Below are 57,671 nucleotides of genomic sequence, written 5' to 3'. Positions count from 1 at the left end.
TTCTGTTTCGGTTTCAGGGTTAATGTTACTTAAAAGCTGGTTAGCGTAAGGAATTAAATTAAAAAAGGAGGTTCTTTTGCTGACTAAAGAAAGTTCTTTTTTTAAATATTCTTGTAAAGCGTTGTAATTAGGCGTAAGCTCATAATACCCAAAAGGTTTTTTTACAATGCTTTTGTAACTTGCGCTTTGTGTTGTTTTTTCTTTTTTTTGATCTTGCTCTTGCTGGTTTTTTAAAGAAAGTTCATTAACTATTGTTTTTGAGCTACTGCCTTTATTGCTGTTTTTTCGGGCGGATATGCCGGCGGCGCCTTGAAGCGGCGGCGTTATAAACGTTCTTCTATATAACCCGTAAGACATAGCAAGCTGCCTTATCTCTTCCTGTTCCTCATATCCGAGCGATAATAAATCACCTTCAGTTATCTTTTGCCCCGTCTTTATCATGTGCTCAAGCTGTGATTTGTTATACCCTTTCCTTTCTTTTAACTCTTCTCCAAAATAGGCGGGTTTCCCGTCTTTTATCGCCTTGTCTAAGGTAAAAGGAACCGCCCATACCTGCGGCCTCGCGCTTACTGTTACAGGTTTTGCCGCCGGCACCGTTGCCGCCTGCGGCTGCGCGATTGCCTTGCTTACCGTTAACGGCGATACTTCAGGGTTTATTTTTAATGCCGCGTTGCCATTATACGCCGCGTTGCCGTTGTAGCTCGCGCTTACTTGGCTTGGCTGCGTTACTCTAAGCGTGGGTTTGGGCGTGTTTAACGCTGCCGCGGCGGGCGTTCTTACATTGCCCGAGGGGTTTGTTCTTACCCTAAATGTAGGCTTTTGCGCCGCTACCGGCCCGGACGTTGATAATTTGCCAGCTCCGGCCTTTACTCCGCCCACTACTGTCGCAGCCAGTAAAACTCTGTTAGCGTATACTTCTACTGCTTCTTTTTTCTTATTAAACTGTGCGTAAGACGCCGGCTCAAATACCGTTCTCTCTTTCTTCCCGTTTAAAAATTCTATTGTATTGTTTATTCTCTTTCTTAACTCACGGTCAAAATCTTTACCCGAACCATAAATAAGTTCATGTCTTTCAAATCCGTATAAATACTTTAACTCACGTCCTAAATTCTCTTTTAAAGCTTTTATTTCTTCCGCACTCCTGCTTTGAAACTTGTTCCTGCCCGCTATGTTGCCCAAAGCTATCAAAGCTTCTATATGGGCATATTCATGCGCATAAGGGCTTTTTACGATACGTACAAGCAGGAGTATGGTTTGTTCGTTAGGGGCAAGTTCGGACACTTCGCGTATTTCCTCGACAAGTTCATTAACGAGATAGGCGTTCTTGGCCGGGAATAAAGCCATTTCGGTACGCGTGCTTGTTTCCGGGTTATCTGCGGCATATTTTTCACGTGAGATTCTGAAGTCTTGTTTTTTATAAAAATCGTACTGTTCTAACTTTTTTATGCCGGCTTCCCTGTGGGGGTAGGAAAAAAGACGGTCTGTCCAATGCTTGGTAACAAGAGTGTTATTAATATGTATCTTATTGCCGATACGCCCGTAAAGTTCATTAACCCTTGATTGTTTGGAGTATTGGGAAAACGCGCTTGTCGGAATGTTGCTTTGCGGCAAAGGCTGGGTGTAAGCGCTTTGACCGGCAAGGCTTGCAAATAGTATAAGTGCGACAGTATTTGAAAATATCTTATGCATATGTATATGATAGGAATCATTTACATTTGGCGTAAGGGTCAAAAGTCCTAATATCGGAATAGGCCTTTAGGGTACCCGTTTATAAGGCAAAACAATTATGAAAAAAAACGGAGAATGATTTTCATTCTCCGTTTTCAAAAGCGCAAGCAATTTATTTGTGTTTAAACTGGGCGTTATAGAGCGTGTAGTAAGGGCCGTTAAGGTTTTTAAGAAGTTCTTCATGCTTGCCTTCCTCAACGATATTTCCTTCATTAAGAACTATAATTTTGTCCGCGTTTTGCACCGTTGATAACCTGTGGGCTATAACAAAAACGGTTCTGTTTTTAACTAAATTATCAATAGCTTTTTGTACAACCGCTTCCGATTTATTATCAAGCGCGCTGGTAGCTTCGTCTAAAATAACAATACAGGCGTTTCTTATAAAAGCCCTTGCTATGCCTACACGCTGCCTTTGCCCGCCGCTTAATGTTGTGCCTCGTTCGCCGATAACAGTGTCTAAACCGTTTGGCAGAGACGCTATAAAATGGTCCAAATGGGCGCTTTTAACGGCATTGTTAATTTCTTCTTCAGTGGCGTTAAGTTTACCAAGTAAAATATTTTCCCTTATTGTTCCGGAGAACAAAAAGTTATCCTGGAAAACAATTGAAATCTGGTTTCGTAAAGAAAAAAGCCTTATATTTTTTATATCAACGCCGTCAATTTTTATTGAGCCTTTTTGCACGTCGTAAAATCTGGGGATAAGGTTAACTAAAGTGCTTTTTCCGCCGCCGGAATTTCCTACTAAGGCTATTGTCTGCCCTACTTCCGTTTTAAGATTTATATCTTTAAGAACTGGTTTGTTAGGTTCATATTCAAAAGAAACGTTTTCAAAAGAAATTTCTTTTTCCACGCGTATAAGTTCAACAGGGTTTTTAACTTCCGTTATTTTTGTTTTTAACTCAAAAATTTCAAAAATTCTTTCTATAGCCAGGAATGCTTTTTGTATATCTACAACATTGTTACCTATGGTTTTTATGGGTGTATATAAAAGCAGCATTGCCGCTAAAAATGAAGCGAAGTTACCGCTGGTTATCTTGCCTGTTACGATAAGATTGTTACTGTAAAACAAAACTGCGGCTACGCCTATACCAAGCACAATGTGCATAACGGGTGAAAGCCAGTTTGTTGTTTGCACCATTTTTATAGCCAAACTAAAAGTTGTGTCCATAATGGAGTTATATCTTTTGTTTTGATAATCTTGCAGGTTATAAGCAGAAATAATTTTATTGCCGGCGTGGGTTTCGTTATTCGCTTTTACAGCTTCGGCGCTGGCTACTATGGATTTGTTAACAATATTTTTCATTCTTTTTCTTACATATCTTATAGGCAGGAAGGCTATTAAAAGCGCTATAACCGCTATTAATGAAAGTTGCCAGGAGTTTAAAAATAAAACTACAACAAGAGATATGGATGAAAATGTTTTTGAAAGGAAATGTCTTAAATTAGAAATAAGTGAATTGGTGGCGTTAAAAGCATCGCTAAAAAAACGCTGGACAATGGTGCCTGAGTTTTCCTTATCAAAAAAGGGCGTATCCATAGTAAGCAATTTTTTATATAAATCGCGTCCCAAGTCGGTTGAAACCTTTGTCCCTACCCAGGTGTTAAGGTAAGCGGAAAAATAGTTTAACCCGCCCTGTACTATAGTAAAACCTATAATAAGGAGCGGAATGTAAATCGCGAAGCTGGCGTCCCTGGCCACGATAACGTTATCGGTATAGGGTTTTAAAAACCATGCTATCACAGCGTCTAAACTGCCTAGCGGAATTGCTACCAAAAGAGCAAGGAAAGCCCTAAAACTATAAGGCTTAACATAAGGCCAGATTTTTTTATAGCTTTCAACAAATGTATTTATAAAAATTCTTCTGCTTGAGTCTGTAATTTTTTCTTTTGTCATTTTCCTCTCACTACTGTGCAAAGCACTAAGAAAGTATTATATAATTATAACAATTATGGGACTTGAAGAGTTGGAACAAAAAGAATTTTTTACAATCGGGGATATTTCGCGCATATGCGGAGTGCCTGATTATTCCGTGCGTTACTGGGAGGCTGAGTTCGGCCTTATTAAGCCTATACGTAAGGCAAGCGGGCACAGGCGCTATACTAAGGCTGACGTCGAAACAGTGCTTAAAATAAAAGATCTTATTTACAGGCAGAAAATGACGCTTGAAGGCGCCAAAAAACAGCTTTCAAAATACCAGTCAAAATCAAAGGAAGATGCCTCTTCGCAAGTTAATGTTAAAATTTTAAAAGAAATTTACGATACTATAAACCAAATAATAAAAGAATAAAAAAGAGCGGCATTTAAAATGCCGCTCTTTTTTAAAACATCGGGGCGACTGGATTTGAACCAGCGACCTCACGGTCCCGAACCGTGCGCGCTACCAGCTGCGCTACGCCCCGTAAAACATTACTTTCAAAACTTCTATTTCAACACGCTTCTTAAAACTTATTTTATAAAACTATGCGCATCCGGGCAGAACTTATTGATACGCCAGGCAGGTTTGCCCGGCTTTTGCTACGCCCCGTAAAACACTATCTTCAAAACTTATTTAAAAAATTAAACCCCTGGCAAAGGGGTTTTTTAAAAATGGTCGGGGAAGGGGGAATTGAACCCCCGATCTCTCGCACCCCAAGCGAGCGCTTTACCACTAAGCCACTCCCCGATAATATTTGCCGTTTACGGTTTTAGCGAAAGAACTTTTAAGCTTTTAACCGTGAATTTAACTTAAATGCAGCTTACTGATAAAACCTGTTTATCGCTACTGCAACTAAATAAGGGTGTCAAACTTACAACATATATATTTTATCATTCTTTTTGATTTTGTGGAAGGGGTCTTTTTATTATTGCTTTTTCCGTCGGTAAAAAACATATATTTATATTTTACAAAAAAAATTATTAAGCAAAATAACGACTGAACCGCACCTCTTAAAACAGTCAACAATAAAATAGGGATAATATATGTTTTTCCCTTTTGCAAAACCCCTATTGACCAAATTAAAAACTTTTTATTAAATCATGAGTATGAGTGAAGTTAAATAGGAGAAGACAATATGAAGAAACTAATATTATTTGCTGTTGCTGTAATAATGTTTTCAGCCAATATTATGGCCGCGGATGTTTTTGTAGGCGTAAAAGGGGGCGTAGGCGCAAGCGATGATAACCTTAAAGACATCGCTAACAGTAATTTCTATAAATATGAAGATAATAACGGCATTTTAGGCGCTGAACTGGGGTTTGATTTTAACAGTGGCGCGTCTGACCGGTTAGGTGTTAAACTAGGTTTTAACTCGTATGGTAAAACAAGCTATGAGGATAAAACCTTAAACAGTGATTTACTTTTAAAAAACACTATAGCGGTGCCTTTAACAGCTTATTATAAGTACGCCTCTAATGAAACGGGCCTTCACTTTTGGATAGGCGGCGGCATAACATGGGCCTCGCTGAAATTCCAAGATGACAGAATTAATTACGGCAAAACAAAAGACCAAATTTTCCCGCATGCCGCCGGAGGTGTGGAATGGAGAGCCGCTAAATTTATAGGTATAGGTTTGGACCTTAACTATAATTTCGACGCTAAAATAAAGTCCTCCGGTATGTATAGGGATTTTACGGGTCTTGAAGGATTTTTGGCGTTTAGGCTTTATTTCTCATAAAAATAAGCTTACTTATAAAAAAACCGCGGGCATAATAACCCGCGGTTTTTTTATTATTACGCCAAAATCATTGCTCCTTGAATAGCTGAGGGAATATGTATTTTTGGTAAGTAAAAAATCTATATATTTTTTTTTATATATTTTTATTGACATTTTGTTATCATTTATTATATATTTTTATAGCTATAAAATTCGCATAAGGAGATATGGAATGAAGAAAATAGTGTTAGCTATTGCGGTTGTTTGTTTGATGTGTACGGCGGCTTCGGCAGAGATGTTGCTTGGCGTAAAAGCGGGCGTCGCTTCTAAAAAAGATAACTTCGAGGATTTTCCCGTCAATGATTACTCTTATAAAACCAGTGCTATAGCGGGCGGAGGCGAAATAGGTTATGTCTTTTCGCCTGAGCAGTTTAGTTTTTTAAATGATAAAGGTTCTTTAGGTATTAAAGCAGGACTCCAAACAAGGGGAAAAACTAAAATTGACGAAGCCGGTTGGGGAACAACAAGAGCAAACGCTTTAACCGTTCCCGTAACGGTGTTCTATAAATATTCCCCTAATGAAACAGGTCTACATTATTGGGGCGGCGCCGGTGTAAACTGGTTAAGCGTTAAGTTTGAAGAAGGGGCGGACTTTACTAAGACGGAAACAAAAATTTCGCCTATGTTATCAGCGGGTGTGGAATGGCGTATGAACAACTGGTTTGCCCTAGGTGTGGATCTTAACTATAATATCAGCGGTAAAGTTAATGTCAGCGGTGGGGACGGATATCTTGATTTAACAGGCATTGAAGGTTTTTTAGGCGCAAGGTTTTATTTCCTTTAACCCCCGAATACCGGACGTAACAACAAAAACCCGTGTAATAAGCCCCCCGTTTTTATAACGGGGGGTAGTTTTTTGTTTTTATAAGGATTTTTTTGCGAATTCTAAAACAATTTTAGGCGTTTGCGGATAATCTATTAAAGAATTTTGTGAGTAAATTATTTCCGCTTTGCCAAAACCTTCTTCAGTATTAATACCTTTTTCTTTCGCGGCTTTTAAAGCATTGTCATACAGGCTTTGCGCGGAGCGTGTTGTGTAAATGGAAATAACAAAAACTTTTTTACTTTTTTTAGAGTAATCTTTTACCGCTGGCATTACGTTTGTCCAAAAAGTTTCATCCTGCCAAGAATAAGTATCTTTGTAGTTTTTTTATGCCTTTTGCGTTCGCGGCATATTTTGCAGCTTCAGCGATTTTGGGTGTTACAATATCTTTATAATCATTTTTTTCAAGACTTACTAAAACCAAAGTTTCTTCTTTACCTTTTAAAGACATTGAGTCAACCTCACTTTTAGCGAAGTTTCTAAGAAGTTTTGTTTCATTAAGAGTTTTTGTTATTACCACTGGCAGTTTTGGATTGGCAAGTTCAATGCCTTCTTCTTTAAGTTCGGCAAGAATTTCCGGATCCGATGACAGGCCCAATACAACGGGAATATCTTCCTGCGTGTGCCCGTCTTGGCTTGTAAAAAAGGGCACTGCCACAATCATGTCGCAGCCCGCTTTTTGTAAACGCTCAACCCCTGTTTTTACGGTAGGCGCGCCTACTTCCAGGAACGCATTTTCAATTGCGTGGAAATAGTTTTTATCATTATTTTCTTTACGCATCTCTTCAACCATAGTTTCAACTTTATTATTTGCTTCCTGATTGCTTGACCCGTGGGATATAATTAAAAGACCGGGCTTTTTGTATTCTTTGGCGTTAATATTTAACGCAAAAGGTAAGAAAAACAAGAGAAGGCCTGACATTACGGACATTTTTTTTACTGAACTTCTTTTCATATTACGTCTCCTTTATTTAATTTTAACACTGGTTTTTTTAATGAAAAAAGCATAGCGGCAAAACACATTGCCGCGCCAAGGGCGTATGCTCCTCTAAACCCGTTTATAAGGTTTTCGGAGCCGTAAAAAGAAAACACCGCCTCAAACAGCGCAACGCCGCAAAGCATGCCCATGCGCCCTACCATACGGTGCGCGCCGGACACCATGCCTTCTTTATTCTCCGGCGCCATTGACATTACAAAATTATTATTTGACGTTATAAAGAAAGCAAAAGACACGCCCGTTAGCGTAAAGTATAAAATTATGTAATATATACCGCTTGTATTTAACATATAAACAAGCCCCGCCAAAGTAACAGACGCCAGCAGCATTGACCACGCGCAAAGTTTCCCGGCCGGTATTTTGGCTGACAGTTTGCCAGATACCAGCCCCGTAAGCATATATGACACGGAATAAACCATAAACGCCGCTCCAGTCCGCGCGGGGGAAAGGCCTTTAATTTCAGCCAGATAAAAAGGCATAAGAAAATTTGTGCCCGCCAAAAAAGCCGATACTAAAAACATTGCTATGTTGGCGAAATTAAAAGTTATATTATTAAAAAGGCTTAAATCTAAAAGAGGGTATTTTGCCTTTTTTTCCCTCTTTATAAATATTCCAAACGTAATTACCGCAAACGCTAAACATAAAAGCATTTTAGGTGCGGTCCAGCCGTAAATGCCGCCTCTGTTTATCCAAAAAGTAAATGCCAGTGCCATTAAAAAACTTAAAACTGCGCCGGGGATGTCAAAGTGGGGTTCGCGCTTAGTTATTGTGTTTTTAGAAGGTATTGAATAGTTTAAAACAATAACGGCAAGTATTCCTACGGGCAGGTTTATAAAAAATATCCATCTCCATGAATAAAGCCCCGTTATAATGCCGCTTAGCGGCGCGCCCAGGGTTATACCTAAAGCGGCAGCGCTTGCCAGTATGCCAAATGCCATGCCGCGTTCTTCTTTTGGCAGGTATTTGGGTATCATGGCTTGCGGCAAAGCATATAGTATTGAAGCGCCTATACCTTGCAAAAGCCTGCCGGCTACCAAAAATGGCAACGAGGGGGCAAAGCCGCAAAGTATAGAGCTTAAAGTAAATATAATAAAGCCTGTTATAAATAAAAATTTCAAACCTACTTTATCGCCCAGTTTGCCGAATATAAGAAGTAATGAAACAACCGTCAGGTTATAAGCCATTGCCACCCACGAAATATCCGCGGTGGAAGCGTTAAACCCGCCCGCTATCGAAGGGAGCGACACGTTTATAATATACGTGTCTAAATTAACCATAAAAGAAGCTACCGATATGGCTAAAATTAAAAGTTTATTTTTACTTAAAAATTTTGCCGCGCTCATAAAGCTAACACCAAATTTTCTGTTTTTATTTTAGGTTTTGCTTCAAAACCTATTTTTTGAGCGTTGCGGCCGGTAAGCCAGTAATTTTCCCCATTGGCCATACAGGCTATATTTATAACAGCGTCCATATTATGTGTGTCTATGCCGAGTTCTTTGCCTATTGTTGCTATCGGAACAAGACTGTAGGGGATATCTTCCGTAACGTAGCGGTGTTTCATTCCATCGGGAGAAAATTGTATATTATAAGCGTTTACGCTTTTAACCGCCTGGTAAATATTCTCAGCTTGTAAATTATAGATTTTACACATGGTTTCTAAAAATGAGGGAGGATTGGGAAATAAATGTTTTGCTATCTCAACGCGTTCACGATCAACCGCTTCCATTATCTTGCCTATGCAGGGGGTAATGTCATAATGGGAATACCGGTACGGCCCCATTTGTTCTATGCGGCTCATATTTAAAAGCGTTGGTATTGTGTGAAGCACAGCGCTTGGATTACTAAAGCTTGTTTGCCAAACGTTGTGAACTTTTTTAAACTGCGGGTAAATTTGATTTATAACGGAAAGTGCTTCGCCAGTCCTTTCCGAAGGCGCGGCCGCAAAATACACATTATCCTTTATTCCTTTAATTAACACTTTACCTGGCCCGGTAATTTTTGTTGTGTAAATAAAGGAAGATGTTTCACACGCTATAAAATCATTTTCCCTGTTTAAAATTTTTAATTTGTTTCTAAACTCCAAGGCGGAAAAGCCCCCGCAGGGAAACAAGACTAAAGCGTTAATTTTACCATGTTTTATTATTAAGTCCGTATAAACGCTTTGCGCGAAAGACGGCACTATTACCATAATAATGTCCGCGTCTTTTAAAACAAAGGGCACATCCTCCGTAATTACTTTTGGTTTTGTGAACTGCGGCGTTTTACCGCTTGAAGTAAAGCCCTCTATTTTAATTCCGTCTAAAGAACGCAAAAGTTTTATATTTACGGAATGCTCTTCAACCGCCGCGAGACTTACGTCATAACCGGACAAAGCTAAATCCGCGCTCATTGCCACGCCGCCGTGGCCGCTGCCAAGTACCGCTATTTTCATATTTTTAAACTTATCCTTTTAAAACTTCCAATTTTTTATAAGCTGCTGTTCGTCCCACAAGTTTTTGTAAATTCCGCCTTGGGAAAGAAGATCGTCGTGCCGGCCCTGCTGCTCAACTTTACCGTTGTTAATAACAATAATATTGTCCGCCTCTCTTATGGTATTTAGCCTGTGGGCTATGACGATAACGGTTTTATCCTTTACCAAATCGTTTATAGCCTGTTGTATATGAAGCTCGTTTTCCGGGTCAAGGAAAGCGGTGGCTTCATCAATTAAAATTATAGGGGCGTCTTTAAGTATTGCTCTAGCTATGGAAATACGCTGTCTTTCCCCTCCGGATAGAGTGGAGCCGGCCTCCCCAACCAAGGTGTTATACTGGTTAGGAAGCGCCATTATAAAATCATGGCAGCGCGCTTTTTTGGCGGCTTCAAATATTTCTTCTTCAGTAGCGTCCTCTTTACCTATTTTTATATTGTTGTATATTGTGTCTTTAAACAAATACACGTCTTGAAATATCATGGATATACAAGAAAGCAGATTATCAAGTTTGTAATCTTTTATATTAACGCCGTTTAATTTAACCGCGCCGCTGTCAACGTCCCAAAAGCGGGCTATAAGGCGCGTAAGAGTTGTTTTGCCCGAGCCGGAAGGCCCCACAAAAGCGGTTAAAGCGTGTGAGTTTATTTTAGCGCTTAGGTTTTTAATTACCTGCTTGTTATGGTAAGAAAACGTTATATCCTCAAACTCAATATCAAAGTTTTTAATTTTTTCATTGTTTTTACCTTCCTTTATAGGGGGTGTTTTCCTGAGTGTTTCCATTCTTTCAACGCCAAGGTTCATATATGTAATCAATCCTATAAAAATAAGGGACTGCAAAAGCGGTTCGTATATACGGCTGCCTAAAATTAAAAACATCAGATAAACAGAAAGTTCCAGCTGGCCCGCTGTAAACAGCTTAAAACCGTAAAGCATTATAATAACTATACCCGTATTTAATACAAGCGAGCTTAATATAATAGTGGGGCCGCTGCCACCTTCTAAACGTATGCTGTCTATTTTTAATTTTCTGAAAGCGTTTTCAAGCCTTTCAAATTTATCACCGCCTAAATTAAAGGCTTTAATAAATTTTATGCCTTGTATATACTCAATCATGCGTGAATCTGCGGAAGTTTTTGTCTGCTGGTGAATTTTGCCCGCGAATCTGCATATTTTTATAGATATCAGCAAAGCGGGCAAGGCAAGCAAAATTACGCCGCCCGCGGCCAGCGCAAGTTTTAAATTAAAAAACGCCAAACTTATAAGCAATACTAAAGGCATTGTCACTCCGCCTACAACCTGCGGCACAAGATGCGTTACAAGCTGTTCTATGTTGGCGTAATCGTTAACAAGGTATGCACCTATATCGCCGGGGTCTTTTGCGTTGTAAAAACCCATGGACAGTCTTCTTAAGTGGTCGGCCATTTTAAGGCGCACGCCCGCGCAAATTGTGTAACCGTCTTTATACGCGCTAAAGAAAGACTTTGTGTTAACAATGCATAAAAGTACGATTATAATAAAAAGGATAATACATGCTTTCATTATAGCTGCCGTGTTAAGAATTGCGCCGGGCGTTTCAAGCGGTTTGAAAAGTTCGTAAACTACAAAAAGTAAAACGGCGTAAGGCGCGCCTCTTAAAGCGTATTCCAATACTGTCCACCCCAGCATGGGTAACATTTTTTTTGCCTGCCCTTGTGTGGCGGCGTTTAAAATTTTAATCATTTTATCCTCCAATCGCGCGTTTGGCTGTATGTTTCCCACATGTTTTTATATAAGCCTCCCGCCAAAAGCAATTCCTCATGTGTGCCTTGTTCTTTTATTTTGCCGCCGTCAACAACAAGTATTTGGTCTGCCCCGGTTATAGTGGAAAGACGGTGCGCTATAACTATAACGGTTTTCTCCTTTATAAGAGAGGAAAATGATTTTAATATTTTACCCTCATTTTCAGGATCGGCGTATGCGGTGGCCTCGTCTAAAAGAAGTATGGGAGAGTTTTTTAATATAACTCTGGCAAGCGCCACGCGCTGTGCTTCCCCGCCGGAAAGATATGTGCCGCCCTCTCCTACAAGCGTGTCATAACCTTTATCTAAATTAACAATAAATTCATGACAATGCGCTGCTTTTGCCGCGTTAACCACGTCTTCTTTAGAAGCGGTTTTATTACCCATGCGTATATTTTCCTCAATAGTGTCAAAAAACAGCATATTGTCTTGAAATACGAAGGAAATATTATCCATAAGTTTTGAAAAAGGAATATCTTTTATATTAACGCCGCCTATTTTGATTTCACCTTTTTTTATATCCCAAAAACGGGCGGTAAGCATGGCTATTGTTGATTTACCCGCGCCAGACGGTCCCACAAGCGCTGTAAGAGTGCCGGGAGCGGCGATAAAGGTAATATTTTTTAACACTTCATTATTTTTATAGGCGAAAGAAACGTCTTTAAACTCAATGGAAGAGTCTTTTGGCATTTTAGGATTTTCGGTTTCTTTTATTTCTTCTTGTTTTAAAATATTGTCAATTAAGCCTATACCCATACTGTTTTGCATAAGAAGGTTTGTCATCCACATAAGTTTTAAAAAGGGGAAGAATATACCGCCGCCTAAAAGTAAAAACATTAAAACCGTGGGCAGATAGCCTGTGTAAGAAGGCGCCTTAATTAAAAATAATATAGATGCCGGAATAAGTATTAAAAGCACTGCGGAAAGAGTGTTATAAAACCCCAAATATGGCAAAGCGTAAAATTCAGTTACTTTTATAACGTAATCACGATAACGCAGAATATTTTCTTTTAATTTTTTAAAAGCACCCGCCGAGCGGTTAAATATCTTTATTACCTGCATGCCGCGTACATATTCTATTATGCTTGCGTTTAATTTGCCCAAAATTTCATGGTATTTATATTGGCTTGCAATGGCATTTTTATTTAAATACATTGAACTTTGAAACGCCACCGCTATTATTATTACCGCTAAAAGTACTAAGGCAAGACGCCAGTCGATAGTAAAAAGATAACCTATAACAAGAAGGGGAAAAACAAACGCTGTTGTTAAATCCGGTATATTATGCGCCACAAAAAGTTCTATTCTTTCCACGTCTTCGGACATTACTTTTTTTAACTGGCCTGACGAACTTACCGTAAAAAAACCTAAAGGCAGTTTAGGCATTTTTTTGCTTATCATCATGCGCAGTTCATAAAGAATATTAAAGGCCGCTATGTGTGATAATATTAACGAGGTAAAAGTAAGTACCCCGAAAGCGACTATTGCCCAAAGGCTTACTTTTCCCCAAAACCAAATATCGGCCTTGTTTATCAGTTCCGGCGTGTTAATATTAAGGCCTAATTCTTTTACTATGTTAAATATTGCCAGATAAGGCACAAACTGGGCGATAGATGCTAATACCGCCAGCGTCATTGATCCTAACAGCCACCATTTTTTGGTGCCCGCTATTTCTATAAGACGGGTCAGCCCGCGTTTTTTTGTTTCTTTTTTCATATATTTGCAATCTTCCAATAATTTAGGTATGATTAATAATGTTAGTTACAGCTAACATTATATATCTAAAAAAGTAAATTTGCAATAGGAGGATATTTTTTATGAGCAAGATATCTGTTGTGTACTGGAGCGGTACGGGAAATACGGAAATGATGGCCAATGCCATAGCCGACGGCGCCAGACAGGCCGGCGCTGATGTAAAAGTTTACCCGGTAGGGGGCGTTAACCCAGAATTTATTAACAGTGATATTATAGTTTTGGGATGTCCCTCAATGGGTGCCGAAGTTTTGGAAGAAAGCGAAATGGAACCTTTTATGTCTTCTTTAGAGGGTAATATTTCCGGCAAAAAGGTTGCGTTGTTCGGCTCTTATGACTGGGGTACGGGCCAATGGATGCGCGATTGGGAAGAGAGGGTTAAAGCTGCAGGCGCCAACCTTGTGGCTGAAGGCCTTACAATTAATCTTATGCCCGACGCCTACGGCATGACAAAATGTGAGGAATACGGTAAAACTCTAGCCGCTTCTTAATTTTATCCCCATACTTTATTTTGTGCTTTAGTTTTATTGGGGTGGAAAATCTTTTTTGCAGGGGGAAATTGTGTAACTTGCGAAAAGGATTATAATAAACGAAAAAGACGTCTTTTTAAGACGTCTTTTTTTACGGACTACACACCCCTCCCTGGGTAAGCCAAAGGATGGTCGGCCTGCTTACTTCACAACGCCTCCCGCCTTGTTGCTGCGGAGGCGTTACTATTTGCTATTGAGACCGTAAAGTGAAGCTTTGAAACAAAAGAAACCCCGGAAGCGTGAGCCCGGGGAGTTTCATAATTATTTAGCAAAATAGATTGTATTTATATATAGAAGTTACTTAGCAAAAATTTAATATTTTTTTAATTTTAAAATCCTGTTTATCTGTATAAATAAGGCTGATTTTTATTTTTTTTATTTCTATATAAATATTTAAATTTACTATGATGGGAAAGCCAAACTTCTGCTTATTTTTTTACCGCACTATGCCAAATGTTTTTATAGAATTGGCTGGGTTTGTGTTTTAATATAAGCTAAAGAGTTTGTAGTATTTTTATATCTGTTTTCGGCGGGTTGCCGAACATTCGTTTATATTCTCTGTTAAATTGTGTGGGGCTTTCATATCCTACGGCGTATCCGGCGTTAGCAGCATCCAAATTATCAGACACCATCAAACGCTGCGCTTCATATAAGCGTAATTGTTTTTGGTATTGCAAAGGGCTTACATCTGTTACCTTTCTAAAATTACGGTAAAAAGAGGAAGGGGACATATTTACCTTTGCGGCAAGTTTCTCAACATTCAATTCTTCTTTAAAGTTTTCTTTAAGCCATTCTATTGCCGTGGCAATTTGGTTGCTTTTTGTGCCGACAGTATTTACCATTCTAAGCTGCTCGCCTACAGGCGTCATAAGCAGGCGGTAGTAAATTTCGCGTATAATCATGGGAGCTAAAATATTTTGCTGTTCTTTGGGCTGCTCTAAAAGCGTTACAATACGTAAAAACGCGTCCAGTATTTCGCTGTTAGCCTTTGTTACGCCAACTGCTCTTTGGGCGGGATAATCTGTTTTTAAAAGATTGGTTTCAATGATAAGCTGTTTTATTATAAAGCTGTCTATTCCCAGTGTAACTCCTATACACGGCTTTTCGGGGGAGGCGTCCGTAATTCTGCTTGCGCTTGGTATATCAATACTTGTTACCAGACATTCGTTTGCTACATATTCTATTTTCTCAGCGTTGAAAACACATTGTTTGCTGCCTTGCAGCATTAAAGCAATGATAGGCTTATAAAAACATTTTCTTGCCTCTTCGGGCTGGTTTCTTCTAAATATTCTAAGACCTTTTATATCAGTGGCAAAGCTGCCCGGTTTCGGGACTAAATTAAGCACTTTTTCTTGCAGTTGTTTGTTTAGTTCAGATAAGTTTTTGTTCATATAAACCTCTGTATTGATTCTATCATATGTAATAACTTATTTTTTTGGCGGTGAGAGAATTAGGCAATAATTAGGCTTTTTTATATCTTTAAACTCCTATCTCAAAGAAATATACTATAGCTACAAGATTAAACCTACAGGAGGATATGATGAATCTTAAACTAATACTAATAGTAGTAGCGGCGGCGGTTTTAACAAGTTCTATAGTATGGGGTGTATATAAAATATGTAAGGGGACAACAACGGCGGCTCATCTTACATTCCGGCAGAGCGATAGTGTGCGAATGGAAAAAGTTATATTTAAAAACAGAATTGGCATAGAAATAGCGGGACATATGTATATGCCAAAAAATATTGATAAAAATAAAAAACATCCCGCAATTGTTGTTGGCCATACTTTTACCGGTGTTAAGGAGCAAACGTCAGGCCTGCATGCACAAAAATTGGCGGAAATGGGCTTTGTTACTCTTGCTTTTGACGCTTCATTTTGGGGTGAAAGCGGCGGGCAGCCGCGCAATATAGAAATACCTGATATCCGCATAGAGGACTTTATTGCGGCGGTAGATTTTTTAAGCACCCAATCTTTAGTTGATGCAGGACGCATCGGTCTTTTGGGTATTTGCGGAGGCGGCGGATATGTGGTAAGTGCGGCGGCTATTGACCATAGAGTTAAAGCTGTTGCTACAGTAAGCATGTATGACTTGGGCCGCGCACGCAGGCAGGGCCTTGGCGACGCTATCTCCTACGAACAACGCATGAAAACGCTTGACCTTATAGGCGATTTACGCACAAAGGAATTTAGAGGGGAAAAACGTACCGATACTCTTGGCGTTCCTGCCAGTATTACTGATAAAGATACAGAAAACACCCGTGAGTTTTATGACTATTACCGCACGCCCCGTGCGCAACACCCAAATACGGATACCGCATACTCTTTAGTAAGCCAAGCGGCAATGATGAACTTCTTCCCGTTTATACAGATAGAAACAATCTCACCCCGCCCGTTGCTATTTATTGTTGGAGAGCGGGCCGTATCTGCCTACTTTAGCGAAGATGCTTACAGCAAGGCAGCTCAGCCTAAGGAGCTATATGTAGTGCCCGGCGCGTCGCACGTGGACCTTTACGACAGGCCGGAATATATGAAATTAACTATCCCGAAACTGGATAGTTTCTTTAAGCAAAATCTTAAGTAAAAATAAGGTTTAAGGCGGCCCATTATATATGGCCGCCTTAGGCCGGAGGTCAAAATGGAAAATATAAAATTAAAAAATCTTACACTAATAATGGCCGTACTTATTTCCGTACTCTCATTTTCTTACATAGCACAATCAGTTGAACTGCAAGCATTAACGCCAAGACAGCAAAGTATAGCTAAAATAGCAGCTTTAACAGCCGTCGGGGATCTAGATAAACTTAACAAAGCGCTACATGAAGGGTTGGATAATAAACTTACAATTAATGAAATCAAAGAAGTTCTGATACAAATGTACGCTTACAGCGGATTTCCCAGAAGTTTAAACGCTATTAATACTTTTATTGGTGTTTTAGAGGACAGAAAAGCAAAAGGGATAAAAGATGTTTTGGGGCCAGAAGCAAAAGCCGTGTCTTCAAGTAAAAGCAAATTTGATACAGGGGCAGAAAATTTGGCTAAATTGACAGGCGCAAAAACAGTTACCAAAAATACTTCCGCCTATGCGCTATTTGCCCCGGCTTCTCATCATATATGGGAAAGCCTGCGTCTTCTATGGTTCTAATATCTCTTTGGATTGTGCGAACGGACACATTCAATTCCATAGCAACTTCGGCAACAACCAGCTTCCCTGAAGATAAAATGTTGAGTAGTTTCACTATACGTGTGAGGCGTTTTATATCTTGTTCTTTTTTCATACTTACATATTAACAAATTAGACCGACAATTTTATGTCGTTTTTAATCGGAAGCATTTTTTGAAAAATTCTAATATAATAAAACTATCGTAGGGAATTTAGAAAGAGGAATATTTCATGAAGCTAAAAGATTTAATAGGCCATATACGGGGCAATACTTTAAATAGATTTCTTGAACAAGAAAAATTGGGCTTTGAGCTTGCTTTTGTTGATTTTTTTATGAAAGAAAGGATTTCTTTGGAATCGGATATTATAATATTAAACTCTGAGGAACTATCGGAACAACCCACTGTCATTGATGGGATTGAATATATTGAGTTGTTTCCTATGGGGGAACTCGTTACTGTTGTTGATGATATTCTAGCTTCTTCTAATTCTCTTTCTGATAATGATGTGGCAAAACATTTTTTGATTTATCGGAATAATGAAACGCCTGGTTGGATGATCCCTGATGGGAAGAAAGATATTTTTCTTTGGGATGGGAGGAGTTAATAAAATGAAAAGGCTAGCTATCCCACTAATTTTACTTTTATCTTCCACAGCATCATTTTCACTTTCTTTCAGTTGGAGTAAATGTTTTGCCATTAGTCCTTTAAGTGTAGTTAATTCACAAGATATTGATATAGGAAAAACATATATTCGTTTTTGTATGAATGAAGAATGTGAAGAGTATGTAGATAGGCATATAATCAGTTCTGACGCAGACGGAGTTCATTGTATGGATGAATATGACAAACATCCATATATTGTATTTGATGAAGGATACGATCCCAAAAAACAGCCTCCTGAAGATTATTTATACCCAAAATTTATTCTTGTTTTTAAAAATGGGCAGATTTACGAGACAGGGAAAATAGAGGAAGATGTGTTTCGGCCTTTATATAAATTTATTATTCATAAAGATGGAATAAATATCATCACATTCTCCCCTGCGGATGAATATTGTGAAGAAGGGGCTTGTACTGGCAAAGAAAAATTGTCTTTTTGGAAAGATATTGAATGTGATAAAACCAAAAAATGTATAAAAGAACGAATTCATAATGAAAAAAAGAGAAAAAAGGAAGCTGCGCGTGCAGAGAAAGATTATGCGGAATATCAAAAAAAAGACCAACTCTACGATTTTAAATGCGACGAGTTTTTGGAAGATGATAAATGCCCTGTTTTGTGGACAGATAATAGGTATCTTGTAGCTAACAATTTCATGCTCCTTTCTGAGAAAAATAGTAGTGCTCCATATAATATGGCTTTTAGTAAAAAGTGTAATAAAAAAAATTATAATTCCAAGGATGATTATTGTATAGCCTGGATGTATGAAATATTTTTTAGAGGAAAATTTCCCAAAGAGTGTGATACCCGAATGAAGAAAAATAAAGAAACAAAGGAGCGAATATTTAACACTCTTATAAAAAAGTTTCAATATTGTCATATAAAAGAAGAGGAAAGAAAGGCTTCGTATACAGACACATATTCATTTTAAAAATAAACAATGAGGAACTATGGGAATATTTAATTTTTTGAAAAAGAAACCAATCCAGCCAGATTTATATGAGGCCCTAAAAAAGGCCGCAAGTGATCCCATATATCAGGGAACATTTTATGACTTGTTATTGGAAGCTATGCTGATAGTAATTTACCCCAAAGAAGATGGGACTGATAGAAAAACTTTTCAAAAAGGTGATAAAATTGCCTTTATTGCGTTTAATGATGGAAAAATCCCTATATTCACCTCAAAGGAACGTATTTTTGATAATAATGTTGTTAAAGAAAAACAAAATATATACGAAATAAAAGGCAGAGATTTGTTTGAAAATGCAAAAGGAGCAACCTTTGTTTTGAATCCTTATTCGGATCATGGTAAATTTCTACTTCCAAATGAAATTGAATCCATCCTCAGCGAACAGCCACGACCAGGATTATCCAAACAAATTAAAATTGATAACCCTATGAAAGTATTAATAGGTGCTCCGGCAAAATATCCGCATGATATGCTTAATGCTTTAAAAGATCTTTTCTCAACTAAGCTAGAAGTTGAGGCGGCGTACATAGGATGGATTTTTAATCCGGCTACTAAGGAACCCCCTCACTATATTTTTTGCATAGAAGCAAAGGGAGATATAAAACCCTTAACTAACGAAGCGGGCTATATTGTGTCAAAATTTATTGGTAAGAGTGAATTTGTAGATTTTATACAAAAAGACGGCAAGGCGGTGTTGTTAGATTATTTCAACACGATAGAACCTTTTTATAAAAAATAATAGCTTATGGAGCATTTTATGTGGAAAATAGTGTTTTTGCTGATATTGACGATGATTGTATTCGCATGTAAAGGTAAAGAGAGTGAGACTAAATTAACTCCAATATCCCCAATGTATGAAGATATACGAAATTTATGGCTTTCTGGGTTACCCAAAGATCAGCTGGAGAGTGTGGAGTTTGTTGGTTCAAGGGAAATCTATACGGTTGGGATAGAATTAGTTAGCAAAGATATATCTGATGGAAAAAATAGAATTTTTATAGTTGGATCAACATCTGGTGATGCCAGTATATATTTTCAAAGCAAAAATGAAGAAGGCGTGGGCGGGTATATCGGTGGACAAGGACATGAAAACATCAGAAACTCTGCCAGGAAAATGGTTGTTGATGCTGAAAAAAGATTGATAAATATGCATCCTTCTGAATTTCCTGAAATAAAACCCGGGCACATGACATTTTTTGCTCTATCTAAAGATGGTACGTTATATACAGCACAGATAAAAGAAAAAGAAATTATTGATAATAAAGATCCTTTTAGCAATTTCTTTTATGACGCAAACGATATTATTACAGGTTTTAGAGTCGTGCAAGAAAAACAACAAGCCGAACAAAAGGTTCAATAATTTAAGAGGGGATAAAATGGGATTTCTCAGCAAAATATTTGGAAAAGAAAAAAAACAAGATGATATTATAAAAGAAATATATGAAAGTTTATTTTGTGATGATTTTGCTATATATAAAAAGATGGAAAATATTTATCCAGATATTTTTTCAAGTAATCCTGATATGGGCGTTCTTGCAAAAATTGCAACTGATAATAAAATAGAGTCCAGAATTCGCGTGCTTGCTTATCGGAAACTAACAACTTTACATATTGTGCCACACAACAGAGATATCTTAGGGGTTATATTTGAATATCATATGCCTCAAGGGCTTGATACTCTTGCTGTTTATGCAGATGGAAGCGCACGTTATATAAACTATTCAGGCAAACTTTTGTTTTGGGAAGGAGTGTCTCCCTCTTATGACGTCACAAATATTTTTAAGGAAGCAGAAATTATTGCTGCTAAAATAGGCCCATGGAAAGAAAAAAGACTACCACCGCCACCTAAAGGAAACATTCGCTTGAGTTTCTTGGTCAATGGAGAAATATATTTCGGACAAGGGCCGTCTGATGCCATGTATAATGAACCCTTGTTGCAAAATATTATTAAACACTTAACAATTTTTATGAATTACTTAGTAGATAAAGCTGTAGAGAAAAATTAGGGTATAATGATTTCGTCACCAGGGATTTCCTTATCTGATACGAAAAAAAACATCCAGGATTTAGAAAATGCAAAACGACTTTATGAAGCATTTAAAGGCCTATCTCCATTGCAGGCAAATACAAGATATTTATGCTCATATCTGTCACATGTTAATTATCGTGAGTATGTTATAAATCGATGGATTTCTTCCCATAATAACGAAGATTCAGGGGAAGGGGTCTTAAAAAGAATAAAAAACAGATTTTTTGTTACCGATAAAAAATCTTTAATAAGGATGAATGCTATTTCAAGATTATGGTGGGCAGGCTATTTAACTTGCGACGAGAATAACTCCGCAGATAAATATCATCTTACCAGGACTTTGTTTACTGGGCAGCAAATATCAGCAGATTTATTGGATACTCCTTTTTGTGTAAATAAAGATGTTGTAAAATGGGTATCTTATTAGGTCTAAAACAGCATATTGACCAAAAAAATGGGGTTTCTTCCGATAAATTTCGTGATTGCATCAAATACTTAAGGCGCTACTCTGCCGTTACATCAATAGATTATCTTTCTTCAGAAGAAATTTCTAAAATTACATTGGACTTTTTAAGCAATAATTAAAAAGTTGTGCCCCCTGGGAATTGGGGAAGAGAGAGGTTGGGGCGAAAATGGCCGATATTCAGCCCTCTGTATCTCCGCACAAAATGGGGACTATGGCTTTCCAGTAAAACCGCCGACGATAGTTTAACAACTATACAACAAAAAAAGCACTTCTTTGGAAGTGCTTTTTTCAAATGGTGCGCCCAACAGGAATCGAACTTGTATCCCTTCCTTCGCAGGGAAGTGCACTATCCATTGTGCTATGGGCGCGTAAATTTGTTTAAAATTTCCTGCAGAGTTACTGCTTTTTATTTCTTTTATATTTTACAAAATATATACCGGGTTTGCTAAAAAATTTTAAACACTAAACATATTTTAGCAAAATTTTAACAGGGCCTATTATTTACAGTAATATATAAACTTTCTATAACAGTTGCGATTTGTTTTCAGAATATACTGTTCAAAGTATCAATTTTTATATAATAATCATATGGAAAAATTTAACCGTTTAAAATTAGACAGCGCGCAAACAAAAGCTATCATTAATATGCGTAAGGAAAAAAGCGTTTTTATTGCTCTAGCGGTTAAGGCTGAAAGGCTTCGCAAACAATTAAAAAAATCATCTAAAAACCTTTTTAAAAAAACGGCCCCAAAAGAAGATAAACTTTGCGTTTTGGTTCATGTGCGCGGCGGCATTGGTGACGTAGCCATGAGCAGGGTTTTTATGAGTAAACTGCATTTGGCGCTGCCTAATGCCAAGATCGATTTTTGTTTTGACAGTAAAGAAGTTTTTAACATGATTTTTCTTGACGGTAAATTTACCGTCAGTTTCGTTTTGCGTAATTACAACCCTAAAAATTATGATTTGGTTATAGCGGGTTCACACAGTTTTTCTTTTGATTATTACGAAGAAGAAAGAATAAAAAAACTTGCGCCCGGTTTTTGGCAGACTTTCCAAAAAGGTCTTGCCATGCAAAAAATTTTAGATGTTTACACTCATAATCCCCCGCAGCTTGACGGATTGCTGGCGCACTCCACGGTGCGTTACGGTTCCGCGCGCGTTGCAAACCTTGGACTTTCAACGGGCCTTGATATTAAACAAAATGACCGCGCGCCGATTGAGCTTAAAGAAGACGGCTTTAAAATTCTTAAAACTTTAGGGCTTGAAGGTAAAAAATATATTACTATTCACGACGGGACCAATAGCAATACAGATATTTCCAAAGGTTATCCGCCGCGCGCCTGGCCCAAAGAACATTGGCGTGAGTTTACGCGTCTTTTTAAAGCCGCTTTCCCTGATATAACTGTTGTGCAAATAGGTGGGAGTAACAGCACTGTTTTTGATTTTGTTGATGTTTCTATAGTAGGTAAAACACGCGTTGCCGATTTGCCTTATATTTTGCAAAAAAGCGTTTTGCATATTGATACGGAAAGCGGCATGGTGCATCTTGCCCACTTGCTTGATACCATTTGTGTGGTAATGTTTGGCCCTTCCATAAAAGAATATCTTGCCTATGAGCGAAATATCAATATTACCGCGCCTTCCTGCGGCAACTGTATGAATATAACAGGTGATTGGATAAGCCGCTGTATTTTAAATAAGCCGCAGTCTAAAGCCTGCATGGCTTCAATAACGCCGCAAACTGTTTTTGAACGCGCGCAGGCCTATCTTAAAAACGCAGAGAAAAAGGATTTAACGCAAATCAACTACTCTATTGAAGATAAAACCGCTTTATTTGCCTTACAGACGGAAGGTTTAATAAACTATTGCGCCGTTAAAAGCGGCATTGTAAGGGTTGCTTATAAGTTAGACGATTTTAAACGCGCGCTTAACCAAAAACGCAAAAATATTAAACGTGATATACAATACTTTTTTGGTAAAAAAGATAAGCGAAATATTTTAAAAGTGCTTATTCACACCCGCGGCGGAATTGGGGATCTTTGTATGAACGGGCGCTTTTTTGCCCAAATTAAAAACGCTTTGCCTGAGGCGGAAATTACCCTTTGCCATGAAAAGCGCAATGTTATAGAAACGCTTTTTTCCGGCGGCGGGGCTATATCTGATTTTACAGGCAACAGATATAAAAGAAAAGATTATGATTTGGTGTTAAGCGGCTCACATGTTTATAACTTTGATTTTTATAAACTTGGCAGAATTAAAAAACTAGCTCCCGGTTTTTTGCCTGTTTTTGAGCGTGCTTTACAAAGGCAAAAAGCATTCCGCTCTTTTCACCTTTACGGTTCTCTTTTAGACGGAATTTTATCAAATTTCGCGCTTGATAACGGTTTTAACAATTTTAATATAATGGGGTTTTCCGCGGGCTTGGACACGGAACTTCCCGCATGGGAACCTTTTAAAAACAAATTAAACCGTGATGTTTTGCAAAAATACGGTTTGAAAGAAAAGGAATATATTACCGTTCATGACGGTATAGGTGATTGCTTGGCAGGGGGGCATAATCGTCCCACCCGTTCCTGGCCGCAGGAAAATTGGGAAGGCCTTATATTAAAACTTAAACAAAAATACCCGCAGTATAAAATAGTGCAGTTAGGAGCTGGGGATAATCCTTTTTTTAAAGGCGTTGATATAAATTTAATTAACAAGACAGCTTTTTCCGAGCTGCCGTCTTTGCTGCAAGGGTCTAAACTTCATTTTGACGTTGAGTCAGGCATGTCCCACATGGCCGGGATATGCGGCGCGCATTCAATAATTATGTATGGTTCTTCTTCAGAACAATATTTTTCTTATCCTTCCAATATAAATATTCACGCTAAAAACTGCGGTAACTGTATGTGGATTTTGCAGGAATGGCTTAATGAATGTGTGCTTAAAAATAACCCGCAATGTATGCAGACTATAGCCGTTGAAGAGGTTTTTTCTTCCGCGCAAAAAACGCTTGGCGTTTAATTACAAAAGGGGAATACTGTTATCCTCATAGATGGTAGTGTCAAAGTCAACGTTTTTATTCCTTATATAAATTCCAAAAATTCTTAAGATATCGTTACCGTGTTTTTTATTTGAGTAAAAGAACCAACGGCGTATTTTTCTTATGGCCCGTTTAATATTTTTAGAGTGGAAAAAATAGTAAGAGCTTTTATAAGGCACGTTTATTGATTTTAGATGGTTTTCAATAAGTTTAGGGTCATAATCAGTATTTTCTTTTAAAAATTTTTGCCAGCCGGCTAAGCTTTCCGTATTAAGTTCAAAAGCGAATTTAGTAAAAATTTTTATTTTAAAAATGGGCATGCCGTTTTTAATATATGTGCGCCAGGAATGGCCCAAATTATCCTTAAAATCAAAAGCTGTTTTGGGCTTGAATCCCTCTTCAATAAACATTTGCGTCCATATAAATTCAGAAAAAGGGCAGATGTTTTCCCAGCTTTTGTCTATTTTAAAACCACTTATGGCATTGCGGAAAACAGCGTTTTGTGTAACTTTCTGTTTGTAAACCATGAAATAGCCGTATAAATGCCAGGTTTTTGAATCCCAGTCATAACCTTTACCCATTGCCCAAAAATCACAATCTTGTTGCGCGGAAGCTTTATCAAAAATAGGCTTTAAATCGTGCACAGGAACAAAGCAGGAATCATTGCATAAAATAAGTTCGTCATATTGGCTTATAGCGTCCCAACCTAACATATTTATTATTTGCTGCCAGGAACCTACATCATAATTTTCATGTCTTTTGGCGCCGGCGAATTTTACGTAGGGGGCAAGTTTTTCCAACTCGCCGCTTTTCATTTCCGAATCGGCAAAATAGTAAACGTCCGATATTTTTGCCAACTCTTTTGCGTAATATACAACATAGTCGGAAATTAAGCCTTTTTTATGGTATCCCGCCAATAATGCTATTCTTTTCATTATAATATCCTGTTTCAAGTGGTTCCTAATGTTTTTAGATATAATATATTATATAATATACCGAGAAAAGGTATAAAATTACGGATATATTACGAATACAAAGGAGCGTTATGAAAGGTATAATTCTTGCCGGCGGCACAGGAAGCAGGCTTTTCCCGGCCACTTTGGCGGTTTCCAAACAATTAATTCCCGTTTATGACAAACCTATGATTTACTACCCCTTATCAATACTTATGCTTGCCAGTATAAGGGAAATTCTTATTATTTCAACGCCTCATGATTTGCCTTTATTTAAAAATTTACTCGGCGATGGCTCCCAATTCGGTCTTAAATTAAGTTATAAAGAGCAGCCCAAGCCGGAAGGTCTTGCCCAGGCTTTTATTTTGGGGGAGGAGTTTATAGGCACAGACAATGTGTCTTTAATATTAGGCGACAATATTTTTTACGGGCGTGATTTAAAATTTATGCTGGAAAAAGCTTCCGCTTTAAAAGAAGGGGCCTGCGTGTTCGGTTATCATGTTAAAAACCCGTCGGCCTACGGTGTAGTTGAAATTGATAAAAACTATAATGCTGTTTCTATAGAAGAAAAACCCGCCAACCCCAAATCCAACTGGGCGGTTACGGGGCTTTATTTTTACGATAACGAAGTGGTTGAAATAGCTAAAAACTTAAAACCTTCGGCCCGCGGCGAGCTTGAAATAACCGCCGTTAACGAACACTATTTAAAAAAGGGCAAACTTGCCGTTAATCTAATGGGCAGGGGTATGGCCTGGCTTGACACCGGCACTCATGCGGATTTGATAAAGGCGTCCATTTTTATAGAAGCTTTAGAAACAAGACAGGGGCTTAAAATAGCTTGTCTTGAGGCTATAGGCTTTAAAAACGGCTGGATAACTATGGAGCAGTTGCTGGCTTCGGGGGAAAAAATGAAAAACACCGAATACGGTCAATATATTTTAAGCATACCAAAGGATATGGAAAATGGATTTTTTTAAACCTGAAATTGAAGGATTAATAGTAATAACTCCTAAAATTTTTAAAGACGAACGCGGTTATTTTTTTGAAAGTTACAATAAAAAAGTTTTTGAGGATGCTGGTATAGTCAGCAATTTTGTTCAAGACAACCAGTCTTTTTCCGTTAAAAACGTAATACGCGGCCTTCACTTTCAGGCCCCTCCTCACGCCCAGGCTAAACTTGTAAGAGCGCAGCGGGGCAAAGTTTGGGACGTTGCCGTTGACCTGCGCCCGCAAAGCAAAACGTTCGGGCAATGGTTTGGCGTCGAGTTATCGGAAGAAAACCAAAAAATGTTTTATATTCCCCGTGGTTTCGCGCATGGTTTTAGCGTGCTTAGCGAAAGCGCCGTTTTCCAGTATAAATGCGATAATTTTTATAACAAAGAGTCCGAAGGCGGCATTCTTTACAATGACGCCGTTTTAAATATTGACTGGAAAGTACCTTTTGGCGGTGAGATTGTTAATGAAAAAGACAAATCTTACCCATGGTTTGAAGTATATAAAAAGCAGCCGTTTTTTAACTAAATTTATTAAGTAATTTGAGGTGAACATATTATGGCGCAAAAAAATATTCCGTTGTTTATACCTACTTTTAGGACGGAAGAATGTTTGGAACAGATAAGAGAATGTTTGGATAAAGGCTGGACTGGCCTTGGTTTTAAAACAGTTGAGTTGGAAGAAAAGTGGAAAGAATACACAAAACTGCCCCACGCCCATTTTTTAGCGTCAGCAACGGCGGGGCTTGACCTTGCTTTTAATATTTTAAAAGAGGAAAATAACTGGCAAGACGGCGATGAAGTTATTACAACACCAATGACATTCGTTTCCAGCAACCACGCTATTTTATATAACAGGTTAAAACCCGTTTTTGCCGATGTGGACGAATATTTATGTTTAGACCCTAAATCCGTAGTCGAAAGAATTACGCCAAAAACAAAAGCTGTTTTATTTGTTGGTATCGGCGGCAACGCGGGCCGTTACGCTGAAGTTGAAAAGATTTGTAAAGAAAAAGGCCTTGCCTTAGTGCTTGACGCGGCCCATATGGCTGGTACAAAACTTAACGGCGACGTTCCCGGCCGCGGCGCGGACGCTGTTGTTTATTCATACCAGGCTGTTAAAAACATGCCCACGGGCGACAGCGGTATGATTTGTTTTAAAGAAGCCAAATTTGACGAAATTGTGCGCAAAAAATCCTGGTTGGGGATAAATAAAGATACTTTCGCGAGAACGGCGGGTAAAGGCGCTTATAAATGGAAATATGATGTTGAGTATGTTGGTTTTAAAGACCACGGCAACTCCATTATGGCGGGGATAGGGCTTGTTTCTTTAAAATATCTTGACCAGGACAACAATTACCGCAGGCAGATTGCCGCTTGGTATGATGAGGAATTTAAAAACAGCGGAGTAAAAACGGTTCCCGTCGCCCCGGGGTGTGAGTCTTCCAGGCATTTATACCAGATTTTAATTGGAAATCGGGACGAGCTTTTAGCCGCTTTAAATGAAAACGGCGTATACCCCGGCGTGCATTACAGGGATAATACCGAGTACCGTATGTACGCTTATGCAAAAGGCACATGCCCTAATTCACATTATGTTTCCGAGCATACATTATCTTTGCCTATGCACATGAAACTTACCCGTGAAGATGTTAAATATGTAGCGGATACGGTTAAAAAATATGCTAAATAATAAAAATATTTCGCTAAGGGCTTTTGAAGAAAGCGATGCGGAAACCGTACGCGCGTGGCGTTTTGCTCCGCAAAATTATGATTATTTTTATGAATTTGTTATGCCAAACAAAATCCAAAATGACGCGTGGTTCCAAAACACTTTAAAAAAAACAAGCGAAATAAATTTTATTATTGAAACTAAGGATGCTAAACCCATAGGAATGATAGCTTTAATTGATATAGACAACCGCAGCCAAAAGTGTGAGATGGGGCGCGTCCTTATCGGTGAAGAGGACTACCGTTCCAAAGGTTTAGGGCGTGAAATTATTAAAACTATTCTTGACTACGCTTTTAACCACCTTAATATGCATAAGGTCTATTGCGAAGTTTTTGCAGACAATGCCGCAGCTTTAGGGCTTTATAAAAAATGCGGTTTTGAAGAAGACGGTTACTTTAAACAACATGTTTATAAAAACGGTGAATTTAAAGATATAGTGCATTTGTCGATTTTCAAAAATTAATTAAGAGGGGGCTGGGAATGGCGCAAAAAAATATTTTAGTAACAGGCGGAGCGGGTTTTATAGGCAGTAATTTTATTCCTTATTTTGCGGCTGCCTACCCTGATTATAATGTTATAAACCTTGATAAACTTACCTACGCGGGCGATTTATCTAATTTAAGCGAAGTCGCGAACGCCGAAAATTACACTTTTGTCGAAGGCGATATTTGCGACCGCGCGCTTATTGAAGACCTATTTAAAAAGCATGATATAAAAGGCGTTATACATTTCGCGGCAGAATCGCATGTTGATAATTCCATAACAGGCCCTCTGCCGTTTATAAAAACAAATATTGAAGGCACATTCACCTTGCTTGACGCGGCTAAAAATTATTGGATGGAAGCTCCTTTTAAATATAAAAAAGGCTATGAGGGCTGCCGTTTTCACCATATTTCAACCGACGAAGTTTACGGCACGCTTGGCGAAACGGGTTTGTTTGAAGAAACTACCCCCTACGCTCCCAACTCACCTTATTCGGCTTCAAAAGCTTCAAGCGATTTTATTGTGCGCGCCTATCACCATACTTACGGGTTAGACGTTACAACAAGCAACTGTTCAAATAATTACGGCCCTAAACAACATAAAGAAAAGCTTATCCCCACAATTATACGCAAAGCTTTAGCCGGGCAGTCAATTCCCATATACGGCGACGGCAAAAATGTGCGCGACTGGCTTTACGTGCTTGACCATTGTAAAGGCATTGACCTTGTTTTTCACAAAGGCAAAGCGGGGGAAACATATAATATAGGCGGACGAAATGAACGTACCAACTTAGAAATTGTTGACATTATCTGCGCTGTTCTTGACCAAAAGAAGCCTCTTAACGGCAAAAGCTATAAAAGCCTTATAACTTTTGTTAAAGACCGCCCGGGGCATGATAAGCGTTACGCTATAGACGCCACAAAATTTGAAACAGAGCTTGGTTGGAAGGCCGACGAAACCTTTGATACCGGTATAATAAAAACCATAAACTGGTATTTGGAGAGAATATAATACAGGGTAAATGTTATAAATATTCCTAAAGTTTTTAGCGTTTATAAAATGAAACTCTTTTAAGTAATTAAAAACTTTTTTGCTATAATAAAAATATGAAACTAATAAGAACCGCCAGCACAACAGTAACAACAACTACAACAATGGACAAATTGTTGGCGGTTTTTGTTTTGAATTAAAAAGATTTTTAAAATACAAATAAAACCCGCCCTTCAAACGGCGGGTTTTTCTTCTTTAAAATAAAGTTTGTAAACAGGAGCGATTAGATATGGAAAATTATAATATAGCTTTACTGGGCTGCGGAACGGTAGGTTCGGGCACGGCAAAAATAATATCGGAGTTTAGCGCCGCTCTGTCCGAACGAAGCGGCAAAAAAATAAATATTTCTAAAATAGTTGATTTGCGCCCTATGGCGGCCGCAAAAAAAGCGGGAGTTGATATTTCTCTTTTCGTTAACCCGAAAGAGGAGCTTAGTAAAGAGGAAGCCTCCGCCGCAATAAAAGAAGTTTTGGCTGATAAAAGCATTGACCTTGTTGTCGAAACCATTGGCGGCGACGGCGACTACATTAAAAATATACATGAAAGTGTTTTAAAAGCGGGTAAAAACCTTGTTACGGCAAATAAATCTCTCCTTGCTAAAACGGGTAAAAGTCTGTTTGAAACAGCTAAAGAAAATAATAAAAGCATAGGGTTTGAGGCCGCCGTTTGCGGCGCTATCCCTATAATAAAGGGTTTGACGGAATGTTTTACAGGGGATGATATTTTAAGCGTTTACGGCATAATGAATGGCACTAGCAATTTTATTTTATCTAACATGTCATCAAGGGGAATATCTTTTGAAGAAGCCTTAAAAGAAGCCCAGCGGCTAGGTTACGCGGAGGCCGACCCAAGCCTTGATATTAACGGCGGTGACGCTGCCAACAAACTTAAAATTCTTATTCAAATGATTTACGGTGTTGACGCCCGCAGCATTACTATCGGAGTAAACGGTATTGACGTTATTAAACCTGTTGACGTTGCTTTCGCAAAGCAGATAAACAGCGTTATAAAACTTATTTGTTACGCTAAAAGAGAGGGTAATAAGCTTTACGCCGCAGTGCGTCCGATGATGTTGCATAAAGATATTTTCCTTGCCGATATTAACGGGGCCACAAACGCCGTGCGTTTAATTAATAAATATTCGGGCGAAAATATTTTAGTAGGCCAGGGCGCCGGCATGGAAGAGACCGGCAGCGCGATAGTTTCCGACATAGTTAAAATAGCGCGCGGGGATAAACAACGCAGTTCCATAGCCTGGCAGGAATGCGAAATAAAACCTTTTGAGGAACACGCCATGAACTTTAATATTATTCTTAAATCTAAAGATATGCCGGGTGTTACAGGCGCGGCGGCAAAAGCTATCGGTGATGAAAACGTTAATATCTTTACCATAGGCCCTAATTTTCACGAGGGGGAATTTGCTTATTTTTCCATAGTGACGGAAACGGCCACCTTAAACCAAATTAACAGGGCCGTAGCTAAAATGCGCGAGCTTAAACCCGGCGCTTTTGAGAAAGACGTTAAAGTTTTTCCTATAATAAAATAATATTGGTAAAAATTATGAAATATATTGATACAAGAGGCGGAAATAAAACTTTTAATTTTGAACAGGTTCTTTTAGGCGGGCTTACCGAAAACGGCGGGCTTTACGTGCCTGAAACGCTGCCTAAATTTACAAAAAGCGAAATTGAAAGTATGCGCGGGCTTTCTTATAACGGGCTTGCCTTTAAAATACTGCGCCCTTTTACGGAAGACTGTTTTACTGACGCGGAACTTAAAAATATTATTGAACTTGCTTATAAAAATTTTTCCGAAGGTGAAATTGCCCCTTTAAAAAAATTAAAAGATAATATTTTGGTTTTAGAGCTTTTTCACGGGCCTACTCTTGCTTTTAAAGATTTTGCCATGCAGATTTTAGGCCAAATGTTTGAAACTGTTTTAAAAAGGAATAACGCTTTTATAACAATAGCGGGCGCCACTTCGGGGGACACAGGCTCCGCCGCTATAGCTGCTTTTAAAAATTCCGAAAGAGCTAAAATTTTTATTCTCCATCCCCATAACAAAGTATCTGACGCGCAGCGCAAACAAATGACAACAGTTATTTCGCCAAACGTAAAAAATATAGCGGTGGAAGGTTCTTTTGACGACTGCCAAAATATAGTAAAAGGCCTTTTCGCCGATGCGGGCTTTAAGGAAAAATACAGTCTTTCCGCCGTAAATTCCATTAACTGGGCGCGCATAGCCGCGCAAATAGTTTATTATTTTTACGCCGCTTTAAAAGCTGATGAAAAACAAGAGGGCGTTTCTTTTTGTGTGCCTACGGGCAATTTCGGCAATATTTTTGCCGCTTATACCGCTAAACAAATGGGGCTTAATATTAAGCGCCTTATAATAGCTTCCAACGCTAATGACATTCTTACAAGGTTTATTAACAGCGGCGTTATGGAGCAAAAAGGGGTAACTCATACTCTAAGTCCTTCTATGGATATTCAAATTTCATCAAATTTTGAACGTTTGCTTTTTGATTTCTGCGCGCGTGACCAAAAGGCCCTAAACGCTTTTATGGCGCGTTTTAAAGAAACCGGCAGGTATGACGTGCCCCCTGTCATGCTTAGCGAAATTAAAAAGGTTTTTACCGCGTTTAAAGCTGATGACGGCGCAACCCTTGAGGTTATAAAAAGTATTTATGCGCAAACGGGCGTTATTTTAGACCCGCACAGCGCGGTAGGCGTTAACGCCGCTTTACAATATAACGGGTCTGAGCCTGTTATAACGCTTGCCACGGCGCACCCAGCAAAATTTGGCGCTGCGGTAAAAAAAGCCTTAAACGTTGAGGTTGAAGTGCCGCCTTCTTTAAAAAAGTTTTTAGAAGGGAAAGAAAGGTTTGAAGTTCTGCCCGTCTCTTTAGAAGCGGTAAAACTTTATATGGAGAATAACGCTTAATGGCCCTTTATGTAAAGTTAAATAAAGACGAAATAGAGGCTTTTATAGCGGACTATAACCTTAAGCTTATTGATTTTAAGGGTATTATAGAAGGCGTGCAAAACACAAATTATTTTTTGCTTACTACTTCCGGTAAATATATTCTTACCGTTTGTGAGGAAGAAATTAACCCCACCGACCTTCCTTTTTTTAATTCGGCTATGTTATACGCCGCTCTGCATGGCGTTCCGTGTCCGGTTCCTTTAAAAAACAAATATGGCGCCTTTACGGGTCGGCTTAAAAATAAACCGGCCGGAATAGTAACTTTTTTAGAAGGCAAATCCGTAACGGACATTACTTTTTCCCATCTTGAAAATCTGGGGCGTTTTTTAGGTAAGCTGCATATTCAAACTAAAGATTTTAAAGAAGAAAGGGCAAACCCGTTATGCTTGGATAATGTGACTGAGCTTATAAGGAAAAATAAAAAAATTGATAATATCTCGCCAAATCTTTCTGCCGAAATTAACAAAGAATTAAACCTTGTGTCTGAAGAGCTTAAAAGCTTTTATAATTTACCCAAAGGTTTTGTGCATGCGGATATTTTCCCCGACAATATGTTTTTTGAAGGAAATAATGTAAGCGGCATTATTGATTTTTATTTTTGCTGCAGCGATTACTTGGCATATGATTTGGCGGTTACCGCCAACGCCTGGTGTTTTGATAATAAAGGTTTTGATTATAACGAGAAAAAAATAAAAATTTTATTGGATTCTTACCAAAAAATACGCCCGCTTGAACAAGCAGAAAAATATGCTTTTAACGCGCTTTTGCGCCGCGCGGCCTTAAGGTTTTTTGCAACAAGAGCGTGGGATATGAAGTACCCCAAACCAAACGCCGTAGTAGGCGTAAAAGACCCTATGGAATATGTGGCTAAATTAAGGGCTTTTAAGTCGGCGGGGGATTTGTTTAAATAATTTAAAAAGGCCGGCTTCGCGTGAAATTTAATAAAACCGCGCTTAAAAACAATAATATAAGCAATTTTAGGGGGTTGATTTTGCTATTAATAAACATTATAATATAACCATTATTGGATGTATACTATCGTTTTTATATATTAAGTGTCGCAGTTCCCAAGGGAGGAAGTATGGTAGAAAGCAGCTTCATGATTCTTCAGCATATAGGTTCCATCGTTTCCGATGACGGGATGGAAGAAGTAAAATTCTCGATAGACGCATACAGAGGTTACAGGTATGCTTCTATAAGAAAATATTTGAAATCCGAGTCATACAGCGGCGCTACTAGAGCGGGTATTACAATGACGCCTGAAATTGTTAAAGGCGTGGCCTCTGTTCTTGAACCTTTACCGGACGACGCGTCCAAATTAGAAGATAAAGAAATAGGCAAATTTGCTAAACATCCCGGCATGAGCGTTATTGTCAGAGTAAGTTCCTTTAAAGGCGCCAGAGGCTTGGACTTAAGACAATGGCAGGAAGATGATATTTACACGGGCTGGACAAAAAAGGGTATTCGTCTTCCGTTAAATAAAATGGGCGAAATTAAAAAACTTTTTAAAGAAATGAGCGTTTATTTTGCCCAAAAACCCGGTAATGAAAAATAGGTTGGGGTTTGCAGGGCGTTAGCTGAAAATATTCTTTATTTGTGTATAAAAAAACCCGAAGGTTGTTCCTTCGGGTTTTTTGCGTGCGGTTTTCATAGGTCCTTAGGCCCATGTTAGTTTAGGTCCAATGGCCCTGGTAAGCGGCTGTAAAAAACCGTAAACTGTTAATATAAACAGAAATAACGGGAGTTAAAAATGAAAAAATTGTTTTTATTGGCAGGTTTGATTTTATCTTTCACTTTCGCAAATGCGCAAGAAGCCGAGGATAATGAATATATAGTCAAACTTTCGCCCGCGCTTAAAAAATCTATTGTTGAAAAAAGTAATTCCGCGCAGTCCGAACTTAAAACTTTAAAAGCCAAGCTTGAGGAAATGCTTAAAACCGCCAATGTAAAATCTGATGGTGAAAACTTTATAAAAGACGTAAACGCGCTTTTAGCTAAATATGACGCTTTAAAAGCCGTTTCAGATTCAAAACAATTCCGCTTAGCTATTAATGATTGCGCCGAAACCAGCAACAAGGTGCGCAACAGCGAAAAGAACCAAAAATTTGCTTCTTTGGCAAGATTTAGCGGCCTTATCTTTGATTACCTTTCAAAAGAAGGCGCCTATTTGCAGGAAATAATTCACGAATACACCAAGCTCGCTAAAAATATAGAAAAAGAGGTAAATGATCTTAACGCTAAAGCCCAGGTGCAAAGCGCGGCTATAATTGAAGCCATTACAGAATACGCTAAAACAATTAAACCCGCCACGTTGGAATTTGTTTCAACCATATCAGAACCGGCGTTTGACAGTATTATGGCTCCTTTAGATTCGATGATAACAGGTAAAGATGTGGAGGCAAAATTTAAAGCGTTTGGGGATTTTAACACCGCTTTCGGCAAAGCTTTTGAAACTGTTTTCCCTAATAACCAGTGTGAAACTGAAGAGCAGGTGCAGGCCATTTCCAAATGGCAGGGCGCTAACGGCGCGGCGATGATGATACTTCAAGGCAAACTTGCCCAACAAGGCATTACATTCGAAGAGTAAAAACTTTTGAAACAAAGAAGAGTAATAATATTTAAAAGTACATTTTAAAACGCAATTAAAACACATAAAAATCCCCTGCGGTCGCGGGGGATTTTTATGTGTTTTAATATTTGTTTTTGATTTATCTAAAGGCTAAATTATTTTATCATGCTTGCTCAAATTACATTTTGCACATAATAATTGAATGTTTTTAGCTGTTATAGAGCTGCCCCCTTTTGAGAATGGTATATTATGGTCAAAGTGTAAATTAGTTTTATTTCCACATTGTACACATTGCCCTTTATCTCTTTCCCAAACATGTCGCTTTACTATGGTAGGGATAAGTCTTGAATGGATAATTTCTTTTTTTAATGTTTTGGAGTTCGTAGGCTCATCTATAATCTCAAGTTTAAACTTAAAAACACTTCTTTTATTTGATTTTTGCGTCCAAGCATCAACTAGTTTGAAAAAACCAGTATAAGACCATATCCCATCTTTTATTTTTTCATAAATCTTAACTACTTCTGGTTCGTTTAAGTTGTTTTTATAGTCTATAGCAGCTTTATAAAATTTACCATTCTGAGTAAGTTTTCCATTTTCTGTGTATTGAGGTTGGTCTAGTTCTTTTGGATTCTTTTTTAAATCTTTTGTTTTTGGAATATCATGCCCTTCATATATCAAAATTCTGCCATTTTCTTCAAAAAGGTCATGATAAGGAGCTCCTGTTCGAACACTCATAAGAAAAATAGAATATTTGTTGTTAAGGCGAAAATACATTCCTCTCTGAAGAGAAATTTGTTCTTCAGTACACATTTGAAGATAAGAAATAATATCTCCGTAATTCATTAAAAACTCCTTTGTTTTTAATTGCCAAAGTATATAGAATAATTATATTAAATATAAAGAAACTTAATTGCATGTTACCGACAGGAAACAAAAACCTCCCCATAGTAGCGGAGAGGTTTTTATGTTTAATTGTTTAGAGTCTTAATTATTTTGATTCTTCTTCTTCTTTTGTGTCTTTCTTAAGCAGCCCGCCAATGCCTTTAAGCGCTGTGCCTACAGTGCCGCTTACCACGTCTTTAGCGGTATTTGTGGCGCCGCTTACGGTGTTTTTACCCAAAGTGGCTACTCCCGGCACTATTGAAGTGGCCGTTGAAAGCACATCTATAGTTGCTTTTGGGTTATCAATGGTTCCGCCTACTTTTATGGCTACGGGTTTAAAGCCGCTTGAACCTTGTTTTCCCAAATGGGCGTTTACTTTCATGTTAAGTTTGTCTGTTTTAAAGTCTATTGTGCCTTCGGCTTTTACGGTTGTAAGATCAGAGCTTAAGGTTGTTTTGTTAATTGTCATTAAGCCTGAGTTAAAGGAGTAGTCGCCTTCAATTAATTCAAAAGGCACGGCGTCTTTTTTGTTTGACGAGGTGAAAACGTCAAGCTTTAAAACGTCAAACACTTTTTTTACTATGCCTATGGAAATAAACATAACGTTAATTATTTTATTAGAGGCTAAAAATTGTTTGATGTCCGTTATTTCGCCTTGTTCCACTCTAAACTGGGTTTTACCGCTAAGTGTGGTTAAGGTATCCTCAATGCTGGTTAAATCAGCTGTTAAGGACGCTCCTTTTGAGTTAAAATGCGGCACTGATACAGGGCCGATTTTTACATTGGTTTTAAGGTCAATATAAGGGCCTGTGGCCTTTTTTGATTTTGCTGAAGGGGAAGGAACAGCGTCGCTTGTTTTGGCCGCTTCAGAAGTTTCTGTTTTAGGCAGTTCTTTTATTGTAAGGCTGTCTAAATCAAAATCAAAATTTACGGCGTAATGGTTTGTTTTCTTCTCGGAAAACGCCAATGTTGTTTTAAAGGCGGCGTCATTTATTTTACCTGTAATTGTTTCTGATTTAATGTTTGTCATACCAAGTATTTGTATTATGCCGTTAATATCTTTAACCGTAACTACGTTTTGGTATGCGGCGCCAACATTTTCCAGCGTTATTTTGCCTGTCACTTTGTCCGGATCGGAAGCCGAGAGGGAACCTGTTACCGTGCCTTGCAAACCGTATTCTTTTGTAAGTTCGGGCGCTATGGCGGCAAGTTCATCAACAAACAGTTTAAGGTTGGCTTTCGCGTTGTAAACCAAGTCTTTTCCGCCAAAGCTAACATTTGCACTGCCGTTTACGGTTGATTTTGTTAAAGAGGCGGAATATTTGCTTATTTCAGCATTTGATTTATCTAGATTGAGTTTGATGTCGGAAGCTAATTTAACAGCGGGCAGGCTGAAATCGGGTAAATCGCTTACAAAAGAACTTAATGTTTTATTGTTAACATTATTGACTGTGCCGCTTACCGAGATAATGGGGTTGTTAAAACCTTTTACCGTGCCTTGAAAGTTTGTTGTAATGCCGTTTAATGAGGCGGTTAAGCTTTTAAGCGTTAATTCGGCTGCGTCTAAATTATTATTTTTAAGATCCGCCATAAGATTGACAGATACCGGCATGTCAACAGCCATATCCTGCGCATTGTAAAGCAGCCTGAAATCAGAGTTCACCGCAAAAGGGCCGTCTAGGACAAAGTCATTTATTTTTACGTTAACGTCTTTAATCTGGGCGGTCATTTTTTCTTTTTTATCCGTATAATTTATGGCGGAATTTAAAATAAAAAACTTATCTACCTGTACGTTAAAGCTTAACCCCTGCTCTTCTATTTCTTTAGGAGTTTTGGGTTGTGCGGAGGAAGCGACGTCCGCCGCGGGTATAAGGTCGTCAAAATTAAAATTGCCCTTTTCGTCTTTTATTATATTGGAGTTAAAGCCGTCTAACCCTATTGTGCTTACTTCAATGCTTTTTTTAAATAACGGGCGTAAAGCGATTTTTATTACCATGCTGTCCGCTTTAGCGAAAGTACCGTTTTTAAACGTTCCCGCTTCGGACATGGCGAAGTTGGATAATTCCACGCCTATTAATTTAAATGAAAGTTTGTCAAAAGAAACCTCTCTGTTATAGTTTGTTTTGGCGTAGGTTGTAATAATATTTTTAATCTTTTCGGGCGTAAAAATCTGTCTTAAAGCTATCGCCGCGCCTGCTACCGCTATTACCGCTATTAAGAATAGCACGGCCGCAATTTTTAATAATTTCTTCATTGCTTTTCCTCCGTATTTTTGTTTTTATAATTTTTTAAATCCTGAATTTTTTGCTCTATTTGTTTGGGCGCTTCGTAGTTTTTAAAGCGGTTAATTTCCTTTTTTACCCTTGTTAAAATAAAAACAAATAAAGCCGCGTCATCTGCGAAACCGAAAAACGGAAATATTAAGTCAGGAACTAAATCAATGGGGAAAACAAAATAAAAAATAAAGAATAAAACCCAGCAAATCACGGCCCAGGGCACAGGGTATTTGCCTTTAGCCACAGCTTTATACATTTCTATGAGAGTTTTTATATCCCCGTAATCTTTATTTTGTCCCATACTTAATTGTATGTTTTTAAAAAATTAAGCGCAATAACATCTGATATAATGATATTGACGCCATATGGGGAGGTTTTAGAATGAAATTTATAGATAATATTTTCAAAACGGCTTTTGATAACGGGCAAACCGCGCTTACCGAAGCGCAGTGTTACGCCGTTTTTGACAGGATCGGCCTTACGGTTCCCAAATGGCAGAAGTTTGATAAAACCGCCGAGAATTTTGATTCTATAATATCATCCTTTGGGGGGGATAAAGTAGTTTTAAAAATATTATCCTCTAAAATCATTCATAAAACAGAAGCGGGCGGCGTTAAAATAGTTTTAAAAACGGACGCTAAAGCCGCTTTTGAAGAACTTATGGAAAAGTTTCCCAATGCTGAAGGCGTTTTGGCTGTTGAATTTATAAATTACACGCCCTTTGCCTTAGGTTCTGAGCTTATGCTTGGCGCGCGGGCGGATGAATCCTTCGGCCCCTTAGTAGTGCTTGGTTTCGGCGGATCGGGCGCCGAATTTTTAACAAAAAATTTAAAAAAAGGTGTAAGTCCGAGCATAGCGGCCGCGGCCGATTTACAGCCCGCCTCCTTTATAGCGGAAAATTTTGCCGCTAAATATTCCCAAGGGCTTGTGCGCGGGGGTAAAAGGCACGGTGATATTAATAAACTTACAAAATGGGTAAGTGCGTTTAGTTCTCTTATAAATTATTTTTCTGACGGTGCCGGCAACGCTTGGACTATTGAAGAAATGGAAATAAACCCGCTGGCCGCCTGCGGGGGAGAATGGTTTGCTTTAGACGGCGTTATCAGGTTTAGACAAAGTAAAAACGTAACACGCAGCTTTCCCAGTTCCAAGGCTATAGAAAGTGTTGTGCGCCCTTCTACTATAGGCGTTATCGGCGTAAGTGAGAATAAAGTTAATATGGGCAGGATAATTTTAAATAATATCGCCAAAGCGGGTATGTCTAAAGAAAACACAGTAGTTATTAAAGAGGGGGTAACGGAAATTGACGGAGTAAAATGCGCCCCTTCCTTTAAAGACATGCCTTTTAAACTGGACACTCTTGTGGTAACCGTGCCGGCCGCTTTTGTGCCCGGCGTTATTAAAGAAGCGGCTGCCAGCGGCAAAGTTAACGCCATAGTTTTAATAAGCGGCGCTATAGGTGAAAAAGAAGGCAGCGCGGATTTAAAAAAAGAAGTTGAGGACATTGTTATAAAAGGGCGGGAAATAAATCCCGATTTCGCGCTTAACGGCGGTAACTCCTTGGGCGTAGTTTCCAATCCTTCCAAAGTTAACACTCTTTTTATTCCCTTTGAAAAGCTTGACCCGCCTTTAGGCGTAAACGAAAAGCTTGCCCCTTGCGCTTTTATAAGCCAAAGCGGAGCTTTTGTTATTTCAATCCTAAGCAAGCACTCTGGTATGAAACCGGTTTACTGCGTTACCGTGGGCAACCAGTTAGATATTACCGTGGCCGATTACGCCGCCTACGCTGTTGAGGATAAAGACGTTAAAGTTTTGCTTCTTTATATCGAAGGTTTTAAACCGGGCGACGGTGCCGGCCTTTTGCGCACAATAAGGCGGGCTAAAGAATTAAAGAAAAAAGTTGTTATTTATAAAGCGGGGCGCACCGGCGCGGGGCAAAAAGCCGTTATGGGGCACACAGCCTCAATAGCGGGCGATTATTTTATTACGGAAAGCCTTTTTAACCAAGAGGGCGCTTTGGTGGCTTCTAATTTCACTGATTTTGAATTTTTAGCCCAAATGTGCCTTGCCAACGCTGACTCTGACACAAACAACAAATCCGTATTTATGATAAGCAACGCGGGTTTTGAAACCAGCGGCATGGCGGATAATATAGGGGAAGGTTCTAATATAAGCGTAGTATATCCTAATGAAAAACTAAGTTTGGAAATGAAAGATATTTTAAAGCAGAACAAATTAGATGCTATTGTGGATATCCGCAATCCTTTTGATGTAACGCCCATGGCTTCGGACGAGGTTTACTTTAACTTAAGCAAAGCCGCGTTAAAAAGCGGGCAATATGGCGCTTTGGTTTTTTCAATGCTGCCTTTAAGCCCGGCGGTAAAAACTTTAAAGGTGGAAAATCCCGACGTTATATCAAAACTGGGCGCTCTTAAAAGAGAAACAAACCTTCCCGTGGCGGTTGTGGTAAGCGCGGGAGAAAAGTTTGATTATTACCGCTCGCTCGCTTTGCAAGAAGGCCTTGTGGTTTTTAAAGAGGCCGACAAAGCTATTAATATTCTTTCGCAGTTTTTTAAATAAAATTACCCGGGTTCGCGCCCGGGTTTATTTTTTTAAAAATTACGCTTCAAGTTCTTAAAAGATATCACTATATCCTGGGTGGAAAAATTCCGAGTATATGAAAACAATTTTATATTCATTGCCGGGGTTCGCGTAAAAGGGCTTCTTAATTCCATAAATCAAATATGACTCAAACAAAACGCCGCCAAAAGCGGCGTTTTTGCTGTTTTTTATCGCGCTGATAAAAAACCATAACGATAATTTTTAAGAAGACAAAACAAAATAATTATTGACTTTTTTGTTATATAGTTCTATAATTCTAGAATAATAGAATTAGTTGTTTTTGGAGGGTTTATGAACAGCGCCGAAAGGGTAAATATTTTTGCAGCTCTCGCTCAGGAATCAAGGCTAAGCGTTTTTAAAATTTTGGTTGAGCACGGAACCACGGGCATGTGCGCGGGTGATATAAGCAAAAAACTTAATATCGCTAAAAACACTTTATCTTTTCATCTTTTACTGCTTACTCAGGCGGGTTTATTAAAAAAAAGAAAAGAAGGTTTATATATTTACTACGCCGTTAATTTTGAGGCTATTAAAGAAGTTATAGATTTTTTACTTGTCGATTGCTGCAATTCCGAATGTACCTGCACGACATGTAATGTTTTTAGGGATCTTGAGGTAAAGCATCACAAAAAACACCAAGAGAGTAAAACTAAAAAAATAAAAAAAACAGCAAAAAAATAATGTGCTTTTAAGGAGAGAGTTATGCTTGATGACTTATTAAAAAAAATAGAGTCGTATTTTGATAAAAAATCGAAAGAAAAAAAATGCTGCTGCCAAGCCAAAGAAAGTAAGGATAGATAGGGGAAAACATGGAAACATTAGCTATTAAAATTGTTGAGCTTATGGGTTTAGACCCTTCCGCCAGATTGGGTGCTTCGGTTGTATTTTTTATAAACGACAGCGTAAAAATAATGCTTATGCTGTTTGTAATGATTTCCGCTATAGGCGTGTTAAGAACCTATTTTAACCGCCAAAGAATGGAGAAATATTTGGGCAGTAAAAATAAATTTATAAGCTGTTTTTTTGCTTCTTTATTTGCTATTTTTACGCCTTTTTGTTCGTGTTCGTCAGTTCCAATATTTTTAAGCCTTGTGAGAATGAGAATCCCATTCGCGGCTTCTATATGTTTTTTAGTAGTGTCGCCGCTTGTTAATGAGTATCTTGTTGCTTTAATGCCTTCTTATTTCGGTTTTAAAATAGTGGCTGTTTATATTATAGGCGGTATAACCGTGGGTATGCTGGGCGGTATGTTTTTAGAACGCATCGGCATGGCCAAATATATAGAAGAACACATCCATGGCGGCGATATTGAGGAGGAAGTTTTTGACTCGTTTAAAGCGCGCGCCAAATTCGGCCTTAATGAAGGAAAAGATATTGTAAAAAAACTTTGGTTATGGATTTTGGCCGGTGTGGCTTTAGGCGCTGTTATACATAACTATGTGCCTGATACCACTGTGCTTAAAGTGGCTAATTTTGGGGGGATATTGAGCGTGCCTTTAGTAACGCTTTTAGGCGCGCCGGTTTACGGCAGTTGCGCGGGCGTTGTGCCCATAGCTGTTGTTATGTTTAGCAAACCTATACCGTTAGGAACTACAATAGCGTTTTTAATGTCCGTGTCGGCAATGAGTCTGCCCGAAGCCGTGCTTTTAAGAAGCGTGATGAAGTTAAAACTTTTAGGGGCGTTTTTCGCCACTATTATTGTGGGAATTATTATAATGGGCTATTTCCTAAACTTCGTTTCGCCTTATCTTATAAGTTAAAATACCAAAAAAGCCGCCTTTTAAAAGGCGGCTTTTTTAATGTTAAAAAAAACTTACATCGGGTTTCTTTCCAGATATAAAAAAATGAGTGTGCAAAGCGTAACGTAAGGCGTCAAGCGCGTGGTCGTTAAATTTAACCGCTTCTTCAAGCGCATTGCCGTTTAAGTCCGTTTTCCAGCAGTAACCTTGAATCTCTTTTATAAGATTTGATGAGTTTTTGTTTATAAAAAGTTTTTTGGTTTTTACGCTTAAAATACCCGCTTTTACATCTTTCAAAGCCGGGTGTATGTTAAAACCGGCTTCACTTATTTCGGCTATGCGGGCAGGCTCGGCCGCGTCGGCGTAAATACTTTCGTGCCTTTGTGAGGGGGGTATAATTTCTGCTAAATTTTTTATAAGCGCGCTGTTTGTAAGTCCACTTTTGTAAAGTTTTTCCTCGGTGTAAACACCTTCGTCCGATATATAAAGTTTAACAAGCGCAGACGGGTTGTTAAACCCGAAATCAAGACCCCAGATAACATTGTCCGTGTTTTTTATTTCGTCAACAAAAGTATAGTTGTCATAAACAATATTTTTGTTAGCGCCCCATTGGCCCAAAGCGAAAACACGGTAATAATTCTCGTCAATATCTTTTAAACCCAGCAAAGTGTTAATATAATCTTTGCTTAAAAAAGGATTGTCCTTATAAGAACTTTTTATAATTTGCGTGTTTTGTGCTGAAAGCAGTTTTTTTGCTATCCAAGAATTTGAGTCCGAAGGGTTTAACGTTAAAAATATTTGGTTTTTGTAAGGCTCTTTTATGGGAGCGGAAAGACGGGTAAGAAGGGTAACGTAGTCCTCATACGTAAATTCCGTTGCCTCCTCCATCCAAATATAGTTAAACTCAGCTGATTTTATCTTCTCCGGGTTATCTAAAGAAAAAAACTGTATTCTGCTTTTACCCAAATTATAATAATGCTCCATTTTATTATGGTTTTTTTCGGAGTAAAGGCCATATTCTTTAAGAAGGTCCGTTACAAGCCGCGCCGCCGTCATTTTTAAAGCGGGCATTGTTTTGCGCGTTATACCCACGTTAATACCCTGCAGGTTTAAAGCGCGCATTATTAAAAGCTGCGCCACGGCGTGGCTTTTGCCGCTTCTTGCCCCGCCCACGTTTATAACGGTTCTTTTGCCCGCTTTATTATTTAATTTAAAGACAGGTCCTATTTTGGGTTTAATTAGGTTTTTCTGTTTCATCTGCGTCAATGTCCGTAAAAACAATCTGTGGCAGCGGGGCGGCGCTGTTTGGGGGCGTTTTGGTTTTATTGTATTTCTCGCCCAGGCGGTTTGTTAAAGCAAAAGAAAGTATGGTCGGGGATTTTGTTTTCAAGGCCGAGTCTAAAAAAGCTATTTCAAGTTTCAGGTTTATAATTTGGTCAAACCTGCGTGCGAAAACTTTATCTTTTTGAAGAAAGGAAAAAAGCTTTATCGCCTGAAGGCCGGTAAGTTCAAGGGCTGCTTCTATATTTAAAGCGTTTTGAAGGTGTGTTAGAAAATTGATTTTTACATCTCGGTTTAAATTTGCGTCATTTTTGTTTTGTGTCATAACTCATAAAATATTTGATTTTATGACGGCTCCCTGCAATAATATAGCACAGCGGCGGTGATAAAGTCAAATTTGGTAAAATGAAAATATGACATTGCTAAAAGAATTTTTTATTGTAGGCGCAGGCGGTTTTGTAGGCTCTGTTATGCGTTATCTTATGGCGGTTGTATTGGCTTCGGCTTCCTTAAAACACGGGTTCCCGTACGCGACGCTTGCCGTTAATGTTTTAGGCTCTTTTATGATAGGTTTTTTATCACAGCCCTTTAGCGCTAATCCTTACGGAAGGCTTTTTGTAATGGTGGGCGTATTGGGCGGGTTTACCACGTTTTCCACTTTTTCTAATGAAACTTTGCTCCTTTATAATAACGGGCAATTTATTTTTGCTTCATTAAATGTGCTTTTAAACGTGCTGCTTTGTTTAGTTGGTGTTTTTTGCGGATTTGAGGCCGCTAAAATAATTTTGTAAGGAGGGATTTATGTCAAAAATAGTAACAACTTATTTGGGCGACGGAGAGGCTGAAAGTTTTTACCCCGAGGTAGGCGAAAAAATTTTTACGGATTTGCCTTTAGATAACGGCGGCAAGGGCAGAAAGTTTTCCGCAACGGATATCTTTACCGCTTCTTTAGCCGCCTGCATAGTTACGATAATGGGTAAAATGGCCGAATCCAGGGGCGACAGCCTTAAAGGCGCCAAAATAGAAATTGAAAAAATTATGGAAAGCAACCCCAGGCGTATAGGCAAGTTTATTATAGATATTATTTTTCCCGAAGGCATTTCTAAAGAAAAGATGGAAATGTATTCCAAAGTAATACATACCTGCCCGGTGCATAACAGCATTCACCCCGATATAAAAGTTGAAGTAAATATTAAATAAAAAAAACCGCTCGAAAGAGCGGTTTTTTTTAATAGTAAGGAGTAAGAAGCCTGAAAATATTGTTACGTATTCTTTTATGCAAACTCATTTTAGCGTAAGTTTTAAACATTTGTTTTTTTGATATTCTTTTTTTGGAATTAATATACTTTTCAACTTCCGCGGCTATATCTTTTGAAACACACTCTACGCAGGACTCAAAGTTAAGTTTAAAGCTGCGCTCATCCCAATTGGCCGAGCCTATTAACGTCCATGCGCCGTCAATAACACAAGCCTTGCTGTGGTCAAAAGGCATGGGATTTAAATAAATGTTAACGTTGCGGCTTAAAAGTCTTTCATAATTTGCCGACATGGCGTAGTCCATACCGGGGATATCTGTTTTTTTGGGAATTATTACATTTACTTCCACGTTTTTCATTGAGGCTATTTCAATGGCGGTTAAAACAGTTTCATTAGGCAGAAAATACGGCGTTATAATATCAATCTTATGTTTTGCCTGCCCCAGCATAGCCGTAACAAGGGTTTCTATTTTACTGTAACTTTGGTCAGGCCCGTCTGATATAAGACGGCATATTGATTTAACGTCTTTTACTTCCGGGGCGTGTTCAACGGGTGTAAAATGTTTTTTTGAGGCAAAATGCCAGTCCGCCTCAAAAAGGGCGGAAAGCTGTTTTATAACGCCGCCTTCTATTTTAAAAGTTATATCCTGTACTGCATTTTTTGAAGGAGCTGTTTTTACCAAAGAGTTTTTTGTTATATTCATGCCGCCGAACACCGCTGTTTTCCCGTCCGCAATAAGCATTTTACGGTGGTTGCGCAGGTTTACAAACGGCAAAGAAACAATAAATTTAGGGGGAAGAAATATGCCTGTTTCAAGATTTTTTATTTCTCGTAATCTTTTTTGCATTTTGTATCTTGCCGTTCCTACGCCTATGGCGTCAATAAGCACTTTTATTTTAGCGCCGTTTGCGGAAGCCTGCTTAAACGCCGCAAAAAACTGTTCAAAAAGGGAGTCATAATCAAAAATATAGCTTTCAAGCAAAACCTCTTTTTTAGCGTTTTTAATTAAATCAATCATCACAGGGTAAGCCTGCTCGCCGTTAATAAGAGGCTCAACACTGTTTCCAAGTACGGGCAGATTTTCATGTATATGCATGCTTAAATTTATAAAGCTGATATTCTCCGGAGTGAGCTTGGCGGCGATTTCAGGCGGTATTTTCTTTTTTATAGTGGAAATATTTTTTTTGTAAGTAATCTGCTTCATGCGGTGGGCTTTTCTTTTTATTCTGTTTATACCCAAAACGATATAGATAAGCCCCCCTAATAAAGGCGAAAGTATTACAAGGCCTATCCAGCCGGCGGCGGCTTTAACGTCTTCTTTGTTTAAAATTATGTGGATTATAAGAAGCATCGTATACGCGGCGTATAAAATAAATATGACCGCATAAGGCATGTTGTTTAAATGCTGTGCCAAAGCTGAAAAATATATCATGTTTTTATTATAAAAAATATTAACGGCTTTTAATATTGTCTTTTTGTTCAATAGTTACAAATAGTTATTTTTTTAAAAAAAGGACCTAGATTTCATTTGGGTCTTTTGGCCCTGGCATAATAAGATGTTTTCTGTTAAACTCAAAGTAAGAAAAGAGAAAAAAGCAATACAGTAAGTATAATAACTAAATATGAAAGGGAGAGTTTATGAAGCTGCTTAACAGAATTATATCTAAAACATTAATAATTGCAATTCTTTTCAATTGTAATGCTGATATTTTTGCACAAAGCGCTTCTAAAACCGAAACCCAATCCCGTCCTTCATTAAGCAAACAGAAAGTTGATAACGCCCGTATGGGAGATAAAAGACTCAAAGAAATTTATTCTGACCCGGCGGACCAGCAAAAAAAGATGGAACAGGTTTTAAAATATAACCGTTTTGTTCCTTCCTCTTTAAGAATAAGAAATGTAAACGCCCAAGTCGCTAAGATGAACTATCTTGATGCAATTAAATATGAAAAAAGATTGCAGGAAGATTCCGTTTATAGAAGAGCTGAAGAAATTAAATATATAATTTTCCAAAAAGAAGAACTGCCCACAATTAAAAAATTTACTGCGGATTTTACCAAAGCGGTCGAAGAACAGGAAAGGCTTATCATTTCCGCTATAAACAAAAATTATAACATGCAGTTAAAGCAGATCAGGCAGTCAGCCGCCGGTTTTGCAAGCAAAGAATTTCCGCAAACACAGATTCTTATTTGGACACAAAAAACAGAAAGCGAACTTAAACAATGGAAAGAAGAAGCATTAAGTGAACTTAAAAAGAGAAAAGAAGAGGAGCTTACCCGCCAAAATATCCAAAAGAGATATGAAGAGGAAATCGCCGCTATAAAACAGCAGCAGCAGGCCAGCGACGCCAAGGTAGACCAGGCGGTAATGGAAGAATTAAAAATACTCGCCGCGGAAATCATGGACCTTTATAAAAGAAAGCCTGAAGCGGTGCTGCCTTCTTTGTTAGAGGTTACACCCGCCCTGCTCACTGTAAGCCATGAAGATAATGAGCTTTTTACAAAAGCCGATAAAACGCATTTAATGAGAATTTATAAATATGTTCTTGAAAACCCGGGCGAAAAATGTGAAAAGGAAGGGCAGTGCGATCTTGAGATTAACGCTATATCGGGACTTGGCATTTTGGGGCAATATTCCGAAGACGGTTACCCGATAGTCGAATTTTTAGAAAAACATGAGAAGCACGCTGATTATACAAGAATACTTATAACTTCTATCAGCGCGCTTGTTAATATGAAAAGTTATGGAACGGTTGGCGGCTATCTTAACAGCGCTTTTGAAAGAGAAAACCGTATAAGCGAATTTGATATTTTTGACTTTGAACTGATGGCTAAAGAATTTAATAACAGACACGGTAAATATTTAGGCGAAATAAGCCAATACGCCAAATATAACGAATCGGGAAGAATCAACAACGCCTGGACGGATGTGGCTTTTATTTTAGCTGAAGATAATACCCAGGGAAGTTTAAACCTGCTTAGAAAATACGGCGTTGAAAAATGCAGGGTTTTCCAGGAAGTAAAAATTAACTTTGATAAAGAATTAAAATTGCGCTGCAGCGGTATACAGCCCTTTTTAGTAGGGGCTTTGCTTTCTGGTAAAAGCGGGGCTAACCAATATACCCAGGAATATAACCGCGCCGGCAATCATCTTACAGCCCAGGGAAGAAGTATGACCGTTACTAAGGACGATGAAAACAGGTCCAGAGCCAATGCGGAAGGGCTGATGTATAATTTTGACGCTCTTGCTAAACAAAAAGGTCTTGCCAAAGACGCATTGCTTGCTCTTTTTATAGTTAACCAAAGCATGGGCGATTTATCCGTTCATGAAGAAAGTGTTTTAGATACCGACATTTACTCTGTTTTCGGAAAAAGCATAAAAAAATATCTTAATGGAAACGCCGTAATAAGAGATAATAATTCCAAAGAATACCAAAATAATATAAAAAGGAAAGAATCGCGCGTACAGGAAGCAAAAATTATAGCCAATGTAGGCACGGGTTTAAATATAGGTTTTTTGGTATGGTGTTTTTGGGATTTAAGCAGGCTTGCCATTAAAGGCGTGCGCGGTATTGGCCGTTTGGGCAAGCAAACTTACAGAGGAATGAAATTAGCCCGTATAGGCAATAACGCTAATAAAATGGCGTTTCTTAGAGAGAATCTTGCCGTATACCAAAAAACATTCGCGAACCGTAAAAACCCTACTTATTTTGCTAAAGCTTCGCAAAAGATAAAACAAGGCCTTGAGCCTGCTGTTTTTAGTAACTATAAACATTTTGGGAGCACGGCGCCGGAATTTATAGGCCCTAGAACGGTTAGCGGCGAATTAATTCCCAGCGTGGCTCAAGAGGCTGTTCAAGCCGCCGTTTTTAACGTGCAGGCAGGGCGCGTTATAGTCAACCCAGAAACTATTACCCAGGCCCGTAATGCCGTAAATTTAGAAGCTTACTTGGCCGGTAAAAACTTAAAAAATACCTCGGCACGTAAAGATTTAGCCGATCTTTTGCATGTTGAAAGGAACTTTATAAACGCGTCAAGAAACGCGGCAAAAGAATTTAACACTATTACTGCGGCAAGGTCAAAACGCCCTTTAGTTTTCTCTTCTCCTAGTAAAGACGCTAAACTTTCACATAAACTTTTAGCCGGCGAAACTGGTAAACTTTTTACGACTTCCAAATTTCTTGACCGCCGCGCAATGCTGGCCGGACAGGCGTTAAGCGGTTCCGTTGCCAGTATGGCTTCAGTTGCCAGCGGCAAATACGGAGCCGAGCTGGTTGACACTCTTTTTTCCAAAGGCAAAAAACGCTCTCTTATACTTTTTAAAGGTTCCGACCAAAAGCAAATAGGTAATGTCAGAGTGTTTTTAACGGAAGCTATTCCCGGCGTTACCGGCACATGGCTTAAAAAGGTTCCTTTTATAAAAAATACAAATATCGCGGACAGAGCTTTGGGTAGAAAAACCAATAAGCTTTCAAGTATTATTATTGAAAATAAAAATGCGGGAAGCGACCAGCAATTTTTAAGATTTGTACGCAGTGATAACACAGGTATTGATCCTTCTTTCTTTAAAATTACGGTTAATAAAGAAAGCGTGCCTTCATTGTTAAGGGCTTCTCACCTTTCCGCAAACGGAGAAGCGGGCGCTGCGCTTAAATTAAAAGTTAACGCGGATTACACAGTCCCCGGCAGAAGCCTTTGGACCAAAATAAAATCTTCCGTGCAGGCATCTAAAGAAACACAATTTACCGAAGAACTGTCCGTTGTTTTAAAAAACGGCAGCAACGAACTGCCTTTAAACGGTATTTCCATCAGCGCCAACCAAAACCTTAAAGGTTTTAAATTTGCGATAACCCATAAAGACGAAACTATGCTTATAACTCCTGAAGGTAAAGTTTTTAAAGGTGATTTTTCCGTTACTTTACCTAAGGAACAGCTTGGCAAATTTACGGAAATAGCGAGTAAGGCAAATTTACTTGACAAAAATATAGCTATAAGCTTATCCGGAAGCAAAAACAAAATTAATACCTTATTTGTTCTTTCGGGTTTAAGTTTAAGCGCGGCCTCAACAAGTTTAATCAAACCGTTAAGCGATATTTACGCCAATAACAACATACCGGAGGGAGAACGCGACCCTTGGATAGGCTTAAAATTAGGCGCTATCAGCGTTGCCTTGCCTTATTTACCCTCTCTTATTTCACCTGTAATATCTCCTTTTGTAAGAAGATATGGCATGGTTAACGTACTTAAAAGCAGCTTGGGGATAGCTTCAGGCGCATTGGTTATTCCTATTGCTTACGGTTTTAACGGTTCAAACAGTATCAGCTATAAAAACAGGGAGAATTTTTCCCTTGCTCCTTTAGCTGTTTCCGCCTTCCTCATAGGCGTGTCAACGGCTTTAACCAGATCAACCCTGTCTCCTTTAACTGACGCTATCGGCGGCGGCGGTAATACGCTTAAAACAATGGCTTTTAAAAACCTCAGTTCATTTATTATGATTACGCCCCCGGCGCTTGTAACAGGCGGTGTTATGTCTTACAGAGCTGCGTTTAAAGACGCTTCCGAAAATGACTTCTCTAAGAAAATTGTGGACTTCTCAGTTTCTTATCCTATACTTCTCGCGGCTACTATGGGTACGGGTTTATTGCTCCACAAAACAAAAATAAGTACAAAAATAGGCAAAGCCGATGGCCCCAAAATACCTTTTAAGGATTTTAGAAAGGGTTTGAAAGGAGATGTTATTGAATCTTTTAAAACAATAAAGAACCCCATAGTAGGTAAAACGGTGCTTGCCTCAACATTGATTGTAGGCTCTGAGGCGGCGCTTGTTAACAGCTACAGTATGGGTGAAGTAAACAGATATTCTGATATAGTTGTTCCCAAAAATGAAGGCGAAAACGTATTATTAGGCGACGCGAGAAAATTGGCCTCAGTAGGTATTTTCGTTGCTGCACCTTTCGTGTTCAGGCTTTCTTCAAAGAAAGTTATCAATGCTTTGGGCGGCGGGGAAAATCCTTTAGCTTACAAGAGATTACTTGTAGGCAGTTTGGGAACCGCAGGTTTAGGAAGCGCCGTATTGTATAGCCAGGATAATTTGCCCATGTTCCTTACAGGCATGGCGTTAACTTCCGTAGGTTTTGCCAGCACTACAAACGGGTTTTTTAAACTCAGTAAAATTATGCTTAAAGACGCTAAAATGAGTAAGAGTTTTATTACAAACTTTGAAGTACTTTACCCCGGCGTACATATAGGCATGGCTGCTGTGCCCGCTTTGACAAACTTAGGTTCTGATGTTATTTTAAAAAACAATATGGCCGAAAACCGTGCCGAATCTAACCAAAAGTCACTTGTGGTGCCTATACTTGGTATAGCCGCGGGAACATTCGCAGGCTCTAAAATGTTAAGCATTAACCGCAAAAACATAGTTTCCGGTTTTAGAACATTGGGAAGCGGCTCTAAGATGATAGGTCTTAGTTTAAAAACCACGGGCGCGAACTTCGGTAAATCTTTAAATGGCGGCGCGCAAACGATGTTTAAGTTAGTTAATGACTCGCACGCTGTAGGTATCGGCGGCGGCGCTTATTATTTAAATAAAGCGTTAAACAACGCCCCTGTCTTAAAAGATATTGACGGCGCTAATATCGATGTTCTAAATAAAGATAATGCTGAAAGTAAAGACAGTTTGGATGTTGATTTAACGTCCCAACAAAAATCTGTTTTAGAGCCTTCTACTGAAGAAACAAAAGAATCTGAAAATACGCAATCTACTGTTAACTTAGATTATGAGATTGCTTTACAGACAATGTAATATTTTAATAAAAAAGGCCCGTCCTTTAAAGGACGGGCCTTTTTTATTGATAGAGCAAAACGCTTAGCAAGTTGGGGGGGATAGTATCCTGGTTTCGCGACACCTCCGCCTTGCCGCTGCGGAGGGGTTGCTGTTTATTGTTATGTGAAATCGCAAAGCGAAGCTTTGAAACAAAGAAATCCGGGCGTGAACCCTGGGGATTTTATTAAAAGGATTGTTTATTGAAATAGAGCAATTTTTTTGTGTAAGCGGTGATAATCTTCTTCTTCAAGGAAAATTCCCTTATAGCTGCCGGTTTAGTGGTATTAAAGTGAAATTTTGAAACAGTCAGATATCACTCTGTGTAAGCCGGATGAGTTAACAATAGCGCGTAAAATTATTTGCGTAATATAGATAATGAACAAACTTGTACACGCATCGCTCCCGTTTCGCCGTAAGAATAAAGGAGCGCAGTTTTTAGTTAGTTTAAACATAAACTAAATATTAAATAAAATACCCCCGGGTTTTACTCTCGGGGGCGTTTAAATATTCATTATTTTCTGTTAGACCGTATTCTTCTTATGTTTCTTACATGTTCGTCATAAGTTTTGCTAAAAACGTGTCTGCCTTCGTCATTTTCAGCCACAAAAAACAGTTTGTCAAAATTTTCTTCAGGGTGAAGTACTGCGTAAACGGATTCCATGCTCGGGCTGCAAATAGGTCCGGGGGGGATTCCTTTTCTTTTATATGTATTATAAGGCATATCTTTACGGAGGTCGGCCAATGTAAGGCCTTTTTTCCAAAATCTATTCTCACTAGGTGTGTAACCTAAGGCGTATTGCACGGTAGGGTCGGCCTCCAGCCTCATGCCCGTTTTAACTCTGTTAAGGTAAACGGCGGCTATTTTGGGACGTTCATCATGTACAACGGCTTCACGTTCAACAATAGAGGCTATAGTGATAACCTGGCGTTCAGTAAGGCCGCCCATAAACTCAGGTTGAAATAAAGGACGCACCCGCTTGTTAAATTCGGCTACCATAGCGTCTATTACCTTTGCGGTTTGCATTTTTTGCGGAAACATATAGGTTGAAGGGTATAAGTAGCCTTCCAAATTCCTTTCTTTAGCCATTTTGGTAAAGTCCATGGCATCGCAAATATTTTTATCCTGGAGGGCCATGGCTATCTCTTCAATACGCCAGCCTTCAAGTATTGTAACTTTTTCCAAATGCTGGCATTTTCCGCTTGAAATACAGCTTATAACTTCTTCCGGCGAGGTGTTTTGCCTAAGGTCAAAAACGCCCGCTTTTAAGCCTTTTGGATCAAAGAAAAACTTAAGCATCATTTTAAACATGAACTTGCTTTTAATAACGCCCTGTCGTTTAAGGTTGCGCGCTATTTGCGCGCCGCTTTGACCTTCCGAAATTTCAAAGATCACCGGAGCACCTTTAGCAAAATAATAATTATGCGTAAAAGCGGCGAAAATTACAAAAAGCAAAGCGCAAGATATTAATAAAATAAGTTTTTTATATTTTTTCATTAATTATTTGTTCAGTTCAAAAAAATGTCTGCGTCCTACTTGTAAAATATTGCCCGTTTCAAATTGGCAAACTCCGTCCGATTCAACTTTAACGTCGTTAATTTTTACGGCACCGCCGTCGATAAGCCTTCTTGCCTCGTTTTTGCTTTTTGCCGCGCCCGCTTTAATAATCACCGAGGAAACGCTTTCCCCTTCCGCAACGGTAATTTTAGACATATCGGCAGGCTTTTCTTTTTTTGAAAATACTTTTTCAAAATTGTTCAAGGCCGCTTCGGCCGCTTCGGCGTTATGAAAGCGGGTTACAAGTATTTTAGCTAAAGACTTTTTTGCTTCCATAGGGTGCATGGCTTTGACTTTGTCCATATCTTCAGAGGTCAAAAGCTCATAATACATATACATCATTTCGTCTGAGATTGACATAGCTTTGCCAAACATTTCTTCCGCCGGGTCATTAAGGCCTATATAGTTGTTATAACTTTTTGACATCTTTTTAACGCCGTCGGTACCTACCAACAGAGGGGTTGTTAAAACCACCTGCGCTTCCTGCCCGGCGTTTTTTTGCAGCTGACGGCCTACAAGAAGGTTAAAAATTTGGTCTGTGCCGCCAAGTTCAACATCGGCTTTTAAAGCTACGGAGTCCTGCCCCTGGAACACGGAATAAAGAATTTCAAGAATGCTGACAGGATCGCCGGCGGCCATTCTTTTTTTAAAGTCTTCCCTTTCTAAACCTTGTCTTACCGTTATTTTGGAAAGTGTTAAAAGCAGCTCTTTTGTTTTTACAAAAGGGTCAAGCCAGGTGCTGTTAAAAACAACTTCCGTTTTTTCTTTATCTAAAACTTTAAAAACTTGTTCTGTATAGGTTTTGGCGTTTTGTAAAATTTGTTCGCGGTCAAGCTGAGGTCTTGTGGAGTTGCGGCCGCTGGGGTCGCCTATGCCGGCGGTAAAATCGCCTATAACAAGCACGGCCGTATGTCCTAAATCCTGAAATTGGCGTAATTTTGAAAGCACTACGCTGTGCCCTAAATGAAGGTCGGAGCTGGTAGGGTCGCAGCCGAGTTTAACTTTTAATGTTCGGCCCGATTTTAATTTGTTTTCAAGTTCTTCTTTGCTTACTACATCAACGCATCCGCGTGTTAAAAGTTTAATTGCCTGTTCTAAATCTGCCATATAAAATGCTCCAAATGTAAATATATTAAATTATAGCATTTAAGGCGGGCCCTCTTTACAAAAAGGATTAGAAAAAGGTATACGGGTCAACGGCTATTTTTATTTTTACCGTTTTGGGCAGTTTTACCGCGGCAAGTAAATCTTGGAGGGAGGTTAGAGTGAAATTTTTAAAAAGCAGATATTCTTTTTTTAAAGAATCCGTTTTTTTGCCAAAGCGTATTGGTCCTAAAATTTCAACCTTATTTTGGCAGGCTTCTTTAACAAATTTAACGCTTTGGTTTATATCCTCAATATTTTTAGAAGATAAAACCAACTTTGTAAGCGTGGCGTATGGGGGGAAATTAAACGCTTCCCTAAATTCAAGTTCATTTTGGGCAAACTCGCCGTAATCCCCGTGCACGGCGGCGTTAAAGATAGCTGTTTCCGCCTTTTCGGAAGCTATAACCATACGTCCGTTTTTACTTCCGAAAAGCATTTGTTTAGCGCCAAACAAAAGCTGCGCCAAATGCTCGCCCGCGCGGAAATCGGGTGAGTTAAGTTCCATATCCGCGTCTAAAAAAACAATAAGATCAGCCGGGAAGTTTTGTTCCGAAAGCATTTTTAAAACAGCCGAAGTGCCTATAATAATATTTGCTTTATCTTTAACGGGGGTAAGGCCTATTTCAACTTTTTCTTGTTTAACGGTATTCGCTAAAGGGAAAAGCTTTTTTATTTCACCGTAAACTTTTTGGTTGCCGCTTATTTTAGGTTTAAAAATAACGTTATTGCATTTAGAGCATTTTTGTTCAAAGGATGCTTCTTTACCGCATTTAACGCAGGCAAGGGCGCCGCTTTCATCAAAAACAAGCGTGCCATCGCATTTGCCGCATACAGCGGCCAGGCCGCAGTTAAGGCAGGAATAAAGCGGCTTTCCGCCTTTGTTATTTAAAATAAGTAAAACAGTTTCTTTATTTTTAACGCTCTTTGTAATTTCATCAAAAGTTATATCCGGTAAAAAGGATTTTTTGCCCGCTTTTTTATCCGTAACGCTTACTAAAGGAAATGGGTTTACAAGATTTTGGTTTTGGCTTAAAGTAAAACTTTTTATTTCGCCTTTTGAAACAAGTTCAAGCATTTCTAGAGAAGGCGTTTGTGATAAAAATATAAGTTTGGCGTTAAGTTCTTCAGCCCTGAAAAGCGCGATACCGCGCGCGTGATAAAAGGGGCGGTTTTCCTCTTGTTTAAAATCCGCGCTTTCCTCATTAACTACGGCTATTAAAGAAGGGCAGGACAAAGGCAGCAAAACGGCCGAGCGCGTTCCTACAACTATGCCGTTTTTACCGTGCAGAAGTGATGAAAAAAGCTGCTTTTTAACGCTGTCTAAAAGTTTGCTGTGCCACAGTAAAACCTGTTTATCATAATATTGTTGTAAATTAGCGGCAAAAACCTGCGCCGATAAAATATCGGGCAGCATAATAAGGACTTGCCCTTTTTGGGCGGCTTCCAATGTAAGTTTTATAAGAATGCTTTTTTTGCCTGTTTTGGGCGGCGCGAAAAGTAAAGAAGGTCCGACGGAATTTTTTAAATCGTCAAAAACATTATGTTGTATTTTGTTTAACTCAATTTGTTTTACGGCGGGTATTTCCCGGAAAATAACGTCATGCTGTTTTTTCACGAAAAACGGAATAAGCGAAAATAATATTTGCCCGTAACTTCCGCCCCAGGTTTGTTTAATATAAGAAGCTAAAGAAAATAAATCTTTGCCGTACTGCGGTTCATTATCTAAAACCTGTTTTATTTCTTTTAAATCCGCTTTAAAGGAAGAGATTTGTTTTAACTCCGTTACTATGCCTGTGGCCAGCCTGTATCCGAAAGGCGCTTTTACGCGAAAGCCCGGCGCTATAGCGCCCTCCAAAGCCAAAGGAACTATATAGTCAAACTCACGGTCAAGCGCTATATCAAACACAACTGAGGCGTACATTTTTTATCCTTAAAATTAAATTGGTTTTTGGGGGGACTTAAGGCCCATTTCCTTCATAACCATTTGCAAATCGGCCCAGGCGTCTTTTTTCCAGTTAGGGTTGCGCAGCAGTGCGGCGGGGTGATATGTAGCCACTATTTTTGTTTTGCCTTCAAGGTCAAAATTATCTAACTCAAGAGTGTGCACTTTGTTTCGTAACGCGCCTAAAGAGTCCGCGTCTTTTATTAAACTTTTTGCGGCTACCCCGCCTAAAGCGACAATAAACTCAGGCTGTATAAGGGCGATTTGGGCCTCTATATATTTTCTGCAATAGGCAATTTCTTCTTTGGAAGGCGCGCGGTCATTGCCGTGTTTTTCGGGGTTGGAAGGGTCTGTCATGGGGTGGCATTTAACCATGTTGGCTATAAAAACTTCTTCCCTTTTAAGGCCCATGGCCTCAATCATTTTAGTAAGCAGTGTACCCGCTCTTCCTATAAAAGGCCTGCCCTGGTGGTCTTCATCAAAACCGGGGCCTTCGCCTATAAACATAAGTTTTGCGTCTGCGTTGCCTTCGCCGGGTACCGCGTTAAGCCTTGTTTCGCCAAGCGGACATTTTTTGCATGTTAAAATTTGTTCGGCTAAAGCATTAAGTTCAGCCTCTTTATTAGAATTTATTTTTTTTGTTTTAGGTGTTTGGGGTGCGGGCATGGAAGAATCCTCTTTTAAAGTTTGCGCGTTATTTTGCGCGGACAAAACGGACTCTGCGCTTTTTGCCGGGGCAGGCGCAGCTTGTGGGGGTTTAACCTCTTGCTTAGAAGAAACAGCGGCGGCATTTTCTTCTTTTGCCGCCGCTATAAAAAAATCATCCTCTTCGCTGTTAGCTAAGACGCCCGCAAATTCTTTTACAAGGCTTCTTAATTCTTTTTTCATTATAATTTTAAGGGTTCTTTAGCTTTTCTTTCAGCTTCTTTTCTGGCTTCTTCGGCGGCTTTTTGTTCCGTTTCGTAGCTGCTTTTGCATGATTCCAATACTTGTTCTTTGGTAACTTTGTTTGATAAAATATCGTCGAGCGCAACTTTAATTACTACCGCGGCGGGCTGGCTTTTGTATTCTTCTTTTTTTCTGAGCTCTTTTGCCCACATCGTGGCTAAAACTACCATGTTATATCTGTCTCCGCTGTAGTCCATAAGTTTGGTTTCAAATTCTTTATCTATTGACATTTTTATCTCCGTTTTTGCTTAAGCCTGTTTATGGCGGGCTTTTTTCTTTGGGTTTTATGTTTTTCCGCAAAAATTATTTTTGATAACGCGTTAACCGCGCCGTCAAGTTTATCGTTAACG

General features: G+C 38.8%; 52 protein-coding genes and 3 tRNA genes (2 of these 55 cut by a window edge). 29 read left to right on the top strand and 26 right to left on the bottom strand.

All coding sequences use genetic code 11. The annotated features are described in order from the left end of the window. Both EMIN_RS04565 and EMIN_RS04560 read right to left on the bottom strand, forming a co-directional pair. Positions 1 to 1,689: the 5' end (the start) of a serine protease family protein gene (locus tag EMIN_RS04565; protein ID WP_012415059.1), read on the bottom strand. Its footprint begins 2,361 nt before the window's first position; only the first 1,689 of its 4,050 coding nucleotides appear in the window; its start codon is at positions 1,687 to 1,689; its stop codon lies beyond the left edge, outside the window. 151 nt (positions 1,690 to 1,840) lie between these two features. Then, positions 1,841 to 3,622, bottom strand: coding sequence for an ABC transporter ATP-binding protein (locus tag EMIN_RS04560; RefSeq protein ID WP_012415058.1), 1,782 nt, complete (start codon positions 3,620 to 3,622; stop codon positions 1,841 to 1,843). Positions 3,623 to 3,677: 55 nt separating this feature from the next. On the opposite strand from EMIN_RS04560, the gene EMIN_RS04555 reads away from it, so the two are divergent. Then, positions 3,678 to 4,016: a MerR family transcriptional regulator gene (locus EMIN_RS04555; RefSeq protein WP_012415057.1), complete on the top strand. Its 339-nt coding sequence runs from the start codon at positions 3,678 to 3,680 to the stop codon at positions 4,014 to 4,016. Positions 4,017 to 4,055: 39 nt separating this feature from the next. Here the strand turns inward: EMIN_RS04555 and EMIN_RS04550 are convergent. Continuing rightward, positions 4,056 to 4,128 (bottom strand) — tRNA-Pro (locus EMIN_RS04550). Between the two features lie 188 nt (positions 4,129 to 4,316). After that, positions 4,317 to 4,391: transfer RNA gene (locus EMIN_RS04545), tRNA-Pro, on the bottom strand. 388 nt (positions 4,392 to 4,779) lie between these two features. Between EMIN_RS04545 and EMIN_RS04535 the strand changes: the two genes are divergently transcribed. Beyond that, positions 4,780 to 5,382 (top strand): outer membrane beta-barrel protein, encoded by a 603-nt coding sequence (locus EMIN_RS04535; RefSeq protein ID WP_012415056.1) that lies wholly within the window; start codon positions 4,780 to 4,782, stop codon positions 5,380 to 5,382. Between the two features lie 211 nt (positions 5,383 to 5,593). Next, entirely contained in the window at positions 5,594 to 6,205 is a 612-nt protein-coding gene (locus tag EMIN_RS04530) for an outer membrane beta-barrel protein (protein WP_012415055.1), read from the top strand. 78 nt (positions 6,206 to 6,283) lie between these two features. Here EMIN_RS04530 and EMIN_RS04525 read toward each other — a convergent pair whose 3' ends face one another. The 6 genes from EMIN_RS04525 to EMIN_RS04500 are packed head-to-tail and all read right to left on the bottom strand — an operon-like array spanning position 6,284 to position 13,205. After that, positions 6,284 to 6,517, bottom strand: coding sequence for a hypothetical protein (locus EMIN_RS04525; RefSeq protein ID WP_012415054.1), 234 nt, complete (start codon positions 6,515 to 6,517; stop codon positions 6,284 to 6,286). A gap of 19 nt (positions 6,518 to 6,536) precedes the next feature. Further along, positions 6,537 to 7,199: a sirohydrochlorin chelatase gene (locus EMIN_RS04520; RefSeq protein ID WP_012415053.1), complete on the bottom strand. Its 663-nt coding sequence runs from the start codon at positions 7,197 to 7,199 to the stop codon at positions 6,537 to 6,539. Further along, positions 7,196 to 8,584 (bottom strand): MFS transporter, encoded by a 1,389-nt coding sequence (locus EMIN_RS04515; RefSeq protein ID WP_012415052.1) that lies wholly within the window; start codon positions 8,582 to 8,584, stop codon positions 7,196 to 7,198. Before EMIN_RS04515 ends, EMIN_RS04520 begins: the two co-directional genes overlap by 4 nt. Then, a complete protein-coding gene (locus EMIN_RS04510; protein WP_012415051.1) occupies positions 8,581 to 9,672 on the bottom strand; it encodes an NAD/NADP-dependent octopine/nopaline dehydrogenase family protein in 1,092 nt (363 codons plus the stop codon). The genes EMIN_RS04515 and EMIN_RS04510 overlap by 4 nt, the downstream gene beginning before the upstream one ends. A gap of 18 nt (positions 9,673 to 9,690) precedes the next feature. Continuing rightward, entirely contained in the window at positions 9,691 to 11,430 is a 1,740-nt protein-coding gene (locus EMIN_RS04505) for an ABC transporter ATP-binding protein (protein WP_012415050.1), read from the bottom strand. After that, positions 11,427 to 13,205, bottom strand: coding sequence for an ABC transporter ATP-binding protein (locus EMIN_RS04500; RefSeq protein WP_012415049.1), 1,779 nt, complete (start codon positions 13,203 to 13,205; stop codon positions 11,427 to 11,429). Before EMIN_RS04500 ends, EMIN_RS04505 begins: the two co-directional genes overlap by 4 nt. A 101-nt stretch (positions 13,206 to 13,306) precedes the next feature. On the opposite strand from EMIN_RS04500, the gene EMIN_RS04495 reads away from it, so the two are divergent. Beyond that, on the top strand, positions 13,307 to 13,732 hold the full coding sequence (locus EMIN_RS04495) for a flavodoxin (RefSeq protein WP_012415048.1): 426 nt from the start codon (positions 13,307 to 13,309) through the stop codon (positions 13,730 to 13,732). Positions 13,733 to 14,265: 533 nt separating this feature from the next. Here the strand turns inward: EMIN_RS04495 and EMIN_RS04490 are convergent. After that, the gene (locus tag EMIN_RS04490; RefSeq protein WP_012415047.1) at positions 14,266 to 15,162 is read right to left on the bottom strand and encodes an AraC family transcriptional regulator; all 897 of its coding nucleotides are present in this window, start codon (positions 15,160 to 15,162) and stop codon (positions 14,266 to 14,268) included. Between the two features lie 149 nt (positions 15,163 to 15,311). Here EMIN_RS04490 and EMIN_RS04485 point away from each other — a divergent pair, with 149 nt between their 5' ends. Both EMIN_RS04485 and EMIN_RS04480 read left to right on the top strand, forming a co-directional pair. Further along, positions 15,312 to 16,355 carry an alpha/beta hydrolase gene (locus EMIN_RS04485; protein ID WP_012415046.1) on the top strand — a complete coding sequence of 348 codons (1,044 nt, stop codon included), beginning with the start codon at positions 15,312 to 15,314 and terminating at the stop codon, positions 16,353 to 16,355. 54 nt (positions 16,356 to 16,409) lie between these two features. Next, the gene (locus EMIN_RS04480) at positions 16,410 to 16,916 is read left to right on the top strand and encodes a carboxymuconolactone decarboxylase family protein (RefSeq protein WP_012415045.1); all 507 of its coding nucleotides are present in this window, start codon (positions 16,410 to 16,412) and stop codon (positions 16,914 to 16,916) included. Here the strand turns inward: EMIN_RS04480 and EMIN_RS09665 are convergent. Then, positions 16,834 to 17,049 carry an HTH domain-containing protein gene (locus tag EMIN_RS09665; RefSeq protein WP_083759834.1) on the bottom strand — a complete coding sequence of 72 codons (216 nt, stop codon included), beginning with the start codon at positions 17,047 to 17,049 and terminating at the stop codon, positions 16,834 to 16,836. The genes EMIN_RS04480 and EMIN_RS09665 overlap by 83 nt on opposite strands. A gap of 116 nt (positions 17,050 to 17,165) precedes the next feature. Here EMIN_RS09665 and EMIN_RS04475 point away from each other — a divergent pair, with 116 nt between their 5' ends. The 6 genes from EMIN_RS04475 to EMIN_RS04450 are packed head-to-tail and all read left to right on the top strand — an operon-like array spanning position 17,166 to position 21,020. Further along, complete coding sequence (locus EMIN_RS04475) at positions 17,166 to 17,540, top strand: hypothetical protein (protein WP_012415044.1); 375 nt, start codon at positions 17,166 to 17,168, stop codon at positions 17,538 to 17,540. Then, a complete protein-coding gene (locus tag EMIN_RS04470; protein ID WP_187146148.1) occupies positions 17,500 to 18,525 on the top strand; it encodes a hypothetical protein in 1,026 nt (341 codons plus the stop codon). The genes EMIN_RS04475 and EMIN_RS04470 overlap by 41 nt, the downstream gene beginning before the upstream one ends. 19 nt (positions 18,526 to 18,544) lie before the next feature. Further along, the gene (locus EMIN_RS04465; RefSeq protein WP_012415042.1) at positions 18,545 to 19,303 is read left to right on the top strand and encodes an enhanced serine sensitivity protein SseB C-terminal domain-containing protein; all 759 of its coding nucleotides are present in this window, start codon (positions 18,545 to 18,547) and stop codon (positions 19,301 to 19,303) included. 18 nt (positions 19,304 to 19,321) lie between these two features. Continuing rightward, on the top strand, positions 19,322 to 19,924 hold the full coding sequence (locus EMIN_RS04460; RefSeq protein ID WP_012415041.1) for a hypothetical protein: 603 nt from the start codon (positions 19,322 to 19,324) through the stop codon (positions 19,922 to 19,924). A gap of 16 nt (positions 19,925 to 19,940) precedes the next feature. Continuing rightward, positions 19,941 to 20,570, top strand: coding sequence for a hypothetical protein (locus EMIN_RS04455; protein ID WP_012415040.1), 630 nt, complete (start codon positions 19,941 to 19,943; stop codon positions 20,568 to 20,570). A gap of 6 nt (positions 20,571 to 20,576) precedes the next feature. Then, a complete protein-coding gene (locus EMIN_RS04450; RefSeq protein WP_012415039.1) occupies positions 20,577 to 21,020 on the top strand; it encodes a DUF6339 family protein in 444 nt (147 codons plus the stop codon). Positions 21,021 to 21,352: 332 nt separating this feature from the next. Here the strand turns inward: EMIN_RS04450 and EMIN_RS04445 are convergent. Continuing rightward, positions 21,353 to 21,427 (bottom strand) — tRNA-Arg (locus EMIN_RS04445). A 220-nt stretch (positions 21,428 to 21,647) separates the two neighbouring features. Between EMIN_RS04445 and EMIN_RS04440 the strand changes: the two genes are divergently transcribed. Beyond that, positions 21,648 to 24,065 (top strand): glycosyltransferase family 9 protein, encoded by a 2,418-nt coding sequence (locus EMIN_RS04440; protein WP_012415037.1) that lies wholly within the window; start codon positions 21,648 to 21,650, stop codon positions 24,063 to 24,065. Here the strand turns inward: EMIN_RS04440 and EMIN_RS08270 are convergent, their stop codons facing one another. Beyond that, on the bottom strand, positions 24,066 to 25,019 hold the full coding sequence (locus tag EMIN_RS08270; protein WP_012415036.1) for a rhamnan synthesis F family protein: 954 nt from the start codon (positions 25,017 to 25,019) through the stop codon (positions 24,066 to 24,068). A gap of 110 nt (positions 25,020 to 25,129) precedes the next feature. Between EMIN_RS08270 and rfbA the strand changes: the two genes are divergently transcribed. The 10 genes from rfbA to EMIN_RS04385 all read left to right on the top strand — a co-directional run bounded on the left by rfbA (position 25,130) and on the right by EMIN_RS04385 (position 34,866). Further along, entirely contained in the window at positions 25,130 to 26,014 is an 885-nt protein-coding gene (gene rfbA, locus EMIN_RS04430; protein WP_012415035.1) for a glucose-1-phosphate thymidylyltransferase RfbA, read from the top strand. Continuing rightward, a complete protein-coding gene (gene rfbC / locus EMIN_RS04425; RefSeq protein WP_012415034.1) occupies positions 26,001 to 26,558 on the top strand; it encodes a dTDP-4-dehydrorhamnose 3,5-epimerase in 558 nt (185 codons plus the stop codon). The genes rfbA and rfbC overlap by 14 nt, the downstream gene beginning before the upstream one ends. Before the next feature lie 30 nt (positions 26,559 to 26,588). Next, entirely contained in the window at positions 26,589 to 27,722 is a 1,134-nt protein-coding gene (locus EMIN_RS04420; RefSeq protein ID WP_012415033.1) for a DegT/DnrJ/EryC1/StrS family aminotransferase, read from the top strand. Beyond that, on the top strand, positions 27,712 to 28,224 hold the full coding sequence (locus EMIN_RS04415; RefSeq protein WP_012415032.1) for a GNAT family N-acetyltransferase: 513 nt from the start codon (positions 27,712 to 27,714) through the stop codon (positions 28,222 to 28,224). The genes EMIN_RS04420 and EMIN_RS04415 overlap by 11 nt, the downstream gene beginning before the upstream one ends. Positions 28,225 to 28,241: 17 nt before the next feature. Continuing rightward, complete coding sequence (gene rfbB, locus EMIN_RS04410) at positions 28,242 to 29,255, top strand: dTDP-glucose 4,6-dehydratase (protein ID WP_012415031.1); 1,014 nt, start codon at positions 28,242 to 28,244, stop codon at positions 29,253 to 29,255. A gap of 268 nt (positions 29,256 to 29,523) precedes the next feature. Beyond that, a complete protein-coding gene (locus EMIN_RS04405) occupies positions 29,524 to 30,840 on the top strand; it encodes a homoserine dehydrogenase (RefSeq protein ID WP_012415030.1) in 1,317 nt (438 codons plus the stop codon). A gap of 14 nt (positions 30,841 to 30,854) precedes the next feature. After that, positions 30,855 to 32,237: a threonine synthase gene (gene thrC / locus EMIN_RS04400; RefSeq protein ID WP_012415029.1), complete on the top strand. Its 1,383-nt coding sequence runs from the start codon at positions 30,855 to 30,857 to the stop codon at positions 32,235 to 32,237. After that, the gene (locus EMIN_RS04395; protein ID WP_012415028.1) at positions 32,237 to 33,190 is read left to right on the top strand and encodes a homoserine kinase; all 954 of its coding nucleotides are present in this window, start codon (positions 32,237 to 32,239) and stop codon (positions 33,188 to 33,190) included. Before thrC ends, EMIN_RS04395 begins: the two co-directional genes overlap by 1 nt. A 170-nt stretch (positions 33,191 to 33,360) precedes the next feature. Then, on the top strand, positions 33,361 to 33,834 hold the full coding sequence (locus EMIN_RS04390) for a PC4/YdbC family ssDNA-binding protein (protein ID WP_012415027.1): 474 nt from the start codon (positions 33,361 to 33,363) through the stop codon (positions 33,832 to 33,834). A gap of 195 nt (positions 33,835 to 34,029) precedes the next feature. Further along, positions 34,030 to 34,866, top strand: coding sequence for a hypothetical protein (locus EMIN_RS04385; protein ID WP_012415026.1), 837 nt, complete (start codon positions 34,030 to 34,032; stop codon positions 34,864 to 34,866). 132 nt (positions 34,867 to 34,998) lie between these two features. Here EMIN_RS04385 and EMIN_RS04380 read toward each other — a convergent pair whose 3' ends face one another. The 3 genes from EMIN_RS04380 to EMIN_RS04370 form a co-directional block, all read right to left on the bottom strand. Further along, on the bottom strand, positions 34,999 to 35,691 hold the full coding sequence (locus EMIN_RS04380) for an HNH endonuclease (RefSeq protein WP_012415025.1): 693 nt from the start codon (positions 35,689 to 35,691) through the stop codon (positions 34,999 to 35,001). Between the two features lie 145 nt (positions 35,692 to 35,836). Further along, entirely contained in the window at positions 35,837 to 37,984 is a 2,148-nt protein-coding gene (locus tag EMIN_RS04375; protein ID WP_012415024.1) for an AsmA family protein, read from the bottom strand. Then, positions 37,981 to 38,307 carry a YkvA family protein gene (locus EMIN_RS04370; RefSeq protein ID WP_012415023.1) on the bottom strand — a complete coding sequence of 109 codons (327 nt, stop codon included), beginning with the start codon at positions 38,305 to 38,307 and terminating at the stop codon, positions 37,981 to 37,983. The genes EMIN_RS04375 and EMIN_RS04370 overlap by 4 nt, the downstream gene beginning before the upstream one ends. 80 nt (positions 38,308 to 38,387) lie before the next feature. Here EMIN_RS04370 and EMIN_RS04365 point away from each other — a divergent pair, with 80 nt between their 5' ends. The 3 genes from EMIN_RS04365 to EMIN_RS04355 all read left to right on the top strand — a co-directional run bounded on the left by EMIN_RS04365 (position 38,388) and on the right by EMIN_RS04355 (position 42,388). Beyond that, entirely contained in the window at positions 38,388 to 40,586 is a 2,199-nt protein-coding gene (locus EMIN_RS04365; RefSeq protein WP_012415022.1) for an acetate--CoA ligase family protein, read from the top strand. Between the two features lie 333 nt (positions 40,587 to 40,919). Next, positions 40,920 to 41,309, top strand: a complete 390-nt coding sequence (locus tag EMIN_RS04360; RefSeq protein WP_012415021.1) for an ArsR/SmtB family transcription factor — start codon at positions 40,920 to 40,922, stop codon at positions 41,307 to 41,309. A gap of 128 nt (positions 41,310 to 41,437) precedes the next feature. Continuing rightward, positions 41,438 to 42,388, top strand: coding sequence for a permease (locus EMIN_RS04355; protein WP_012415019.1), 951 nt, complete (start codon positions 41,438 to 41,440; stop codon positions 42,386 to 42,388). A gap of 42 nt (positions 42,389 to 42,430) precedes the next feature. Here EMIN_RS04355 and EMIN_RS04350 read toward each other — a convergent pair whose 3' ends face one another. Both EMIN_RS04350 and EMIN_RS04345 read right to left on the bottom strand, forming a co-directional pair. After that, positions 42,431 to 43,624 carry a PBSX family phage terminase large subunit gene (locus tag EMIN_RS04350; protein WP_012415018.1) on the bottom strand — a complete coding sequence of 398 codons (1,194 nt, stop codon included), beginning with the start codon at positions 43,622 to 43,624 and terminating at the stop codon, positions 42,431 to 42,433. Beyond that, positions 43,602 to 43,973: a hypothetical protein gene (locus EMIN_RS04345; protein WP_012415017.1), complete on the bottom strand. Its 372-nt coding sequence runs from the start codon at positions 43,971 to 43,973 to the stop codon at positions 43,602 to 43,604. Before EMIN_RS04345 ends, EMIN_RS04350 begins: the two co-directional genes overlap by 23 nt. Positions 43,974 to 44,061: 88 nt before the next feature. Here EMIN_RS04345 and crcB point away from each other — a divergent pair, with 88 nt between their 5' ends. Together crcB and EMIN_RS04335 are read left to right on the top strand one after the other, a co-directional pair. Next, entirely contained in the window at positions 44,062 to 44,439 is a 378-nt protein-coding gene (gene crcB / locus EMIN_RS04340; RefSeq protein ID WP_012415016.1) for a fluoride efflux transporter CrcB, read from the top strand. Positions 44,440 to 44,449: 10 nt separating this feature from the next. Beyond that, positions 44,450 to 44,848, top strand: coding sequence for an OsmC family protein (locus tag EMIN_RS04335; RefSeq protein WP_012415015.1), 399 nt, complete (start codon positions 44,450 to 44,452; stop codon positions 44,846 to 44,848). Positions 44,849 to 44,876: 28 nt separating this feature from the next. Here EMIN_RS04335 and EMIN_RS04330 read toward each other — a convergent pair whose 3' ends face one another. Beyond that, positions 44,877 to 46,337 (bottom strand): phospholipase D-like domain-containing protein, encoded by a 1,461-nt coding sequence (locus EMIN_RS04330; protein ID WP_012415014.1) that lies wholly within the window; start codon positions 46,335 to 46,337, stop codon positions 44,877 to 44,879. A gap of 206 nt (positions 46,338 to 46,543) precedes the next feature. On the opposite strand from EMIN_RS04330, the gene EMIN_RS04325 reads away from it, so the two are divergent. Continuing rightward, complete coding sequence (locus tag EMIN_RS04325; RefSeq protein WP_012415013.1) at positions 46,544 to 51,709, top strand: MFS transporter; 5,166 nt, start codon at positions 46,544 to 46,546, stop codon at positions 51,707 to 51,709. A 532-nt stretch (positions 51,710 to 52,241) separates the two neighbouring features. On the opposite strand, the gene mltG is transcribed toward EMIN_RS04325, so the two are convergent. From mltG to gmk, 6 genes are all read right to left on the bottom strand, one after another. Continuing rightward, complete coding sequence (mltG, locus tag EMIN_RS04320; protein ID WP_012415012.1) at positions 52,242 to 53,225, bottom strand: endolytic transglycosylase MltG; 984 nt, start codon at positions 53,223 to 53,225, stop codon at positions 52,242 to 52,244. A 3-nt stretch (positions 53,226 to 53,228) separates the two neighbouring features. Next, a complete protein-coding gene (gene tyrS / locus EMIN_RS04315) occupies positions 53,229 to 54,392 on the bottom strand; it encodes a tyrosine--tRNA ligase (RefSeq protein WP_012415011.1) in 1,164 nt (387 codons plus the stop codon). A gap of 67 nt (positions 54,393 to 54,459) precedes the next feature. Further along, positions 54,460 to 56,352, bottom strand: a complete 1,893-nt coding sequence (priA, locus tag EMIN_RS04310) for a replication restart helicase PriA (RefSeq protein WP_012415010.1) — start codon at positions 56,350 to 56,352, stop codon at positions 54,460 to 54,462. A gap of 15 nt (positions 56,353 to 56,367) precedes the next feature. Further along, positions 56,368 to 57,261, bottom strand: coding sequence for a uracil-DNA glycosylase (locus tag EMIN_RS04305; RefSeq protein ID WP_012415009.1), 894 nt, complete (start codon positions 57,259 to 57,261; stop codon positions 56,368 to 56,370). Continuing rightward, positions 57,261 to 57,551, bottom strand: coding sequence for a hypothetical protein (locus EMIN_RS04300; protein ID WP_012415008.1), 291 nt, complete (start codon positions 57,549 to 57,551; stop codon positions 57,261 to 57,263). The genes EMIN_RS04305 and EMIN_RS04300 overlap by 1 nt, the downstream gene beginning before the upstream one ends. A 2-nt stretch (positions 57,552 to 57,553) precedes the next feature. Further along, positions 57,554 to 57,671, bottom strand: the 3' end of a protein-coding gene (gene gmk / locus EMIN_RS04295) for a guanylate kinase (protein ID WP_012415007.1). It continues 488 nt past the right edge of the window; the window shows 118 of its 606 coding nt (coding positions 489-606); its start codon lies beyond the right edge, outside the window — the gene reads right to left on this strand; it ends in the stop codon at positions 57,554 to 57,556.

The sequence above is a fragment of the Elusimicrobium minutum Pei191 genome (genome assembly GCF_000020145.1).
In the GTDB taxonomy this organism is placed as follows: domain Bacteria; phylum Elusimicrobiota; class Elusimicrobia; order Elusimicrobiales; family Elusimicrobiaceae; genus Elusimicrobium; species Elusimicrobium minutum.
The sequence above is the reverse complement of the archived record's forward strand: the minus strand, read 5'-3'. Positions and strand labels throughout refer to the sequence as shown.

Bases quoted from the DNA above. Each gene is read 5' to 3' on its own strand.
- EMIN_RS04560 (WP_012415058.1), bottom strand. From the start codon at position 3,622: ATGACAAAAGAAAAAATTACAGACTCAAGCAGAAGAATTTTTATAAAT.
- EMIN_RS04555 (WP_012415057.1), top strand. From the start codon at position 3,678: ATGGGACTTGAAGAGTTGGAACAAAAAGAATTTTTTACAATCGGGGAT.
- EMIN_RS04535 (WP_012415056.1), top strand. From the start codon at position 4,780: ATGAAGAAACTAATATTATTTGCTGTTGCTGTAATAATGTTTTCAGCC.
- EMIN_RS04530 (WP_012415055.1), top strand. From the start codon at position 5,594: ATGAAGAAAATAGTGTTAGCTATTGCGGTTGTTTGTTTGATGTGTACG.
- EMIN_RS04525 (WP_012415054.1), bottom strand. From the start codon at position 6,517: ATGCCAGCGGTAAAAGATTACTCTAAAAAAAGTAAAAAAGTTTTTGTT.
- EMIN_RS04520 (WP_012415053.1), bottom strand. From the start codon at position 7,199: ATGAAAAGAAGTTCAGTAAAAAAAATGTCCGTAATGTCAGGCCTTCTC.
- EMIN_RS04515 (WP_012415052.1), bottom strand. From the start codon at position 8,584: ATGAGCGCGGCAAAATTTTTAAGTAAAAATAAACTTTTAATTTTAGCC.
- EMIN_RS04510 (WP_012415051.1), bottom strand. From the start codon at position 9,672: ATGAAAATAGCGGTACTTGGCAGCGGCCACGGCGGCGTGGCAATGAGC.
- EMIN_RS04505 (WP_012415050.1), bottom strand. From the start codon at position 11,430: ATGATTAAAATTTTAAACGCCGCCACACAAGGGCAGGCAAAAAAAATG.
- EMIN_RS04500 (WP_012415049.1), bottom strand. From the start codon at position 13,205: ATGAAAAAAGAAACAAAAAAACGCGGGCTGACCCGTCTTATAGAAATA.
- EMIN_RS04495 (WP_012415048.1), top strand. From the start codon at position 13,307: ATGAGCAAGATATCTGTTGTGTACTGGAGCGGTACGGGAAATACGGAA.
- EMIN_RS04490 (WP_012415047.1), bottom strand. From the start codon at position 15,162: ATGAACAAAAACTTATCTGAACTAAACAAACAACTGCAAGAAAAAGTG.
- EMIN_RS04485 (WP_012415046.1), top strand. From the start codon at position 15,312: ATGAATCTTAAACTAATACTAATAGTAGTAGCGGCGGCGGTTTTAACA.
- EMIN_RS04480 (WP_012415045.1), top strand. From the start codon at position 16,410: ATGGAAAATATAAAATTAAAAAATCTTACACTAATAATGGCCGTACTT.
- EMIN_RS09665 (WP_083759834.1), bottom strand. From the start codon at position 17,049: ATGAAAAAAGAACAAGATATAAAACGCCTCACACGTATAGTGAAACTA.
- EMIN_RS04475 (WP_012415044.1), top strand. From the start codon at position 17,166: ATGAAGCTAAAAGATTTAATAGGCCATATACGGGGCAATACTTTAAAT.
- EMIN_RS04470 (WP_187146148.1), top strand. From the start codon at position 17,500: ATGGGAAGAAAGATATTTTTCTTTGGGATGGGAGGAGTTAATAAAATG.
- EMIN_RS04465 (WP_012415042.1), top strand. From the start codon at position 18,545: ATGGGAATATTTAATTTTTTGAAAAAGAAACCAATCCAGCCAGATTTA.
- EMIN_RS04460 (WP_012415041.1), top strand. From the start codon at position 19,322: ATGTGGAAAATAGTGTTTTTGCTGATATTGACGATGATTGTATTCGCA.
- EMIN_RS04455 (WP_012415040.1), top strand. From the start codon at position 19,941: ATGGGATTTCTCAGCAAAATATTTGGAAAAGAAAAAAAACAAGATGAT.
- EMIN_RS04450 (WP_012415039.1), top strand. From the start codon at position 20,577: ATGATTTCGTCACCAGGGATTTCCTTATCTGATACGAAAAAAAACATC.
- EMIN_RS04440 (WP_012415037.1), top strand. From the start codon at position 21,648: ATGGAAAAATTTAACCGTTTAAAATTAGACAGCGCGCAAACAAAAGCT.
- EMIN_RS08270 (WP_012415036.1), bottom strand. From the start codon at position 25,019: ATGAAAAGAATAGCATTATTGGCGGGATACCATAAAAAAGGCTTAATT.
- rfbA (WP_012415035.1), top strand. From the start codon at position 25,130: ATGAAAGGTATAATTCTTGCCGGCGGCACAGGAAGCAGGCTTTTCCCG.
- rfbC (WP_012415034.1), top strand. From the start codon at position 26,001: ATGGATTTTTTTAAACCTGAAATTGAAGGATTAATAGTAATAACTCCT.
- EMIN_RS04420 (WP_012415033.1), top strand. From the start codon at position 26,589: ATGGCGCAAAAAAATATTCCGTTGTTTATACCTACTTTTAGGACGGAA.
- EMIN_RS04415 (WP_012415032.1), top strand. From the start codon at position 27,712: ATGCTAAATAATAAAAATATTTCGCTAAGGGCTTTTGAAGAAAGCGAT.
- rfbB (WP_012415031.1), top strand. From the start codon at position 28,242: ATGGCGCAAAAAAATATTTTAGTAACAGGCGGAGCGGGTTTTATAGGC.
- EMIN_RS04405 (WP_012415030.1), top strand. From the start codon at position 29,524: ATGGAAAATTATAATATAGCTTTACTGGGCTGCGGAACGGTAGGTTCG.
- thrC (WP_012415029.1), top strand. From the start codon at position 30,855: ATGAAATATATTGATACAAGAGGCGGAAATAAAACTTTTAATTTTGAA.
- EMIN_RS04395 (WP_012415028.1), top strand. From the start codon at position 32,237: ATGGCCCTTTATGTAAAGTTAAATAAAGACGAAATAGAGGCTTTTATA.
- EMIN_RS04390 (WP_012415027.1), top strand. From the start codon at position 33,361: ATGGTAGAAAGCAGCTTCATGATTCTTCAGCATATAGGTTCCATCGTT.
- EMIN_RS04385 (WP_012415026.1), top strand. From the start codon at position 34,030: ATGAAAAAATTGTTTTTATTGGCAGGTTTGATTTTATCTTTCACTTTC.
- EMIN_RS04380 (WP_012415025.1), bottom strand. From the start codon at position 35,691: ATGAATTACGGAGATATTATTTCTTATCTTCAAATGTGTACTGAAGAA.
- EMIN_RS04375 (WP_012415024.1), bottom strand. From the start codon at position 37,984: ATGAAGAAATTATTAAAAATTGCGGCCGTGCTATTCTTAATAGCGGTA.
- EMIN_RS04370 (WP_012415023.1), bottom strand. From the start codon at position 38,307: ATGGGACAAAATAAAGATTACGGGGATATAAAAACTCTCATAGAAATG.
- EMIN_RS04365 (WP_012415022.1), top strand. From the start codon at position 38,388: ATGAAATTTATAGATAATATTTTCAAAACGGCTTTTGATAACGGGCAA.
- EMIN_RS04360 (WP_012415021.1), top strand. From the start codon at position 40,920: ATGAACAGCGCCGAAAGGGTAAATATTTTTGCAGCTCTCGCTCAGGAA.
- EMIN_RS04355 (WP_012415019.1), top strand. From the start codon at position 41,438: ATGGAAACATTAGCTATTAAAATTGTTGAGCTTATGGGTTTAGACCCT.
- EMIN_RS04350 (WP_012415018.1), bottom strand. From the start codon at position 43,624: ATGAAACAGAAAAACCTAATTAAACCCAAAATAGGACCTGTCTTTAAA.
- EMIN_RS04345 (WP_012415017.1), bottom strand. From the start codon at position 43,973: ATGACACAAAACAAAAATGACGCAAATTTAAACCGAGATGTAAAAATC.
- crcB (WP_012415016.1), top strand. From the start codon at position 44,062: ATGACATTGCTAAAAGAATTTTTTATTGTAGGCGCAGGCGGTTTTGTA.
- EMIN_RS04335 (WP_012415015.1), top strand. From the start codon at position 44,450: ATGTCAAAAATAGTAACAACTTATTTGGGCGACGGAGAGGCTGAAAGT.
- EMIN_RS04330 (WP_012415014.1), bottom strand. From the start codon at position 46,337: ATGATATATTTTTCAGCTTTGGCACAGCATTTAAACAACATGCCTTAT.
- EMIN_RS04325 (WP_012415013.1), top strand. From the start codon at position 46,544: ATGAAGCTGCTTAACAGAATTATATCTAAAACATTAATAATTGCAATT.
- mltG (WP_012415012.1), bottom strand. From the start codon at position 53,225: ATGAAAAAATATAAAAAACTTATTTTATTAATATCTTGCGCTTTGCTT.
- tyrS (WP_012415011.1), bottom strand. From the start codon at position 54,392: ATGGCAGATTTAGAACAGGCAATTAAACTTTTAACACGCGGATGCGTT.
- priA (WP_012415010.1), bottom strand. From the start codon at position 56,352: ATGTACGCCTCAGTTGTGTTTGATATAGCGCTTGACCGTGAGTTTGAC.
- EMIN_RS04305 (WP_012415009.1), bottom strand. From the start codon at position 57,261: ATGAAAAAAGAATTAAGAAGCCTTGTAAAAGAATTTGCGGGCGTCTTA.
- EMIN_RS04300 (WP_012415008.1), bottom strand. From the start codon at position 57,551: ATGTCAATAGATAAAGAATTTGAAACCAAACTTATGGACTACAGCGGA.